Raw genomic sequence first — 44,009 nt, forward strand, 5'->3', positions numbered from 1 at the left:
GTTCCTGCCGTGGAACTACCTCCAGCAGATCAACCCTGCCTAAACAACACGCCGCTTCCCAGCGGTGTGACGCTATCATCGGTCCGATTGAATACCCGTTCAAGACGGTAGTGGCCGGACGCTTACGGTTCCGCAGACCACAAACCAATCTTCAGCCTAACCTTTTTTCTATTGATACGAATCAAGCTTACTACATAGTTGCATCACTCTCTTCACTAGCTCATCCAAAGATATCTTACGGTTCGGCACAAAGGGGCAATCGGCCTCTCTTCGATTTAGGCTTGACTGAAAAAAACTAATCGAACCACGCAAGACTGCCAATAGAAGAACAAAGATTTCCTGCAAAAAACTAACGGTGGGAAATAACGAACGGCAGTACAATTACATAGAACAACCGAAAATGTTGCAGTTTACAAAAGAGTAGCTACTACTCCCGAGCCAGTGGCGAGAAAAAGGAGAACCTCAAAGTGGACGTACTCACTTCTGAGCAACGAAGTCGCAATATGGCCGCGATCAAGGGAGTCAACACCAGACCAGAACTTGTGGTTCGACGGATGCTACATTCGCGGGGCTTCCGCTTCCGTCTTCACAGAAAGGACCTTCCCGGCCGCCCAGACATCGTTCTTCCAAAATATAAAAGCGTTGTGTTTGTCAATGGTTGCTTCTGGCACCAACATGCAGGCTGCAAATTCGCGGGAAAGCCTATTTCTCGCGAAGAATATTGGAACTCCAAACTAGCCCGTAACATGGCGCGTGACGCCGATAATATCTCCAAGTTAACAGAACTTGGATGGCGAGTAATCGTAGTATGGGAATGCGAACTTCGCGACGCTGACACGGTCGCAACACGACTTGCAAACTGCCTAAAACAATGTGCATAGACGATCACACCTAGACTGCCAAGGTCAGCTGAATGTGAGTGATCGCCGTAATCCACCTAGACCACATGCTTTCGGATCGATTTAACGATCAACTGTGAAAGCAATAAAATTTAGAAATCCAAATAGCTCGTTTGATGAAACTCCTGCACTCCATCTACGTCATTAAGGAATTCAATCAGTTCCTTAAGTACAATTACGTAGAATCGAGAAGTACTCGAATGCAAAATATGTGTTAGTCCATGAAAATCACGCTGGTGAATATTACCAAGATCTAGTAGAGACGTAACATCATAATTCTTCTTCCACGCCGCCCCCAATTCCCACGCAACAGCTAGGTGAATATCTTTTTCCTTCTTTTCACCATTTTCGAATTCAGCGATCAAACCATTAATACTGTACTTATACTCAAGTACCTTAGGTGGACTTACAAGCTCTTTGGTATGATGCATTTCTTGCACACCCAATGGGTTTAAAATTTTATCAAAAACGTGATTACTTAATGGCTCCTTAATAACAAATTTAAATAATCCGTCATACTGTTGTGTCTGACTTGTAGACAGAAGTTTAATCCCTCTAATTACGCCACCTGCAACCAGCTGATTAAAAAGAACAATAACATCCTGCTCCGAACGAGGAGTTGATGTTATCGATATTTCGTTAATTGGCGCAAAAAAATTCTTATTCAACAAAACAAGTGGAGAATCCACCTCATGTTGCTCCTGGTCTTTTACCCAGTTATGTAACGATACTTCTTTTTCGACATCAATTTTTTCACCACTATCTGACTTGAGTTGATCGCGCCAACGTTTAAGACGATTCACGATCCCTACTGATATTTTTTCCGCTAAGTCTTTTAGCTCCGGTTGAAAACCTTTCCTACCAAGATCTGGATCAGCTCCTTTAAAATGAACGACCACATGCGTTTGGTTCTGGTATCCCGTATTAGATGTTAGCGGAATGACTATCTGCTCACCCTGCGGCATTTGATTATTTGCCAATTGTAATCCACCGCGCAATACACGGAATCCTTTTCGCAACTTTGCGATGACGTCATTCAATTGATCCCAAACTGAAGTCGAATAAACAAAATATCCGTACGCCTCAATCTTAAAATCATTAATCAGTTTTTTCTCATCATCAGTAAAATTACGGAATTCCAACAAATCGTCTTTAGAATATATCTCATATATTCCATGCAACTTTGAAAACTTACTGGGCAATTTTGAAGCATCTTTACCCTGATCAAACATTTTTTTCTGAAATTTAACAATTTCCTTCAGGTCCACGCTTGCCGAAATTTTTGTATGTGGAAAGATATACCGTGCATCTACTTCATCTATTGTATTTTTCTCACCGGCCTTATCAATCACTGTCAACGAAAATTTGATCGCCTTCGATTCATCTTCATGATATGCAATAGAACCAAGCGGTGTTTTGACGAGCAGCAAATATAACCATTGGTCGGGTGTCGTTGCGCCGTACCAAGAGAGGTCCTTAGGCCGAACAGACTTGCCCCCGAATTTGATCTTAAAAGTCGATCCCCTGTCCAATGATACAAATCTTTCATCCGTAGATACGCCCGCGACAACCATTGGACGAGTTACAATCCCTTCATGATCTTCAACCCAATTACGTCCGTTTGTAATCTCACCTACAAACTCATGACCATTTCCCTTAGTCCCAAACTGCAAGTAGTCGAAGCCGTATGCAATGTAGGTCGCCCCTACACCTTTGTTTCCCCTTGTTTTCATACCATCTTTAAATGAAATGTTAGGAGCCAAGAACGACTTGAACTCTTGTTCTTTGAAACCGATACCATTATCAGTTATAGAAAATGAGTTATCTTTCAAATCGATGGTGAGCCAAAGCTTTGGAGAATAAAGGGGATCATTAATTTCTTGCCGTCTCTTATCCACCGCGTCCATTGCATTTTGAATCAGTTCTGAAAAAGCGTCATAGTTTCCAACATATGACTTCAAAATATTACCAATTTGCCTTTTTTGACCCGCAGAAATTATTTCCGCCCCCGCATCCAGACTAGTTTGCAACGGATCCCACGTAGTGTTGTGCTGTATCATATTTTCCTTAGGGGCATTTTTATTTAGTATTAATCTTCAATACACATTGACTTGACTATTCCGTCAACTACTACACGATCAAGCGTTGAACGAGATGAGATATCAATAGTATATTTTATCGAGGTAATTCCTCGTGGGGGAACGTAATCGTCTGAAAGTCGGGGGAATGTTCCCTCAACTTCGAAAAATTGTGCATCCCTCAAATTAAATCTCTTTAATTCACTTGATTGCCGGAGTCCATCGTGCCAACGCATTTTTGCCAGCTGAGATTCAAATACATCAATCGCTTTTCCATCTGTACCAAGAACCTCGATTACCTCATCAATTAGTATTGCAAGTGTCTTTTCTCCACCTTCGGATTTTTCCAGTTGGATGGATGCAAACAACAGCTTTTTGCCGTTAGGTGCACGCAGTTGATCCATGCGAGAGATTTCGTGCTTATCTTCCGACTTAGTAGTGGTTTTTACCTCGATGTGGGCGCCGCTGCCGATAAAATCATGTCGCTCAGAATCTGGGCCACTCCACAATGAGCAAGCACGTGCGCCGATGCTCGGGATTAGCACATAGCGCAAAATCCAGATTTCGCCGAATAACCCAATTTGTTCCGTCAAAGTAAGATCAGGCTTCAAGGGCTTTAACGCCCCACGGAATTCTTCAATGGTCTCCACGACTACATCAATGGGCTTCCGCCCTTGAATAGATACGCCAGCGAAGATCTGATTCGCCAGAGGAGTGAAAATCATCTCGTAATGACCTTTGGCATAGACATCCAAATAGATCTGATCCGTCTCAATTATCCGGACGACGATGGCTTCCAGTTCTACCGGAATCTTAACTGGCTCTTCACTGATCGCGATCATTAAATGGAGTGAGCCATCGTCGTCCACGCCTATTAAGCAGCTCGGAATCGAAGGATCCACCTGTTCAACGAGAGTACCAGCCCCTTGCGACAAGTTCCTGAGGCTTTGCCATCTAGCGGCAGTTATGTTACTCATCGGCAACCCCACGGTTCACAACGAAGGACATGCCCTCGTCGGATGTCTTGGGGAGTGACAGGCCGACGCCAATGACTGTTCGCACCTGCGCCTGTAAAAGCTGGGGATCCAGTGGATAAATCATAATCAGACCGTGCGTTGGCGGCCTAGTACGACGCATAGCTTTGGCATTATAAATAGTACCAATCTGACAAGCTTCTGGCCCCCCATGCAAGTCTACGCCTTCGTGACGTGGCTCTATCAGGATGCCAATTGATTCAGTGCCTGTCAGAGAACGGCGAACCAGTCCGTAAGAGCGATTTCCGAGCAATGTTTGGCGGTCCCGAGCAGGACTCGCTACAAAAATAGTCCACGTAGTCAGCTCGCCGACGGTAGACCGTTCCATAATCCAGTCAGCGATCATGTCCCCTCGAAAAGCCAACGTTGCCTCGTGAACAATGAAGGCCCGTAAATATTCACTGATCACTGTCGCAGGCACATCGTGTGCAAGGCACCCTCCGTAAGCTTCCTGCGATGGAGGATAAGCGGTCAACAAGGCAGCAGTCAGGTCCGCATTGTGATCAAGGATGGCGACGTTGCGCAAAGGAAAGAGAATTGTCTGAGGGTTTTCACATGACCATGAGCGGTTGCTTTTTGCCAGCATTTTACTTTTGCTTTTACTGGTTAGTAAAAGATCCGAATGAGACCTCATCCTAATTGCCATTTCGTCGGGGCGGCGTCCTGCTCTATTCATCGCAGTAATAGAATCCCGCAAAGACTCCTCGACCAGTGCTAGTTCAATGAACCACTGCGCAATCCCCTCAGTAGTCCATATACGGATAAGATCCTCATAGCCCGTGCGAAAACCGTACCAACGAGCCATCTGGAGCAAAGAGTCCGCCATGCTTGTCGTGCGCAAGAAGTATGCGACTGTTAAGCCCTCTAGTGTCAAGCCACGAGAGAGGCGATTGCCCCCCACAGCGATCAGCTGACGATCGGGTTTTTCCTCGTATTCCAACTCTTCGCCCGTTGTACTATTCAGGACGACAACCTGAATCCTCGACAGGTTGACTACTGCCTCGTCCAGCACGGACTCTCGATCAGTTGGCATAGCAATCTCGCCGAGGTCATTTAAGGCCGAGCTCAGCATAGCTCTCAAACTTCCAGGCACGATACGTTCATGATCCCGCCAACCTTTAATCTGGAGTTCAATGGCATTGCCAATGCGAATCTGGTCAGCCTGCATTTGCGACACATGGATCAGCATTGTATGTGGCTTACCAACTTGATTACGAAGTAGCCTGATTGCCCCCGCCACTACAAATACCAGCACGGCATCGCAAAGTGACTGGGGTAAACTTTGCTCGCATTCCACCACCAAAGGATCTCGTTTCTTGCGGCGCTTCGACTTAAGGCTCCGCACGTCATTGGCGGCAACCGAGCGCATGACATCGCGCCCCGCCGAAGAGACGCCGAATAACTCCTCTGTCCCCGTGTAACCGTCAGGGCGAGGTAACTGGACAACAAAATCTTTGGGAAACAAATCAGTCCCAACCTCACGATCAACTGCACTGGGATCAATTAGGATGTTCGCAAACGGAGTCGCTGTATAGGCAATATAGGTTGCACGAGGCATCCTCTGCAGAGTGTCCCTAATAAGTGCGTTCGTCACAGACGGGTCACCGGTGTCAGTCGCTGCATCTTCATCGACGCTGGGATCATTTCGATTGCCCTTCGTGTTTATTGATGCTTGGTCCGCTTCGTCGTCAATGATCAGTACAGGAATATCACCGAGTTGCCCATCAAGTTCCTTGATCCACTGATTTAGACGACGAAGGATAGGAGGAATCTTCTTGGCAACCACTAGAACAGTACCCGCGTCAGCAAAACCGTTCGCCACCGCAGGGGTCTGAAAATCTTCCGTCTCGTTCGTCAACGTGGTCCACTTGTTGCCGATGTTGACCAACTCCGTATTGAGCCGTTTCTGGGTCTGATTCCTCAGGGAATCATGAATCCCAGAAAGAACGATAATCAGTCGGTAGCCAACGTCAGCGGCACGAGCAGCAACCGCGGTGAAGTTCGCAGTTTTACCACTCTGCACATATCCAACAACAAGGCCACGACATTGATATTCCCGGCGCTCAATGTTCTTAGTTTTACCGATAATCCGCAGGGATTCTTCGGCGACCGAGTCCACCTGGTGAGGTTTCCACTTCGGTTGACCACGAAGGAACGCCTCATGGCGTTCCCAGTTTGTCCATAGTGTGCCATCGGTCCAGTTACGGATCTTGGGCTTAATGGTAAACCGCGAGATGATTTCAGTCATTGGAGAGGATCGTCAAGACGTCAGCCTGCTCAAGCACCAGAAGAAACTTGCACAACGCGTCCTTAGCAATAGGGTCAGTGTCAATAGCGCGGACAAGGTCCACCAGTGCGGGAATTTTCGGCGTCACCTCGACGTGTTCGCCGGCGAAACTCATCTTTCTCGCCCACGCGACATTGCCTGAATCAACGATCCTAATTGGATTACCACCGCCCCTGGTAGGCTTTGGCTTTGAACCTCCGAAAGTCGTTGGCACCGGAGCACCACCAGTGCCTCCTGTGTTCTGAATGCCAGTTATAGATGAGCTAGTACCACTGCCCGTTGATGTCGGATTGGGTACTGGAGCTTTATCCTTCCCCTTTTTTCGGTAGCGAGTACGGGCTTCTGCCCTGGGTTCCTTTACGATATCCCGAATATAACCGCTCACCGTCACGGGCAGTCTTATCTCTTGCTTGGAAATGTTAACTTGGAGGGAGTCGTCGGATTTGCGGTCAAAATCAACGGCAACGCGAAGCAACTTGGTCTTCTCATCCATCGCAAAGATACCTTCCCATCCACCCCATTTGATCAACCGATCCAACCGATAGAAATACAGACCCTGCGTTTCGTTCCAACGACCATTAAGCGAGATTCGATCTCGGGCAGTGCGTACAGACTCCGGCCCCTCCTTACTGTGATGTCGTTCAACTTCATCTTCGTTCGGTGTGATATATGCTCGAACCGAGATAACCGCCTTCTTCATCGGGTCAGTCTCATTAAGGGTGATTGTCCGTGGGTCGAATGCTTTAGTCAGCGCATGTCCCATAGGATTATTACCAATCAAGGGGTCGCCGTTCAGCTTGATAGTAACCCTCTCGCGTCCTTTGACTACGCCTTCTAAATAGCGGTGGAATACCAGTTCCAGATGCTCCCGAATAGAGGTAACCTCAACAGTGTAAGGATCAATATTTTTCGCGGTCGGCATCTCGGCAGGCGGACGCATTTTGGTAAGAAGGACTGCGGTTCCCTTATGTAGAATAGCGACTTCAGAGGCATATTTGACATCCACAGGGTCGGTCAATACGTCCCATTTACGTGTCTTTGAAAGATGGTCCCTGTCCCAGGTCATCAAGGACACTCCGCTATCCGCTGTTTTTGTCACCACCGTCATACAATCTGACTGCGACCAAGAAGCCCCCTTGAGACCATAGCCGAACTTCCCAAGATCACTCCCGTCGTAGACTCGTTGGTTCCCAACGCGCATGGCATTTCTCAAAGCATCCGGATTCATGCCGCTACCGTCGTCGCGAATGCACATCCAGCGTCCGCCCTCATTAGGGTTTGGAAATGTGATATCAATTGTGGTTGCACCAGCGGAAATGCTGTTATCCACAAGATCAGCCACGGCACTGGGAAGGCGATGCCCCGCTCGTGCGAGTATATCAAACAGTCCAACGGGATCAGGTTCAAGGCTATTTTCGTTCATTGCTTTAGGCATTACGAGTTCAGTTTTTGGAAATAGATTGGGGAAGTGTTGTCCCAGCACGTGCATTGAATGGGCCCCCTCGCTACCAAACAGTGCGATCATGCCTGATTGATCCAAACGTGCACTTTCTCCATGATTTATTATACTTTCACGAGCCGGGTGATTCTTTGGAATGACGACCCAGGCTGCCGTTGCTGGCGACATGGACGAATCTACCGACATCGCAAACAGGACGCCAGGCTCTACAAACTTGAAATAGGAACTTTTTGGGCAATTTCCTTCTAGCCGCCAATTCTTGTCCTGTCTCTTTAACCACTGCGGTTTCTCAATGATCGTAGTTTCGTCCTCCAGGCAATGACAATTAATAAGGATTCTGTCGGTATCTTTTGCCGATGGAAATACTCGATCCACTACATCCCAGTCAAAGTTAATTGCCCTCTGCTTGGAACCTTCACGACCGTCACGATATGCATGAAACATGCCTAATTCGCTATGGGTCAATTGACGCAAGATGGTAAATTTCATACATTTCCTTCTGTCAACGCAATCAAAGATTCGTCTAATCCAAGTAACTCCAACCGCATATCAGGAATAGCTGGCGCACCAAGATTCTCTCTCACTGACATCGCAATCGCATAAGCAAAGAGCGCAGGCACCGCGTTTCCAATTTGTTTCAACGCAGGATTCATTGAACCCTTGAAGACAAAACCATCTGGAAACGACTGCAATCGCGCTGCCTCACGAACGGAAATAGTTCGGGCCTGCTCCGAATCGAAATGTATATGGGAATATGAATCCTTCCCAAGATGTGCCAATAGAGTTCGCACAGGCTTCGTAGAGTCCAGCTTCCACCATTTATTGGGGAACTTTGAAGGATCATAGGGTATCCGCCATAATTTTATGTAGTCTAAAACTTGGGGATCGCGTGAATCAGTTGAAAGCCCACGACGTTTTCGCGACTTTAACCATTCAGCGATCTTCTTTTCCACATAATCGTGTATCTGAGGATATTCCCAGCCTTCGGATATTTCTGCGAATATCTTGAAATCCCGAGGCAAGTAGCGAATTACATGTCCCGTGGTCGCTTGCTTCGTCGCGAAACCATACCAATGCCGCATCAGCCGGGAGTACGGTGTAGATGGCGTACTGGCAGAATAAGCAACTACTTCCAGCGGATCTTTTGCTCCACGCCGCAACTCGCCACGATTGAATAGATCTAGGGCATAAATAGGCGGCAAATCAGCTAAAGCCTCCATTGCAGTCGTTGCAGGCGGCAACGATGCGTCCGGATCAGTGACAAACCGGTGATGATCTGATCCCTGATCTTTGATCACTTGCCTTGCGGTATTTTTAGTCCCTTGATAGCCTTGTGGCAGAATCACATGGTGCGTGGGTGCTGGGAACGATGGTTTAATTCCGGAATCACGGTGAAACCCGATTAGAATCATGCGTTCACGAGTCTGGGGAACTCCATACCATGAGGCATTCAATAGCGTATATGCGACCTCATACCCCTCATCTGACAGACTTTTGGCAACCATTTCCGCGACGTTTTTTCCGCCATGATTGAGGATGTCCGGAACGTTTTCCATCAGAAGAGCTACGGGCTTAGTCATACGGATGTAATGGACATATCGTTGCCACAAATCAACACGCCCATCTACCAGGAAGGCATGGTCCGCCGTTTCTTCCAGTCGCAGATGCGCCTGTTCACGCAGTTTTGCCCTTCCTACCCTCGCGAAGGCTTGGCATGGTGGCCCCCCAACAAGAACGTCTACTTGATCATCTACTGGACCATGAATACCGAGTTCTGCGAAGATAGTGGCGGGGTCCTCCTTAGTAACATCACGGGCGATATGATGTGCCGGATGGTCACCGCCGATTGAGCGAGAAGCAAAGTTAGCCCCGTGTGACTGAGCGGCATGAGAGTCGATTTCTACGGAGGCCACAGGATGAAAGCCAGCAGTTAGGAATCCCAGAGATATACCGCCACAGCCCGCGAAGAGGTCCATGTAACGCGGGCTACCTCCTGCTTGGATTCGTCGTAGTTTGTTAGTGATGAGGGTCGCGCTCATTGAGCTTCCCTCGATACTTTTGCATCAAAAGATGACGAAACGAAGTTCGCAATTTTATTGCGTTTTGAAAATTTCATATACTTGTTTTTATATCTATTACTTAATTTAATCAACTGAGGGCTCAGTGTGAATTGGTAACCGTTCATCTATTTTTCCTCTGTAGCCTTTCCTGGCGATAGGTAACCCGGTGCCAGAACGGCGCTCTTGACACCATAAAGCGCCAGATGATCTCTAAGCCATAATCGGTAGTTGTGGCCATGAAGACTGTGATCTTGGGAGGCGTCCACCCCCCAGCGCAACAACATGTATCCGGCAACGGCCGCTCGAACGCGGATCTGGAGCGCCCCATCCTGCATTGCATAGTCCATCTGAGCGATCTCCGGGCGACTGAGGCTAGGGTGTGGTACAAGATCCAGTTCCACTATTCGAGTCCACTGGATGTCGGCATCCATTAGCTCGTGCACCATTGGTTCCTCAACGAGAGCGGTCGGGTTCTGAATCCGAGTTATGACAAAGTCGCGGAACTCACCAGACTTACGATCAAACGCCCGCACATGCCAGCGCTGGCCCGTATCAACCAAAGCAAAGGGCACAATGACTCGATCCGATGCCCCACTACTCATAGATTGATAACGGATTGCCACCGGACGTTTCGTATGGATAGCGCGGCAGATCGGCGCCAGCACCTCCATTCGGGGGCAATTCAAAATTGCTGGGAACTCACATGGAAGTAGCGATCTCGGCTCGCCATCAACACCATCGCCAAAACCTAAGGACAGCGCCGACAAGACACGCTCTGTTGGGTGCTCAAAAATAGGAACGAACTCGCTACTGATTCTGTAGGTCTTGCTGCTGTTGTGAAAATCGATATTTTTCGGCGCCAGTTCCCGATACATTGCGATGTCGCGAGTTGCGCCAGCTGGAGCAACCCCGAAACGAGCAGAAAGATCTGGACGACCAACTTCCCCCATAAAATACAGGCGGAACTCAAGATAAGTAAGTCTTTCACGCTGGGCTCGACTCAGGTTTTCGACGCGATGAGGCCGCATCAACAATCGCTCCTCATCCATAGAAAATCACTGAAAGACCAAATTTACACCCATTTTCACTCATTATTCACTCTTCATATAATCAAATTGATTAGATCATACACCAGCATTTTACTGCCGGCAACTTAGTTCGCCCTGAGAAAATTTTTGGGTGGCCTGCTTTATCAATAGCACAAAATTAGGTCGCGTCCAGCACTGCCCCCCCCCCCCAATACGATCATGTAAACCTGCAAACACCGAAACACATTCTCGCAATAGTTTCCTACAACAACCTCGCTGTGAGCTACTAAAAAAAGTACGGGCAACTTCAAGATCTTGAAGTTGCCCGCTGGGGATGAGAAAACGAAACCGCTCAGTAGTCGGTAAAAGAAAAACCACCGTGGCACCGAGGCGGTTAGACTCTACATTGAGGTCCATTTACAAGCGTTTTATTCCATCTAACTTCAACGTGCTCCTAACCTCACTCGACTCCGGCTATTTTTTGATGCGGTGTACGGATTTTTTACAACGTTCTGTTCCCAGGCGATAGGAAAGCCCATCATTGCGACAGCAGGGCTAGGTGCCAATTGCTCGTGGCATTCAAGTGACTTTCCACGATCACGGTACGGTAGGTGTCGACGCCACTCCAGAAAATGCCGCAGATACGCTTATAACCGAACACCTTGAGCATGTGTAGGCGCAGTGGCCTAGAAATGGGCAGGCATGAAGCTCAAGCGATTCTACGGCTGGCATCTATGCAGCGCTGCTGCCATTGAGCGATTTCCTCTGCATCCCACGCGACGGACTTGGGACCAATGGGAATAGGCGCTGGCAACACACCCGCCTTCACCTTGCGCCAGATTGTGGCGCGGGACCAGCCGGTGGCTTCGATTACCGCAGGCAAGCGGAGGAATTTTTTAGTCGTGGTCATAGGATTCTCCTTCGATTGATGAACAGCAAACAATGGAGAGTCATGCCGACTCTCCTCGATAATTCCGGCAGCGCCAGGGCTGCACCCCGTACATATCTTCAGCTCCATGCGCTGCGGCCCTGATACAAGTGGGCGGTCATCTGCCCAGGTAGATGGAAGTGACCTGTTCACGGCCATGCCCCATCTCCGCCGAAATCTTCAGCCGCGCGGCGTGATCTACCAATTTTTGTGAAGCATCCAGCTGTCTGGACGTCGGGCCGCCACTGGCTGGACAAGGTCGGCTAGTCAACTCGGTGTAGCGCCGCTGCGCATACTCATGGCGCAGCCCATGCACGCCATGGATACCCGCCTTGTCGCACTGCGCCCGAAAGCGGTTCAACTGGTCCCGATACCGCAACTGCGCCGGAATCAAGCTGCCTTTGCCCGCCAACACCTTGGCCGCATCCAGTACGGCGCGCTGCTGCATGGTGGCAATCGGCACCTCCCGGTACTTGCCGCCTTTGGTCCAGCTATCGTTCAGCCGCAGGATGTTCCCGCCATCGGCCCATCCCGGCTTGATCTTGATACTTTCCTCGCGCCGCAATCCAAACGCCGCCTGCAGTTGCAAGGACATGCGCGTATACGGGTCATTCACGCGGGCCAGCGTGTCGGGGTCCAGCACCTTCGCCTTCGAGACGTTGGTGACAAACACCCGCTCCGCGATGCCATATTCGCTGTTGGTGCGCGCAACGATATTTTCCTTACCGATCTTCTCGGCCCACCAGCGCAGGGCGCTCATACGATTCTTGATCGTTCCGGTACTGACGCCATCCTGCTTCCACTTGTCGAGCAGCGCCGCCACGTGCTTCGGTTTCAGACTGTCCACGCTCATATGCTGGAAGCCCCGTTCCGCCAGGTCGTTGGCACACAGGTTTAACAAGCGCTCACGGTCGGCCTGCGTCGCAAAGCTGCCATCCCGGTTGCGGTGACACAGTTGCTTGAGCTGGTAGTTCAAGTCGCGCATGGCAAAGTCATCCCTTCGATCCTTGGTTTTTACATCGATGCTGCGTGGTGTAATCCTGTCTGGTAAGTGTTTCTGGCCACCCTCACTGCCTCGGCAGAAAAGGTTGAATCAAGGGCCTCGGGACACCACTCCCGTGTATGCGGTTGCTGTTACTGCCTGCCCGCGCCGCATGCGCGTGTGGCACCGCTGCGCGCTCCCGGAGGAAGCTGCCGCAGCGGGGACCAATCACCCAGGGTCCATGGAGTGCACATCGTGCACGGATCAACTTCAACTAATCAGCCCGTAGCGGGCAAAGGACATCGCAGGGCTTGCCTGCGATGGGGGGCGCCTGGCCCCGTCACTGAACACCATCACGCGGTGGAATTCCGCTTGCCGCCTGGGCCTATGCCGTCGGCGGCGCGTCGTCACTGGCAGCACGCCGCCAGTAACGACGCGCGCACGTAGCCAAGGCATGTGACGGCATACATGCCAGCATCGCACTCGCGGTGACGATACTGGCGACTCTGAAGCACACGCGCTGGCGGCGGCCGCGATGGCATCGCATCGCTGGCATTTCTGCTGACGGTGCGGCTTGCGGCAAAGCCATGCTGTGGTTCATACGGTGCGCTACCTCGCGGGGCATGCGAACCAATCAGGGCAGGAGTCTTGCTCCTGTTTGAGGAAGCGCCCACCGGGCGCAATCATCCAGGCAATCCGTCTTGCGGACTGTGGGATATGTAGGCGCTGAGGGCAGCGCTTTATCTTGCCGAGATGTGCATGCTTCTGCATGTCCCGGCGATATATCTAGCAGAAACTGCTATGTATCATGGTGACGGGTAACGACCGCAACGCCTATGTCGCTAAGCATAGGGCCATGCTCGAAGCATGCTCTCGTGGGAGCGATTCCCACATAAGAGAGCTTCATTCTATGCCTGATATCGACGTTTGCAAGTGGTTCGTTTCGTCAAGTGCGCTTTTCGTAGTACGCAGAATTGGAACCGGCGCGGGCTGGACTGGTGCCACTGGCATTGACCGGCAGCGTTGCAGCCCGGACAAAGGCTCCGATAGCCAGCTTATGTAATTTTTCCTTGGAAGCGGTCTGCTTGATAAGCGCGTCCGTGAGGCGCAGTACATACTCAGACATGGTGCCCTCCTGTTCCGCCATCCCGGCTGAATTCGCCACTGACCAGCGTTAATTTTGGCGTCTGCGGCGGCGCTCCCTTGCCGCTGACGGCATCGATGTAGTCGGCCCAATCCTGCATCATCTTGCGCCGTTCCGCCAGGAACTGCGCCCGGTCATAGGCACTGGCCACCTTGTCCTTCGGCGCATGTGCCAGTTGCCGGTCCACGACTTCATGCCGGTAGCCCAGGCGCTCCTTGATGGTGCTCATGGCCAGCGCCCGGAAGCCATGGCCGGTCATCTTGCCCTTGTATCCCATGCGTCCAAGCGCCACCAGTATCGTGTTATTGCTGATCGGCTTTTCGTGGTCGCGCTGATTCGGGAACAGGTACTGGCTGCGGCCCGTGATCGCGTGCAGTTCGCGCAGCAGCTCCAGCGCCTGGCGCGACAGGCAGACGTGATGGTTGGTCATATCCGGATTGACGGTCAGCTTGCCGCGCTTCATGCGCTGCCATGGAATGATCCACTCGCCGCGCTCCAGGTCAATTTCACTCCAGGGCGTTTCGATCAACTCGCTGGTACGCACAAAGCACAGCAGCATCAGCCGCAGCGCAATGCGGGTCGGCGCGAACATGCGTGCTTCGTTGCGGTCCAGAATGGCCAGGAACTGCGGTAGTTCGTCGGCGTTGATAGCTGCGAAGTGTCCGGCGCGGACGGTCTTCAACACATCCTTCATATCGGTGACCAGATTGCGCTCTGTGAATCCGCATTGAATCGCGTAGCTGAAAATTGACGCACATAGCGCTCTCAGGCGATGGGCGACTTCACTTGCGCCACGCTCCTCGATCTTGCGCAGTGCGGCGATCAGATCGCGGTGCTTTATCTCATCGATCGGCATGCGGCCGATGGCTGGGAAGATGTCTGCTTGCAGGCGCTGGATGGTGTTCTTGGCGGTGCGTTCGCTCCACGTCGGCACTTTGTTGCCGTGCCACTCGCGCGCGATTTTTTCGAAGGTGTTGGACGCCTTATCCTTTGCCAGGCGTTTGGCGTCGTCGCGATGCTTGGCGGGGTCGATCCCTTGCAGCATCAATCGCCGCGCAGCCAAGCGCTTTTCACGCGCATCCTGCAACGTAATTTCCGGGTAAGGGCCGAACGTCAGTGCGTTCTCCTTGCCGTTGGCCTGGCGAAACTTCCAGCGCCAGATGCGGGACCCGCTCGGCATGACTTCCACGAACAGGCCGCCGCCGTCGGACAGCTTGTATGGTTTTTCCTTTGGTTTGGCGTTTTTGACCTGAAGTTCGGTCAGCGGGACGATGAGCTTTGCCATGGTGGCCTCCTTCGCAAATGCGTCTGGAACCACTATAGGACAGTTATGCGGGAATGGTAGTCAAGGATGGGGGAATACGGCCCGGCGCATTCCCTCAAAAAAGTTGGATATCCTGATATGCCTTGGCACATCCCGAGACGCTGAAAAACGAAAAAACCGCTTAGAATCAAGGCTCTAAGCGGTTTTTGAGGGACTTCCTGAGACGTCCTGATCTTACTTAATTACTATCCGTGGCGGAGAGAGGGGGATTCGAACCCCCGATAGGCTATGAACCTATACACGCTTTCCAGGCGTGCGACTTCAACCACTCATCCACCTCTCCTGCAGGCAATGCGTCTACTTGCTCGCATTGCGTACTATTTCTCGCTTGTCGCGAAGCCGCAGATTATAGCAAAGATTCTACGGACTGCCAAAGTTATTTACCGTGGGGTAAAAGTAGCGCGATACAGCAAGCCGGCAATGGCTGGGGCAGACCCGACGGAGGCATGCGCCCCAGTGGGCCGCATGCCGATCCCGAAGGGACTGACTTTCTTAAGACGCTTCCTTCAACTGCTCCAGGATGGCCGGGTTTTCCAGGGTCGACACGTCTTGCGTGATCGTCTCGCCCTTGGCCAGCACGCGCAGCAGGCGGCGCATGATTTTGCCGGAGCGGGTTTTCGGCAGGTTGTCGCCGAAACGGATTTCCTTCGGTTTGGCGATCGGGCCGATTTCCTTGCCGACCCAGTTGCGCAGCTCCAGGGCCAGCTTCTTCGCTTCCTCGCCCGTCGGACGCGCTTGCTTGAGCACGACGAAGGCGCAGATCGATTCGCCCGTCGTGTCGTCCGGACGGCCGACTACCGCCGCTTCGGCCACCAGCGGGTTGGCCACCAGGGCCGATTCGATTTCCATCGTGCCCATGCGGTGGCCCGACACGTTCAGCACGTCATCGATGCGGCCCGTGATGGTGAAGTAGCCCGTATCCTTGTTGCGGATGGCGCCGTCGCCTGCCAGGTACATCTGGCCGCCCAGCTCTTCCGGGAAGTAGCTGGACTTGAAACGGTCCGGGTTGTTCCAGATGGTGCGGATCATCGATGGCCACGGGCGTTTTACCACTAGGATGCCGCCCTGGCCGTTCGGCACGTCCTGGCCCGCTTCGTCGACGATGGCGGCCATGATGCCTGGCAATGGCAGGGTGCAGGAACCGGGCACCATCGGCGTGGCGCCCGGCAACGGGGTGATCATGTGGCCACCCGTTTCCGTTTGCCAGAAGGTGTCGACGATCGGGCATTTCTCGCCGCCGATGTTCTTGTAATACCACATCCACGCTTCCGGATTGATCGGCTCGCCGACGGAGCCCAGCAGGCGCAAGCTCGTCAGGTCGTAGTTGCTTGGATGGACTTTCGGGTCCACATCAGCCGCCTTGATCAGCGAACGGATGGCCGTTGGCGCCGTGTAGAAGATGCTGACCTTGTGTTTCTTGATGGTTTCCCAGAAACGGCCCGCGTTCGGGTAGGTCGGGATGCCTTCGAACACCACTTGCGTGGCGCCCACGGCCATCGGGCCATACGCGATATAGCTGTGGCCCGTCACCCAGCCGATGTCGGCCGTGCACCAGAACACGTCGTCAGCCTTGATATCGAAGCTCCACTTCATCGTCAGCGCGGCCCACAGCAGGTAGCCGCCGCTCGAATGCTGCACGCCCTTCGGCGTGCCGGTGGAACCCGAGGTGTACAAGATGAACAGCGGATGCTCGGCATCGACCCATTCCGGTTCGCATTGCGCGCTCTGGCCTGCGACCAGGTCGTGCAGCCACGTGTCGCGGCCGGCCACCATCGGCAAGTCGCTGCCCGTGCGTTTGTAGACGATGACGTTTTTGACGGAATCGCAGCCGCCCAGCGCCAGCGCTTCGTCGACGATGGCTTTCAGTGGCAGCTTCTTGCCGCCGCGCAATTGCTCGTCGCCCGTGATGACGGCCACGGCGCCCGCGTCGATGATGCGTTCCTGCAGGGATTTGGCCGAGAAGCCGCCGAAGACGACGGAGTGCGTGGCGCCGATGCGCGCGCAGGCTTGCATTGCAGCAACGCCTTCGACGGACATCGACATATAGATGATCACGCGGTCGCCCTTGGCGATGCCCTTGGCTTTCAGGCCATTGGCGAACTTGCAGACTTTTTCATGCAGTTCTTTATAGGTAGCCTTGGTGACGGTGCCGTCGTCCGCTTCGAAGATGATGGCCGTCTTGTCGCCCAAGCCATTTTCGATGTTGCGGTCCAGGCAATTGTAGGACACGTTCAGCTGGCCGTCTTCGAACCACTTGTAGAACGGCGCGTCGTCTTCGTTCAGGGTGCGCGTGAACGGCTTTTTCCAGCTCAGGTTTTCGCGCGCCAGCCGGGCCCAGAAGCCTTCGTAGTCGGTTTCCGCCTCTTTCACCATGGCGTGGTACGCAGCCATGCCGGAAATAGTGGCTTGTGCGGCAAAGGCCGACGATGGTTCAAATACGCGCGACTCTTCTGGTCCTTGCTGCTGCGTGCCCTGTCCTTGGTTTTCTGTAGCGGCCATGCTTGTCTCCAGTGTAGTAATTGTTTGCCAACACGATAAGCGCCGTGTCTTACGGACGCCTTACATTGCGCGTTTTCTGCTGCGTTTTCCTCGCTCCATGCTAACCATAAGCGCCTTCGGCGATGGGCGTCAAGGGGACGCCGTACAGTATTTTCATTGGAGAAATGCCTGACACGCCGAAGCTTCAATACCACTTTGTATTTCATCAAACCCAATAATCCAGAGCAAGGCCATGCGCAGTAATCGACAGCAAGTGTAAAATGTCGGGCATGCCAAAAATTGGTATTTACTCCCCCAGGAAACCCCACATGATCGACCACCTACCACCGTCTGCCAAACATACCAAGCTGCATCCTTTGTCCGCCTTCATCTTCATGTCGCGCTGGCTGCAGTTGCCGCTGTACCTGGGCCTGATCCTCGCACAATGCGTGTATGTCTTCCATTTCTGGGTGGAATTGTCCGACCTGATCGGCGCCGTGTTCGGCAATGATGCCGCCTTGCAGCACGTCATCAGCGCGGTGACCGTGCCTGGCGTACCGCCGCCCGTGAAGCTGAACGAAGCGACCATCATGCTGGTGGTATTAGGCCTGATCGACGTGGTGATGATTTCGAACCTGCTGATCATGGTCATTATTGGCGGCTACGAAACCTTCGTGTCGCGCATGCACCTCGATGACCACCCAGACCAGCCGGAGTGGTTGTCGCATGTAAATGCTTCCGTGCTGAAGACGAAACTGGCGATGGCCATCATCGGCATCTCGTCCATCCACCTGCTGAAGACCTTCATCAACGCCACCGCGTATGCGAAGGAACCGAATGTGGTCATCGCGCAAACAGTGATCCACATGGTCTTCATCCTGTCCGCCATGGCGATCGCGTACACGGACCGCATCATGACCGTAACTCAGAACCAGGCACGACCGCATTAAACCCGAAGCCCATGGCTGCCAGCGGCGGCCGTGGGCTTTTGTCATTCCAATGCAGTAACTAGTATTAGTAAAGAGTCTTACCCTTCTTATCTACCGCGAGAACACCATGACTGTCATAAAGCAAGAAGACCTGATCGAATCCGTCGCCGCAGCGTTGCAGTACATTAGCTACTACCACCCTGCTGATTACATCGAACACCTGGCGCGCGCCTATGCGGCCGAGCAAAGCCCGGCGGCAAAAGATGCGATCGCGCAAATCCTGACCAACTCGCGCATGTGCGCGGAAGGCAAGCGTCCGATTTGCCAGGACACGGGTATCGTCAACGTCTTCCTGAAAATCGGCATGGGCGTGCGCTTCGAAGGCTTCAGCGGCACCGTCACCGATGCCGTCAACGAAGGCGTGCGCCGCGCGTACAACTTCGACGACAACAAGCTGCGCGCCTCCATCGTGGCCGACCCGCATTTCGACCGCAAGAACACCAAGGACAACACGCCGGCCGTCGTGCACATGGAACTGGTCGAAGGCAATACCGTCGACGTGAAAGTGGCGGCCAAGGGCGGCGGCTCGGAAAACAAATCGAAGATGATCATGATGAACCCGTCCGATTCGCTGGTGGACTGGGTCATGAAAACCGTGCCAACCATGGGCGCCGGCTGGTGCCCGCCTGGCATGCTGGGCATCGGCATCGGCGGCACGGCCGAAAAAGCCATGCTGATGGCAAAAGAGGTGTTGATGGAAGACATCGACATGTTTGAGCTGAAACAACGCGGCCCGCAAAACAAGCTGGAAGAATTGCGTATCGAGCTGTGCGACAAGATCAACTCGCTGGGCATCGGCGCGCAAGGCCTGGGCGGCCTGACGACCGTGCTCGACGTGAAGATCATGATGCACCCGACGCACGCCGCGTCGAAGCCGGTCGCCATGATCCCGAACTGCGCCGCCACGCGCCACGGCCACTTCGTGCTCGACGGCTCGGGCCCTGCCTACATGACGCCGCCATCGCTGTCGTCGTGGCCGGAAGTGCACTGGACGCCGGACACGGAAAAATCCAAGCGCGTCGACCTGAACACCCTGACGAAGGAAGAAGTCGCTTCGTGGACGCCGGGCCAGACCTTGCTGTTGAACGGCAAGATGCTGACGGGCCGCGACGCCGCCCACAAGCGCATCCAGGACATGCTGGCCAAGGGCGAAGAATTGCCGGTCGACTTCAAGAACCGCGTGATCTACTACGTCGGCCCGGTCGACCCGGTGCGCGACGAAGTGGTCGGCCCGGCCGGCCCGACGACCGCCACCCGCATGGACAAGTTCACCGACATGATGCTGGAAAAGACGGGCTTGATCGCCATGATCGGCAAGGCCGAACGGGGCCCCGTCGCCATCGAATCGATCCAGAAACACCAGTCGGCCTACCTGATGGCCGTGGGCGGTTCCGCCTACCTGGTGTCGAAAGCCATCAAGGGTGCGAAAGTGCTGGGCTTTGCCGACATGGGCATGGAAGCCATCTACGAATTCGACGTCGTCGACATGCCGGTGACGGTGGCCGTGGACTCGAAAGGCACCTCGGTGCACAACACGGGTCCGAAAGAGTGGCAGGCGAAGATCGAGCAACTCAATAGCGTCAGCAAGATTCCCGTGACGGTTGCTTAAACAGGCTCTACCATGAACGCCGCGCGGCACACTAGCGCGGCGTTTTTTTTATCTACCCTGGCTCTATATGACTTTTACTGCAAGCACTGCCCGCCCTGACGCCCCCATCGGCATTTTTGACTCCGGCGTGGGCGGCCTGTCGGTGCTGCGCCATATCCGCGCGCAGCTGCCGCAGGAAGACCTGATGTACTTTGCCGATTCCGCCTATGCGCCGTATGGCGACAAGACGGAACAGCAAGTGATCGACCGTTCGCTGGCGATCACCGCCTTCTTATTGCAGCAAGGCGCGAAGGCGCTGGTAGTGGCGTGCAACACGGCCACCATCGCCGCCATCAAGGCGCTGCGCGCGCGCTACCCCGACCTGCCCATCGTCGGCGTCGAACCGGGCTTGAAACCGGCGGCAAGCATCAGCCGCAACGGCAAGATCGCCGTGCTGGCCACGGAACGCGCCTTGCGCGGCGACAAACTGCTGGCCCTGCGCGAACAGGTCAGCGCCGCCACGGGCGCCACCTTCATCCTGCAGCCCTGCATCGGCCTGGCCGACCGCATCGAGCAGTGCGAACTGGGCAACGACCCGCTGGACGCCACCAGCGCCATGCTGGACCGCTACATCGCGCCCATGCTGGAACAAGGCGTCGACACCCTGGTGCTGGGCTGCACGCACTACCCCTTCGTGCAGGAGGCCATCGCACGCACGGTGCGCGCGCATACCCCGCAAGCCATCACGCTGGTGGACACGGGCGACGCCGTGGCGCGCCAGCTGTCCCGCTTGCTGGACGCTGCAAGCTTGCGCCGTATCAATAACGACGCGCCACGGCTGCAGGGCTACACGACGGCCAAGGTCGATGCGCTGGCGAAAGCCTTCGCCGGTTTGCTGGACTTGCAGCCGCCCGTCGAGCACCTGTCCGTATGAGCGAAATGGGGCGTTTTCAGGCAATCTTTCGATTCTTTAAAAAAGACTGCATTTAGATTTGCCACTTTGCCGAGTTCTTTGTATAATTCGGCACCTGTTCAGCAAAACAGCTAAACAGGCAAGTAAGACAGTGGTGGCTGTAGCTCAGTTGGTAGAGTCCAGGATTGTGATTCCTGTTGTCGTGGGTTCGAGCCCCATCAGCCACCCCACAGAATAAAGAAGAGCCCGGTTTTCGAACCGGGCTTTTTCTATTCCGGCGCCGCTTTTCTTCATTCTCCGATACCGGCCCCGGTATCGCTTCCTGCAAAAAATTCATTAGTGCAAATTCGACCATCGCCCTACTCTGGGGTGCGGCCTGGACCGCCCCATAAAAACAGTACGGAGACAACGATGAAGCAATTCCTGGCAGCACTCTGCCTGATGCTCTGCGCCCATGCGCAGGCGATCACCCTGACGGGCGTACCCAATGCGCACGACCCCGGTACCCTGACAAAAGACGGCGACACGTATTTCAATTTCACCACGGGCGACGGCATCTGGTATTCCACCTCGACGGACATGCTGAAATGGTCGGCCGGCCCCGCGCCCGTGTTCAGCACGCCGCCGGCCTGGATCGCCAACAAGATCCCCAACTTCAGCGGCTCGTACTGGGCGCCCGACGTGATCCACATGAACGGCTACTATTATCTGTATTACTCGGTATCCACCTTCGGCACGTCCGTATCGGCCATCGGCGTGGCCCGCTCGGCGTCGCTGAAGAACCCGAACTGGACGGACCTGGGCATCGTCGTGCAATCGTATGGAGGCGGAGGGGAAATCAATGCCATCGACCCCGCCCTGTTCCGCGACCATGACGGCAGGGTCTACATGTCGTACGGCTCGTTTTTTGGCGGCATCGGCGTGACGGAAATCAACCAGGCAACAGGCAAGACGAGCGGCAACGTCACCACTATCCTCGGTGGCGGCGGCAAGGATATCGAAGCGCCCTACATCACGCACGACGGCGAGTATTACTATCTGTTCGTCAACCGCGGCAAATGCTGCCAGGGTGCCGCCAGCACATACTATGTGGAAGTGCAGCGCGCCAGCAGCGTGACGGGGCCGTACAGCGGCACGCGCACGCTGCTGCCCAACCTGGACGGCAAATACAAGGGACCGGGCCATATCGGCGTGCTCAAGCAGGATGGCTGCAACTACACCTCCATCCACTATTACGACGTGAACGACAATGGCGCGGCCAAGCTCGATATTCTGAAGATGACGTATGGCGATGGCTGGCCCGCCCTGACGCGCAATTTTACCGTCGCCAGCTGCGGCGGCATCTCGGACGGCCCCACGGTGCTGCGCTCGCGCCTGAGCGGCAAGGCACTGGCCGTGGCCGGTGCCGGCACGGCCAATGGCGCGCTGGTGCAGCAGCAAACGTACACGGGAGCAAAGCACCAGCAATGGTATGTGGTGGGGCATGGCGACGGGTATTACAGCCTGATCAATGCGAACAGCCTGCTGGGCCTGGACGACTACAACAACTCGACCACGGCCGGCACCAACATCGCCCAATGGAGCTACTGGGGCGGACTGGGCCAGCAATGGCGCTTCGCCAGCCCCGCGTCCGGCTACCAGACGATCAGCAACCGCTACAGCAACCTGACTCTGGACGTCCTGAACCTGAGCACGGCCGAGAATGCGCAGATCATCCAGTGGAATTTGACCAATGCGAACAACCAGCAGTGGTCGCTGAGCCGGCCGTAGGACAGGATACTAGCCCGCCAGCACCGACTTCACCGTCGTTGCCAGGTCGTCCAGGCGCACGGGCTTGACGAGGAAGTGGCGGAAGCCCACGGCCAGCGCGTCGTCCATGTACATGGGCAGGCTGTGGCCGGTGACGGCGATCAGCACGGCGTTGGCCGTCTCGGGATTGTGGTGCAGGCGGCGGCCGATCTCGATACCGCTGATGCCGGGCATTTCGATGTCGAGGTAGACGGCGTCGGGCACGCACAGCTTGACTTGCTCGACGGCCATCTGCCAGTTGCGCACCACCACCGCATGGTGGCCCAGCGCTTCGAGCAGCATGGCCAGCGATTCGCCCACTTCCTGGTTGTCGTCGACCACCAGCAGATTGAGTTTGCGCGCAGCACTTGCCGGCTGGTCGCCCTGGCGGCGTTCCACGGGGAAACTGCCTGGTGTCGTTTCAGTTGTCTGGCTCATTGTACGTTCACGTCTGACGGCTGCAAAAGCGGAAGTATACAAGAAGCGCGCGCAATGCCGCCGCACCCGAGCAATGGTGCCAAGCGGCAATCCATATACCCTGCTGTACCGCCCCAGCAACACTTCCCGTCTTTCTCCGGGTAAAGCCCGCCTTACGCAGTTTGCGCAATTGACGGATAAAATGAGAATCATTATCATTCTTATCCCCTTGCGCCGGATGTCCTCGCCACGATGTTGTCGCGCCGCCCGATTGCCCGCGCAACCATCGTCATTACGGAGATTCATGCATGGCCGCCACACTTTCCCCACTCCCCTTTTCGCTGCGCCCGTGCGCGCTGGCCATCGCCCTCGCCTGCCTGGGTGCATCCCTTGCCGCGCAGGCACAGAACGCCAATACAGCCGATGATGCCGGCCCCATCCTGGAATCCATCCAGGTCAGCAGCAACCTGCTGGGCACCAGCATGGCCGCCAGCACGAAGAATTTCGCCGGCGCCCGCACGGTGGTGCAAAAGGACGACATCGAAAACTCGGGCGCGTCCAGCCTCAGCGACGTGATGCGCCGCATCCCCGGCGTGCAGGTCAGCGACAACTCGGGCAGCGCCGGCAGCGCCATCTCGCTCAATATCGGCGTGCGGGGCCTGGCCGGGCGCTATTCGCCGCGCAGCACGGTATTGCTGGACGGCATCCCGATGTCGGTGGCGCCCTATGGCCAGCCGCAACTGTCGTTCGCGCCCGTCAGCCTGGCCAATGTCGAGACGGTCGACGTGGTGCGCGGCGGCGGCGCCGTGCGCTTCGGCCCGCAAAACGTGGGCGGCATCATCAACTTCAAGACGCGCCGCGTGCCCACCACGCCAGGCATCACGGGCGACGCCACCGTACGCTACAACTCGTACAGCGAAGTGGGCCACAATACGCAGGCCAGCGTCTTTGCCGGTACCCAGCTCGACAGCGGCCTGGGCCTGGCCGTGCTGTACTCGGGCATCCGCGGCAGCGACTGGCGCGCGGGCAGCGACGAGAAGGTCAACGACTTCGCCCTCAAGTTCCGCTACGACCTGAGCCCCACGGCCGAGGTGTACGGCAAGCTGTCCTATTACGACGTGACGTCGCGCACGCCGGGCGGCCTGACGGCCGCGCAATACAAGCAGGACCCGTTCCAGAACACGCGCCCCACCGACTTCTGGAGCGGCGAGCGCAAGGCCTTCGACATCGGCTACCTGAATGCCCTGTCGGGCACGCAGGAAGTGGAAGTGCGCGCCTATTACAACAAGAGCTCGCGCGAAAGCACCCTGATCAGCGGAAAAAACTTGGGCCACCAGCCGCGCAACTATGAAACGACGGCCATCGAGCCCCGCTACACGCAGCGCTTCCTCACGGGCAAGGTCTCGCAGGACGTCACCGTCGGCTACCGCTACCTGGCCGAACGGGCCGATGAAAGCATCTACAACGTCGTCATCGCCAGCGGCGTGCAGCAGGCGCCGACGCGCTTTGCCGACAATTCCACCGATGCCCAGGCCGTGTATATCGATGACAAGATCGCCATCGATGCTTGGCGCATCACGCCGGGCGTGCGCTACGAACACATCAAGACGGTGCGCTACAACCACTTGCCGACCGACCAGAAGATCGAGTTGCTCAACAACAAGGCCCTGCCTTCGCTGAACGTGGCCTACTTGCTCAACAACAACATCACCCTGTTCAGCAACTACAACAGCTCCTTCGGCGCCGTGCAAAATACGCAGCTCAATGCGCAGTCGAGCAAGAACCCGCTGCAGCCGGAACTGGCGAAAACGGCCGAGCTGGGCGCGCGCTGGAAGAGCGGCCAGCTGTCGGCCGAAGCGACCTTGTTCAACATCAAGTTCGACAACCAGATCCAGTCCGTCGGCAGCGGCGAGAACGTCGTCTTCTACAACGTGGGCGCCACGCATCACCGGGGCCTGGAAACGGCCGTCGACTACCACTTCAGCCAGTCCGGCCCGCTGGCCGGCTTGAACGCCTACGCCACCTATACCTACACCAAGGCCACCTTGCAGGATGGCGTGAACGCGGGCAATGACGTGCCCTTCTACTCGCGCACCACGGATACCGTCGGCGCCCATTACCAACTGGGCGCCTGGGGCTTCGACCTGTCGAGCAGCCACCAGAGCCGCCAGTTCGCCGATGAAGCCAACACCGTGGCGGAAAACGCGGCCGGCAACCTGGGCGTGATTCCCGGCTTCCGTACGTGGAACACGCAAGTGAAATGGGCAGTGCCTGGCCAGAAGGGGCTGGAACTGGTCGCCGGCGTCAACAACCTGAGCGACAAGCGTTACTTCACGCGCACGTCGGACGGCAACCTGGGCAAACTGGTGGGCGCGCCGCGCATGGTCTACCTGCAAGGCCGCCTGGCGTTCTAGTCACGTGCGCGCCGGCGATTGCAGCAATAGCCGGCGCGCACGTCAGAGGCACACACAAAAACCTGCATCGTTGTTGTTTCGATGCAGGTTTTTTTACGCCCTCATGTCACAAAAATACTCCGGGGCAAGCAGCCTCAGGGGCGCGTTCACCTTGCGGCAGCGCTGCAATTGATTCACCATGGAAAGTAATGCAATTTTGAACACAAATGATTTCACAATTACAAAATTTTTTATCGTGCAGTAGTTTTTTCCGTGAGTTTTAGTGATATTCTTTAAATGTCATTTAGGAAATAAAATTAACTTTTAAATATCAGAACGGACCCACATGAAAATGCCTGCTACCCTCTTCAAGATCGCCGCGCTGGCCTCCCTGATCACCGCCGGCGGCGCCAACGCCGCGACCGAACTGGTCGTCAACGGCAGCTTCGAAAGCAATGCCATCACCACCCCATACGCGCAACTGAGCGCCGTGACGGGCTGGACGTCGTCCGTCAGCGGCAATACGGCCTTTGAAATCCAGAAGGGCGCCACGCAAGGCGGCCTGAGCGGCTTCAACCCGGTCGCTGCCGCCGGCACGCAATACCTGGAACTCAACGCCGAGCGCCTGACGTCCGTTTCGCAATCGCTCGCCACCACGGCCGGCGGCACGTATGCGCTGTCGTTTGCCTACTCGGGCCGCCCGAATACCCCAGGCGGCGCGAGCAGCCTGATGAATGTCTACTGGGGGTCGACCCTGCTGACGCCAACGGCCCTGGTCGGCAACACCACCGGCGTGTGGCAAACCTATAGCCAGAACGTGACCGCGCTCGGTTCATCCACCTTGCTGCGCTTCGAATCGATCGGCCCGGCCTCCGCGCCGACCTACGGTTCCTACCTGGATAACGTCTCGGTGACGACGGCCGTGCCGGAGCCGGAAAGCTACGCCATGATGCTGCTGGGCCTGGGCTTGCTGGGTTTCATGGCACGCCGCAAGACTGCTGCCTGAGTCCGGACAGTCGCCGCGCAACAGCCGCCCCGCCACCTGGTCGGGCGGCTTTTTTCATGGGCAAACGACGGTATTATTTCCGGGGAAATGTTGCCAATAGGAATTAAATTGGCGCTACAATAGCGGGGTATCAAGCAATGCCAAGCATCGCTCCGCCAGGGCCACTACCCCGCCCTGATCATCAGCACGCATTTTTTGAACAGGATGACTGGCGCTGCCGGGCCCGTTTGCGCTCCCGGCACGGCCACCAAACACGCACCATGTCCGCAGAAAAAAACATTACCGAAACCAGCTCCTACGGCAAGGATACGCCCGTGGGACGTCCTGACATCGATGGCCGCGCCGGCATTTTCGTGCCCACGGCGGAATTTGACATCGATAACACCACCACCATCCGCAAGGGCGCGGGCATTGTCGGCTTCGGCAACCTCGATGGCACCCTGACCGTGTATTTCGAAGCGAACCGTTTCGACGAAAGCAATCTGCACAAGTGGGAACACAAGGCACGCAAGGCGTATGACCGCATGGTCATGGGCGCGCCCACGGTGTCGAAGGCGAAGATCGATGCGCGCATGCTGGAACAGGTCGGCATCATCGACGGCATGGGCATCAATCTCAAGCATCCGGAACGGCTGACGCACTGGCTGACGATTTCCAACGTGCCGGACACGGCGCCCGACGAGCCCGTGGTGCGCTGGAAAAACCGCTAAGCGGCCGGACAGCGAGGCGGGGCACCAGGCGCGAGGTGTTGTCCTACATCGTGGCGGACATTCATCCGATGCCCGATGGCATTAATTCATCCTATGATGAAAGCCTGACCACAGCCCACACCACTCAGGAGTACGACATGGCCCGCCTCATCCCGATCAGCTTTGGCGCCTTGCAAATAGGTCTGGCAGCGGCGGCGATGTACATCCTGTGCTCGGCGGACGTGCTGCACCAGAGCTCCGTGTATTTCCACTGAGCTCATCTTACGTCGCAACATCTGACCAAATGGTAACGAGCGGCAGCAAGCCGCAGGGAGAAGCGCAGCTGTACCTGCTACGGGCCGCTGAGGATGGGTACGCCAAGGCTGCGGCAGCGCTGCCCGCGCATCGCCACGCGCCGTAAATGTGCTGCGATGCAGCCTAGCGGCGGCCGTAGTAGCGTCCGTGCCCGCCCCAGCCGCCACGGTGACCGCCATAGCGTCCAAAACCAAACACGAAGTCCAGCCCGATCGAGACGGGCGGATTGTAATAATACGGCTGCGGCGCGTAGACGGGCGCCGGCACATACACGGGCTGCTGCACGTACACCGGCTGCTGCTGCACGTAGACGGGCTCATTCGTGTATTCCACGCGCGGCTCGCTCACCACGCGCGACGACTGCACCGGCTCGGACGAGACCGTATGCCAGTCATAGGGATTGTAGGCTCCCTGTGGCGCGCGCGAACCGTAATAGGCGGGCCCGGGCGGCGCCACGGCGCAGCCACCCAGGGCGGCCAGCGAAATTACTGCCAACAGGGTTTTCATCGCAATTCTCCTCTTGTACCAAACTCTTGTACTACCTCTAATTAAGTACTATAAGAAATTACGCCGTGCTTTGCTGCGCTTTTACCGATTGTTACACCCCGAAGCACGCCGCAACATGAAATGTGGCAAAGCAGCCACAAGCGGCCCACGCGGCATGTTTCCTCAGATAAATGGAATCGCGCACGTATCGATGGCCTTGCCGGCCGCATCGTAGCGCTGCACGCACACCTGGTAGCGCACGCCGTAATCGAGCTCGACCTGCTCGACCTTGCCATACTTCAATTTCCAGCTGGGCTGCAGCTGTTGCCGGCCAGCCAGCGCGGCCACATCCTGCGGAATCGCCATCGCCGTCTGCGTCTCGCCCTGGCGCGCATCCTGGCGCCGCGCCACGTCGATGGCAACGTTCACGGCCAGGTCGACGCCGCCCTCTGCAAAACTCAGCACGGGCGCGCTGCGCTGCGCCCGCATCACGCCCCAGGCGCAAGGCTTGCCGCCCGCCTCGCATTGTTTCAGCTGCGCCAGTGGAAAATATTCCGGAGCAATCTTGCCATCCTTGATAGGCCAGCTCGTGCGTACGCCGTCGCGCTTGCCCGTCAGGGGATTGTCCCAGCTCAGGCTATTGACGACGGCCACGGTCTGTCCAGCCTGCAAGCCCGCAGGCGTGCCCAGCGATGCGCAGGCAGAAAGCAGCAAGCCGGCGGCGGCCAGGGAAGAAAGTGTCAGGATGCGCTGCATGGTAGGCCTCTTGTGGTGGGAGATCCCGAAGGTATGGTTTGAGGGTAACAGAATCGGGGGCAGCAGCGCCGTTGGCTGGCGCACATAACAATACGGGCGGCACCCTCGCAGGCGCCGCCCGTAGCGGATACGACCATGCCGGGAGCCCGGCATGCGTGGATCAGTCCAGTTTCCAGGCGTAATCGACCTTGGTCCAGGTTTGCGCCGCGGCGCCATCCTTGGTGCCCGGCTTGAACTTGCATGCGGACAGGGCCTTGATGGCGGCCTTGTCCAGGTTCTTGAAGCCGCTGCTCTTCTCGACTTTCGAATCGGCAACGCTGCCATCGGCATTGACGAGGAAGGACATCGACACGGTGCCCTGCTCTTCGTTCATCAGCGAGGCTTTCGGATACTCGGCCTTGCAGTTCTTGGAATCAAACGACGCCGGCACCTCGGCCGCGAAGGCCGTGGACGAGACGGACACCAGCAAGGCTGCTGCAACACTCATAAAACGCTTATTCTCAAACATGTGCTTCCCCATGATTATCAGATACGGTAATTACAATTTCTTGCCTGCTACGCAGGACGGTGCTGCCGGGATGTCAGCCTCCCGGTGGGCACCTTGCCTTCGTGATGTCGCTTGATGCTTAAAACTCTTCCCACTCGTCATTGCTGGTGCTGCTCGCCGCCGCGGCCTTGCGTGGCGCCGGAGCCGCTGCGGGAGCGGCCGCTTCAGCCTTGCGGGCCAGCGACTTCACCGGGCGCAATGCCGGCGCCGGCTTGCGCGCAGCTACCGGTGCAGCCACAGCCGCCACGGGGGCCGGCACGTACGCTGCCGGCTTCTCTTCGCCCTCGACCAGTTTGAAGATGCTGACCACGTGGGCCAGTTCGGCCGCCTGGTCCTGCAGGCTTTGCGCCGCAGCGGCCGCCTGTTCCACCAGCGCCGCATTCTGCTGCGTCATGCCGTCCATCTCGATGATCGACAGGTTGACCTGTTCGATGCCGGCGCTTTGTTCCTGGCTGGCACTGGCGATTTCGCTCATGATGTCGGTGACGCGGCGCACGCTGTCGACCACTTCGCCCATCGTCACGCCGGCCTGGCCCACCAGGCGCGTGCCGCGCTCCGTCTTCTCGGCCGAATCGTCGATGAGGATCTTGATTTCTTTCGCGGCGCCAGCGGAACGCTGGGCCAGGTTGCGCACTTCCGACGCCACCACGGCAAAGCCGCGGCCTTGTTCGCCGGCACGTGCCGCTTCCACGGCCGCATTCAGCGCCAGGATGTTGGTCTGGAAGGCGATGCCGTCGATGACGCCGATGATATCGACGATTTTCTTCGCCGATTCATTGATCGAGCTCATGGTGTCTACCACTTGCGACACGACGGAGCCGCCCTTCAGGGCCACGTCCGAAGCGGTGGCCGCCAGTTTGTTGGCTTCCCGCGCATTGTCCGCATTCTGTTTCACCGTCGAGGTCAGCTCTTCCATGGCCGACGCCGTTTTTTCCAGCGCGCTGGCCTGCATTTCCGTGCGCGACGACAGGTCGATATTGCCGTCGGCAATTTCGCGCGACGCCGTGCCGATGGTTTCCGTGCCCACGCGTACCTGGCCGACGATGCCCACCAGGCTGTTGCGCATTTCCTTCATTTCCGCCAGCAGGCTGGAATTGTCCGAAGGCTGGGTGTGGATGCCGATGGACAGGTCGCCATTGGCGATGCTGCCGGCGATCGATGCCGTGTAGTCAGGCTCGCCGCCCAGCTGTTTCAGCAGGCCGCGGGTAATCACCAGTGCCGCCGCCACGCCCATCGCCACGGCCAGTACGCCGAGGATGATCATGAACAGGCGCGCGCTGTCGAACGCCTTGCGGGCATCCGCCTGCATCTGCTCGTTCAGCTTGTCTTCCAGGGTGGCCAGCTGCTCCAGCGCCTCCATCCATTTTTTCTGTACCGGGCGGATTTCCTTGATCATCACGCGCGTGGCGCCTTCCGCATCGTTGGCCATCCACAGGGCCGATGCCTTGGCGATGGCCGGCATGGCGGCCGCCTCGTATTCCTTGATCGAGCTCAGCAAGGCTTTTTCTTCGGAAGTCGACTCGACGGCGAATTTCTCTTCCAGCTTCTTCTGCGTTTCCTGATAGGTGCTGGTCTGCGTCTTGATACGCGCCATTTCCGGCTCCATATCGCTGGCGTCCGTCATCAGGGTCAAAATGCGCAGCGAGGTGATGCGGTCGCTGACGTTGCCACGCATGTCGATCACCAGACGGGTGACGACATTGTTGACATTGATCACGTGATCGAGACGTTCCTGGATTTGCGCCATGCGCGCGATGCCGAGGACGGTCACGGCCACCAGCAGAACCAGTACCAGGGCGAATCCCAGGCCCAGGCGGGTACCAACCTTCATTTTTGCTAAATTCATTTCGGCTCTTCGTAAATGAAACTATTGATAAGAATTTTTGCCCGGCACGACAAGACGAAGGCTGCGTAACGCCGGTATCCGCCCTTACCCACTGGTATGCTGGCGGTCTCCGGCCGCACGCAGCCTGGGTACTTCCTGGTCTTTCGCCAGCCCTGTTCAACCCAGTGACTGCGAATGCAAACTTGTTCCGCACGCTGAAGTTTTGACACCGTTGATATGAGATCAACATCAAACATTCATATGAGAAATATTTGTCTATAATCAATTATAGGTGTAAATTTTGCCTCAAAGCAAGCAATAAGTACCTGAATAAATAGCAGATTAACTTTCTTCGGGGAAATGGCAACAATGCCGTTTCTTGCCCCTTAGAAATGCCCCAAGGCAGTGCAGCCGTGCGCCGAAACAGCGCATTTACAACACATGGCATAGCCATATGACATCATTCATTGAATGGAATTCAGGGGAAGGGAAAGTGCGGACAATACCACTGCAGCGGGGAAGCAGTATAGACAAGTTGGATCAGCTGTCCCAGCTGCAATGCATCACATAGGCGTGGCCGTCCGTGCCGAAGATAAAGACGCTCCAGATGGCGCCCAATTGTCCCGCCAGGCTGTGCTGGCCGGACGATACCAGTTGATACCAGTGCGGCTCGCTGCCGAGCAGTTCGGCCAGTTCGCGCGCGAAACCGTCATACAGGCGTGCGTCGAGCGGCTGGCGGTCGGCCTCGCTCATCGGACGCAGGCGCTCGAGCAGCCACTGGCGCGGTGTGCACGCGGCACCGCTGCACGCCACCTGCCCCAGCGGCAGCAGGCACAGGCCGTCCGGCCGTATGTCCAGCACGCGGCACAGGGCATCGAGCGCTGCCTGCGGCGCCACCGGCCCCAGGTACGAACACAGCAGATCGCTGCCGTCATCCTTGAGCGCGCTGACGGCTTGCAGATAGCCATCCAGCTGGCGCGCAAGGCCGTGGAAGTCGTCCATTACGCAGGCAGCGACAATCGCGCCGCCGCTTCCAGCAGCAGGCGCGGGTCGCCCGAAGCCAGCTTCTTCGAATCGGACAGGGTCTGGCGGAAGCCGCGCGCGCCGGGCAGGTTTTGCATCAGGCCCAGCATGTGGCGCGTGACGCTGTTCAGCTTCAAGCGCCCCGCTTCCTTCTCCAGCTGCGCACTAATATAAGGAATCATCGCTTCGAGCACCTGTTCGCGCGTTTTGGCAGGAGCGTCGTCACCGTAATAGCGCTGGTCGAACTGCGCCATCACGTAGGGGTTGTGGTAAGCCTCGCGGCCCAGCATCACGCCGTCCAGGTGCTGCAGATGCAGGTCGATCTCGTCCAGGGTCTTGATGCCGCCATTGATGATGAACTCGAACTGGGGAAAGTCGCGCTTCAGGCGGTAGGCATAGTCATACTTGAGGGGCGGCACTTCGCGGTTTTCCTTCGGGCTCAGGCCTTTCAGGATGGCGTTGCGCGCATGCACGATAAACGTCTTGCAGCCGGCATCTGCCACGGTGCCGACGAAATCGCGCACGAAATCGTACGACTCGCTGTCGTCGATGCCGATGCGGTGCTTCACCGTGACGTCGATATCGACCACGTCGCGCATGGCTTTCACGCAATCGGCCACCAGTTGCGGCTCGGCCATCAGGCAGGCGCCAAACGCGCCCTTTTGCACGCGCTCGGACGGGCAGCCGCAGTTCAGGTTGACCTCGTCATAGCCCCACTGCTGGCCCAGCTTCGCGCTGGTGGCCAGGTCCTTCGGATCGCTGCCGCCCAGCTGCAGCGCCACCGGGTGCTCTTCCTCGTTGAAGCGCAAATGGCGCTCCACGTCGCCATAGACGAGCGCGCCCGTCGTCACCATTTCCGTGTACAGCCAGGTATGGCGCGTGATTTCGCGGTGGAACTTGCGGCAATGGCGATCGGTCCAGTCCATCATGGGAGCGACGGACAGGCGGCGGGAAGGCAAGGAGGATGAAGTCATGGTGTCTACAAAAAAACAGGGGCTGCAAATGACAAACCCGCTGCGCGCCTCACCAGTGACGGTGACGCGGCGCAGCGGGCCAGAAGCAGCATGGCCCGCAGGCCATGCCCTATAACAGATTACGAATCGCGCGACGCTTTTTTACGCTCGTGCTCTTTCAGGAAGCGCTTGCGCAGACGGATCGATTTCGGCGTGATTTCCACCAGTTCGTCGTCCTCGATGAATTCGACTGCGTATTCCAGCGACATCTGAATTGGCGGCACCAGGCGCACTGCTTCGTCGGTACCCGACGAACGCACGTTGGTCAGCTGCTTGCCCTTGATCGGGTTGACGACCAGGTCGTTGTCGCGCGAGTGGATGCCGATGATCATGCCTTCGTAGACTGGGTCATTGTGCGACACGAACATGCGGCCGCGGTCTTGCAATTTCCAGATAGCGTAGGCAACAGCAGCACCGTCGTCCTGCGAGATCAGCACGCCGTTGCGACGGCCTGCCATTTCGCCACGGGTGTTGTCGACTGGCGCGTATTCGTGGAATACGTGGCTCATCAGGCCGGTGCCGCGGGTCAGGGTCATGAATTCGCCCTGGAAGCCGATCAGGCCACGCGCCGGGATCAGGTACTCGAGACGCACGCGGCCCTTGCCATCCGACTCCATGTTTTGCAGGTCGCCGCGACGACGGCCCAGTTCTTCCATGACGCCGCCCTGGTTCGCTTCTTCCACGTCGACCGACAGGTTTTCAAACGGCTCGTGGCGCACGCCATCGACCATCTTGAACACCACGCGTGGACGCGATACGGCCAGCTCGAAGCCTTCGCGGCGCATGTTTTCGATCAGAATCGTCAGGTGCAGCTCGCCGCGGCCCGATACTTCGAAGATCGTGTCGTCGTCGGTTGGCGCCACGCGCAGAGCAACGTTGGCTTTCAATTCTTTTTCCAGACGGTCGCGCAGCTGGCGCGAGGTCACGAACTTGCCTTCGCGGCCAGCCAGTGGCGAGTTGTTGACCATGAAGTTCATGGTCAGGGTCGGCTCGTCGACGGTCAGCATCGGCAGCGCTTCCGGGGTGTCCACTGCGCACAGGGTCGAACCGATGCCGATTTCGTCGATACCGTTGATCAGGCAGATGTCGCCGGCGACGGCTTCGTCCACCAGCACGCGCTCCAGGCCCTTGAAGTTCAGCACCTGGTTGATGCGGCCCTTGATCGGGGCAGCGCCTGGACCATTGATGACCAGCACGTCCTGGCCGACTTTAACGGTACCGCGGTTGACGCGGCCAATGCCGATCTTGCCCACGTACGACGAGTAGTCGAGCGAGGTGATCTGCATTTGCAACGGACCTTCAGGATTGTCGTCGCGCACTGGAACGTGTTCCAGGATGGCGTCGAACATCGGCTTCATGTCGCCGCCGCGCACGTCTTCGGTCAGGCCGGCATAGCCGTTCAGGCCCGAAGCGTAAACGATAGGGAAGTCCAGTTGTTCGTCGGTAGCGCCCAGCTTGTCGAACAGTTCGAACGTCTGGTTGATGGCCCAGTCCGGACGTGCGCCTGGACGGTCGATCTTGTTGACGATAACGATAGGCTTCAGACCCAGTGCCAGCGCCTTGCGCGTGACGAAACGGGTTTGCGGCATCGGGCCTTCCTGGGCATCGATCAGCAGCAGAACCGAGTCCACCATCGACAGAACACGTTCCACTTCGCCGCCGAAGTCGGCGTGGCCTGGGGTGTCGACGATGTTGATGTGGGTGCCTTCGTACTCAACGGCGCAGTTCTTCGACAGAATCGTAATGCCGCGCTCCTTTTCCAGGTCGTTCGAGTCCATGACTCGGGTGTCGACCGCTTGGTTTTCACGGAAGGTGCCGGACTGACGCAGCAGCTGATCCACGAGGGTGGTTTTGCCGTGGTCAACGTGGGCGATAATGGCGATATTACGAATTGCGCGTTTTGTATTTGACATGGTCGTAGTAGTTACTGAAAAACTGCGGAGTGCGTACAAGATGTACGAGATACCCGAATGCTAATCTATTTCCGGAACCGCGTAGTATAGCATGTTGCGTTGCAACGCTATCTAAAAATGCTGGCGGCTCCCACAGTCGGGGACGGTTTGTTTAAAAAAGCGACACTGTTTGACGAGTGAATACCGGGGTCAGACCCTCAATCCCGCTAACTCAGAGGCTTGCGCCAACGGTCGCGGGGGTCTGACCCCAGCTTTTATTGATGCGCCGTGGCAATCAAGCGCTCGGGCGCCAGGATGCTGTACTCCTGCAACTGGCCCGTGCCCAGCAGCTTGCTGTCGTGATACACGCGCACCCTGCCCGGCTCGGCCGGCACGGCGACGTCTTCCTTGCCCAGCGCAATGCGCTGGCCATGCAGGAAACGCTTGGCCAATTCGTCCGTCAGCTGGACGGCGGGAAAGCTCGACAACAGGGCATCGACGGGCGCCAGCAAGCTCAACGGAGTGGCATGCGCCGTCAGCTCGTCGAGCGTGACGACGCCATCCAGCGTCAGGTTGCCCACCTGCGTGCGGCGCAAGGCGTTCAGATGGCCGCCGCAACCGAGGGCATGGCCGATGTCTTCGCCCAGCACGCGGATATACGTACCCTTGCTGCACATCACGGACAATTTCAGGAACGGGGCTTCGTAGCCGAGGAACTCGAGCTTGTGGATGGTCACCGGGCGCGCTTCGCGCTCCAGGGTGATGCCCGCCCTTGCATACTCATATAAGGGCTTGCCGTCCCTTTTCAAGGCCGAGTACATGGGCGGCGTCTGCAGGATGGGCCCGCGGAACTGCGCCAGCACGGCTTCGATCTGCTCTTCGGTGACGTTGACGTCGCGCGTTTCCAGCACCTCGCCTTCCGTGTCGCCCGTATCCGTCGTCTGCCCCAGGTGCACCAGGGTTTCGTAGGTTTTATCGGCTTCCAGCAAGTCCTGCGAGAACTTCGTTGCCTCGCCAAAGCACAGCGGCAGCAAGCCCGTGGCGAACGGATCCAGGGTGCCCGTATGGCCCGCTTTCTTCGCGTTCAGCACGCGCTTGGCCTTGATCAGGGCATCGTTGCTGGACCAGCCCACGGGCTTATCCAGCAGCAAGACGCCATCGACCAGATCGCGCACCCGCTTGATGCCGGGCGGCCGTTTATTACCGGCCATGCTCGTCCGTCTCGGGCTTCGCGTCCGGCTCGGCGTCGGCCGCGCGCGTGGCGTTGGCCTTGTCGATCAGCAAGGACATTTCCATGCCGCGCGAGGTCGAGCTGTCGTGCACGAAATGCAGCATCGGCAAGGTGTGGATGTGCAGGCGCTTGCCCAGCAAGCCACGGATAAAGCCGGCCGCGGCCATCAGGCCTTCGGTCGTGTTCTTGATGGCTTCCTTGCTGTCTTTCAACATCGTGAAAAACACCTTGGCGTGTGCGTAATCGGGCGTGATCTGCACTTCGGTGATGGTGATCATCGTGCCCACGCGGGGATCTTTCAGTTCGTAGGCGATGATTTCGGCCAGATCGCGCTGGATCTGGTCTGCCACGCGCAAGCCGCGCGCCGGCATGGTTTTGCTATGTTTAGCCATGATAGTAAGTGCTGTCCTAAGTGCCGCAGGGCGCATGGGTCAGACGGTTGCCCGTTGCCCCATGCGCCCCACGTGTTTGCGCGGACAACGATATGTCCGCGCGGCATTTCATTTCTTTTACTGCTGTGATTACAGCGTACGAGCGATTTCCTGGACTTCGAATACTTCCAGCGTGTCGCCAACCTGAATGTCGTTGTAGTTCTTCAGCGACAGGCCGCACTCCAGACCGGCGCGAACTTCTTTCGCATCGTCCTTGAAGCGTTTCAGGGAGTCGATCTCGCCGCTCCACACCACGATGTTGTTGCGCAACAGGCGGACGGAAGAAGCACGCTTGACCACGCCATCGGTGACCAGACAACCGGCAACCGCGCCCACTTTCGAGACCAGGATGACCTGGCGGATCTCGACCTGGCCGATGACCGTTTCGCGTTTCTCTGGTGCCAACATGCCCGACAACGCCGATTTGATCTCGTCGATCGCATCGTAAATGATGTTGTAGTAGCGAATGTCCACGCCATTCGACTCGGCCAGCTTGCGCGCCTGGGCGTCGGCACGGGCGTTGAAGCCGATGATGACCGCTTTCGAGGCAACTGCCAGGTTGACGTCCGATTCCGTGATGCCGCCGACTGCCGCGTGAACCACCTGTACGCGCACTTCGGAGGTCGACAGTTTCTGCAGCGAACCAACCAGCGCTTCCTGCGAACCTTGCACGTCGGTTTTGATGATCAATGGCAAGTTTTTCACTTCGCCTTCGGCCATCTGGTCGAACATGTTCTCCAGTTTCGCAGCTTGCTGCTTCGCCAGTTTCACGTCGCGGAACTTACCTTGACGGAACAGACCGATTTCACGCGCCTTGCGCTCGTCGGCCATGACGACGACTTCTTCACCGGCAACCGGCACTTCCGTCAAGCCCTGGATTTCCACCGGAATCGAAGGACCCGCTTCGGCGATCGGCTTGCCGTTCTCGTCCAGCATGGCGCGCACGCGGCCATACGAAGAGCCAGCCAGGATCACGTCGCCGCGGCGCAAGGTACCGGACTGCACCAGGATCGTCGCGACAGGACCACGGCCCTTGTCCAGACGCGCCTCGACTACCAGGCCGCGCGCTGGCGCTTCGACCGGTGCCGTCAGTTCCAGCACTTCGGCTTGCAACAGCACTTGTTCCAGCAGGTCGTCGATACCTTGACCCGTTTTGGCCGAGACAGGCACGAATGGCGATTCGCCACCGTATTCTTCCGGCACGACTTGTTCCGCGACCAGCTCCTGCGTCACGCGGTCCACGTTGCCGCCCGGTTTGTCGACCTTGTTGATCGCCACCACCAGCGGCACGCCGGCTGCTTTCGCATGGGCAATCGCTTCTTTCGTTTGCGGCATCACGCCATCGTCGGCGGCAACCACCAGGATAACGATGTCGGTTGCCTTGGCGCCACGGGCACGCATCGCGGTAAACGCTTCGTGGCCCGGGGTGTCGAGGAAGGTGATCATGCCGCGTGGCGTATCGACGTGGTATGCGCCGATATGCTGCGTAATGCCGCCCGCTTCGCCCGATGCAACCTTGGCGCGGCGGATGTAATCAAGCAGCGAGGTCTTGCCGTGGTCGACGTGACCCATGACGGTAACCACCGGTGCGCGCGGCTTGGTTTCGAAGTGCGCGTGTTCGCCCACGTCGGCCAGCAACGCTTCCGGATCGTCCAGTTCGGCGGCGAACGCCTTGTGGCCCATTTCTTCCACCAGAATCATGGCGGTTTCCTGGTCCAGCACCTGGTTGATCGTGCACATCTGGCCCAATTTCATCAAATGCTTGATGACTTCGGATGCCTTGACGGACATTTTGTGCGCCAGTTCGGCCACGGTGATCGTTTCCGGTACGTGCACGTCCTTGACGACGGCTTCCGTAGGAGCCTGGAAGTTCGATTCACGGTCATCATGGTGCGTCGGGCGACGGCCCTTCGCGCCACCGCGCCAGCTGTCACGGCCGCCTGGGCCGCTGTTGCCGCGTGGCTTGGGACCACCGGTGGTGCCGCGTTTTTTCGCGTCATCGGACCAGGTCGACGACACATTGGCCGACTTGATGGATTTCTTGTCTGCAACAGCAGGCTTCTTGTCGCCCGGCTTGTCGCCCGGTTTCTTGTCAGCAGGCTTGTGCAGGGTGCCTTCCGGCGCCTTCGGCTTGACCGGCACCGGTGCCGGCTCAGGGGCTTTGATGGCGCGGCGTGGCGCGTTCATCATGGCCTTGATCTGGGCGACTTCGTCGGCAACGGCCTTGCGTGCACGCTCGGTGGCTTCCGCTTTGTCAGCGGCTTCCTTGGCGGCAACAGCAGCGGCTGCGGCTTTCTTCTTCGCTTCTTCAGCGGCAGCAACTTTTTTCGCTTCGGCAGCGGCGTCGTCAACGACAGGCGCAGCGGTGCTGGCGGCAGGCGCAGCAGCAGCCTTGGCAGCCGCTTTCTTCGCTTCCGCTTCCGCTTCTTTCTTCGCAGCCAGTTCAGCCTGTTGCGTGGCTTTCGCCTGGGCTTCTTTTTCCGCGTCGAGCTTGGCCAGACGTTCTTGCTTTTCGCGCAGATCGGCTTCCTGGCGGGCGATCAGTTCAGCCTGTTTACGGGCCTCTTCTTCACGGCGCGCCACGTCGGCGGGATCGATGACCGGTGCGGCAGGCGCGGCCGGCTCAGCTGCGACCGGCGCAGCTTCGTCACGCTGGACGAAAGTGCGTTTCTTGCGCACTTCCACCTGGATGGTGCGCGACTTGCCGGTGGCGTCAGCTTGCTTGATTTCAGTCGTTTCCTTGCGGGTCACGGTGATTTTCTTCTTTTCTGTGTCAGCCGCTGCGCCGTGTGTGCGGCGCAGATGATCCAAAAGCTTGTCCTTATCATCTTTCGACAATGGATCTGACGTCGAACTTTTCTCGACGCCGGCAGAACGCAGCTGCGTCAGCAGCAAATCTGCAGGCATCTTCAGTTCGGTGGCAAATTGGGCTACGTTGTTACTCGCCATTCAGTCCTCTTTTCTATGTGTCGCGGAGATGATAAAGATACTCAAATTAAGCCTTTGCGGATTCGGCCAGACTCCATGCCTTGGCTTGCAACGCCTTGGCACGATCGTCGTATTTCGAGTCAACCAACTTCATCTCATCGTCGGTCACATCTTTAAATTCACTTGTAATCAGTTCACGCGCACGGTCCGCAGACAGGGCCAGGATTGCGCCAAATTCGTCGTATGCCAGTGCTGCAAATGCTTCAACGGTCTTGATACCAGCCAGACCCAGCTTGCCGGCGGTAATGCGGTCCATGCCTTCCAGACCGACCAACGCCTCGTCCATGCCTTCCAGACCCTCTTCCGAAGCAATCGCTTCGGTCACGAGCGCATCACGCGCACGGGTACGGAGTTCATTGACGGTATCTTCGTCAAACGATTCGATTTCCAGCATTTCGGAAATTGGCACGTAAGCGATTTCTTCCAGACTGGCGAAACCTTCTTCCACCAGAATATCGGCCACTTCCTGGTCGACATCGAGCTTTTCCATGAACAGGATGCGCACGGCAGCCGTTTCCTGGGCAGCTTTGTCAGCCGATTCTTCGGCCGTCATGATGTTGATCTTCCAGCCGGTCAGGTCCGAGGCCAGGCGCACGTTCTGGCCGGAACGGCCGATCGCGATTGCCAGGTTTTCTTCGTCGACGACAACATCCATCGCGTGTTTTTCTTCATCGACCATGATCGACGACACGTTCGCCGGCGCCAGGGCGCCGATGACGAACTGCGCCGGATCTTCCGACCACAGCACGATATCGACACGTTCGCCACCGAGTTCGCCGGTCACGGCCTGCACGCGCGAACCGCGCATGCCGACGCACGTACCGATCGGGTCGATGCGCTTGTCGGCCGTGTAGACGGCGATCTTGGCGCGCACGCCGGCATCGCGGGCTGCGGATTTGATTTCCAGCATGCCTTGCTCGATTTCCGGCACTTCCAGTTCGAACAGCTTCATGATGAATTCCGGCGCGGTGCGCGACAGAATCACTTGCGGGCCGCGCATATTGCGGTCGATGCGCAAGATGTAGGCACGGACGCGGTCGCCGATACGCAGATTCTCTTTCGGAATCATCTGGTCGCGTGGCAAACGTGCTTCGATCTTGCCCGACTCGACGATGGCGTCGCCGCGCTCCATGCGCTTGATGGTGCCGGTGACGAGCGAATCGCCGCGCTCCAGGAAGTCGACCAGGATCTGTTCACGTTCGGCGTCACGCACGCGCTGCAGGACGACCTGTTTGGTATCCTGGGCGAAACGGCGGCCGAATTCAACGGATTCGATCGGCTCTTCGATGTGGTCATCGACTTCGATATCGGGAATCTGTTCTTTTGCCTCGAAATGCAGGATCTCCTGATCCGGCAGCTGCAGACCTGCTTCATCGGGCACCACGTGCCAGCGGCGGAACGATTCGAATTCGCCCGTTTCGCGGTCGATCGAAACGCGGATGTCTACCTCACCCTCATACCGTTTCTTCGTGGCTTGCGCCAACGCGAATTCGAGGGCGCCGAAGACGACATCTTTATCGACGTTTTTTTCGCGCGCCAGCGCGTCAACCAATAATAAAACTTCGCGGCTCATGCTTTGCGTCCCTTAAAAACCACCTGCGGCACCAAGCGTGCCTTATCCACATCGGCGAGCGTAAACTCCAACATCGCCGGACCATCCTTACCTTCAAATTCCAACGACAATTTATCGCCCACGGGTTCTTGCAAGATCCCCTGGAACGATTTCCGGTTGTTCGTACCCGGCATCGCCACCATCAGCTTGACGATGATTTCCTGCCCTGCGAAACGGACGAAGTCTTCCAGCTTGCGCACCGGACGATCGAGACCCGGGGAAGAAATCTCGAGACGTTCGTAAGGAACGTTCTCTACCGTCAACACATGCGATAACTGGTGACTCACCGTGGCACAGTCTTCGACCGTGATCGGACCTTTTTCAGCGGCATCGGCGGCGCTGAAATCAATAAAGACGCGCAGCAGTCCGCGCTCGGCACGTTCGACATCAACGAGCTCATAGCCCAGACCTGTAACTGTCTTTTCAATCAATCCCAACTGCTGCAAGAAATTCTCCAGAAATAAGGCCCGTTTTCGGCATGACAGCGCCACATCGGGCGCCGGCAACATGCAAAAACACGCATTCAAGTCATATATGGCCCCTTGCGGAGCCATTACAAACGGTTCAACAAAAAAAAAATGGGCATCTGCCCATCTTCTTGTATTTCCCCAACCAGATGAAAGCACTCCCCACCAAACAACCCTGCGGAGAACTTTTATTAGGCTGCAGATTATAACCTCTTATTAACTTCGCCGCAATGCCGCACACAAGGAGCGGCCCGGCTTACAACAGTTACAAGAGTGCGCGCCCGCGGCAGATTATCGGGCGCGCAAGAAGAACCCCCCTGAATTAACCTTTGCTGCGGCGGCGCGGCATGCCATCCATGCCGCCACGGGGCTGGCCACCGGAACGCGCTTGCCCGCCACCACCCGCATTGCGGCGCGGCCCCGTGTTGGCGAAGCCGAATGCCGTTTGCAGCGGATCGGGCTGGCGCGGACCGCGCTGCGGCGCGCGGCCTTCGCCACCCGGACGCCCCTGGCCTGCCGCGCGTGGCGAACGGCCCTGGCCCTGCGGCGCGCCCTCGAACGATGCCGACGAACGTGGCTGCCCGCCCTGGAACGGACCTTGCGGCTGACCACGGCCTGGGCCACGCCCTTCGCCTGGACGGCCGGCGCCGCCAGGGCGGCCCTGGCCTTGCGGACGGGCAAACTGGCCTTGCGGCTGGCCACGGCGCGGCGCGACGGGGAACGGATCGGCGTTGCGGTTGCTCACATCGATGCGGTTGCCATTCGGCTCGTCATCGCGGCTGGCCTTGCGCGCTTCGCGGCCCTTGGCGGCGCCAGCGGCACGCGGATCGCCCGAAGGCGGCATTTTCTTTTCGATGCCGTAGGCGGCCAGCAGGTCGCGCACGGTGTTCTCATCCATCTCTTCCCAGCGGCCGCGCTTCAGGCCGCTCGGCAAGGTCATGGCGCCGTAGCGGGTACGGATCAGGCGCGAGACGGTCAGGCCGATGGCTTCGAACATGCGGCGCACTTCGCGGTTACGGCCTTCGCCGATCACCACGCGGTACCACTTGTTGATGCCCTCGCCGCCGCCATCGGCAATCTTCGAAAACTGCGCCATGCCGTCTTCCAGCTCGACGCCGGCCAGCAGCTTCTGGCGCATGCCCTCTTCCAGTTCGCCCAGGGTACGCACGGCGTACTCGCGGTCGATGCCGTAGCGCGGGTGCATCAGGCGGTTGGCCAGGTCACCGGAAGTGGTAAACAGCAGCAAGCCTTCCGTGTTGAAGTCGAGGCGGCCAACGGCCAGCCACTTGCCGGCCTTCATGGTCGGCAGGCGGTCGAACACGGATGGACGGCCGTCCGGGTCGTTGTGGCTGACGATTTCACCGGCCGGCTTGTGGTACACCAGTACGCGCGGCGGCTTCTTGCTGACGCGGCGCTGGATCAACTTGCCATTGATGCGCACGTGGTCGCTCGGCAGGATGCGCTGGCCGATGTGGGCCGGCTCGCCATTGACGGACACGCGGCCCGAAATGATCAGGTCTTCCATGTCGCGGCGCGAACCGAGACCGGCTTCGGCCAGCACCTTGTGCAGCTTCGGCGCATCGTCGTCGGACGTCAGGTCGCGGCGCACGACGGCTTTTTGCACGCGGCCCGTGCCGCCTTCTTCGCTGTCGAAAGCGTCGGAAGTAACGAACGAGAACACGGCGTCGGCATCGCTGACCTTGCCTGGCGCAGCCTGGCGGCCCTTGCCCTTCTTGCGGCTCTTGCCCGCATTCTTGCCGGCGCCCGGCACGTCATTGCGCGGACCGCGCGGCAGGCGCGGGCCGGAAACGAGGTTGCCTTCAGCGTCGAACACATCGGCGACAGGCGCGGCGGCTTGCTCAGCGGCAGGCGCGGCTTCCGCTGCCTGCGGCGCTTCGGCGCGCGGCGGCTGCGGCGGCGTGATGGTCGGTTCCGTGGG

The 44,009-nt window shown here is 57.4% G+C and carries 33 protein-coding genes and 2 tRNA genes; 9 read left to right on the forward strand and 26 right to left on the reverse strand.

Features of this window, described 5'->3' with window-relative positions; translation table 11 throughout:
- Positions 1 to 467: 467 nt before the first annotated feature.
- Positions 468 to 881 carry a very short patch repair endonuclease gene (locus GCN74_RS23830; RefSeq protein ID WP_226939190.1) on the forward strand — a complete coding sequence of 138 codons (414 nt, stop codon included), beginning with the start codon at positions 468 to 470 and terminating at the stop codon, positions 879 to 881.
- 110 nt (positions 882 to 991) lie between these two features.
- Here GCN74_RS23830 and GCN74_RS23835 read toward each other — a convergent pair whose 3' ends face one another.
- From GCN74_RS23835 to acs, 12 genes are all read right to left on the reverse strand, one after another.
- Entirely contained in the window at positions 992 to 2,959 is a 1,968-nt protein-coding gene (locus GCN74_RS23835) for an ATP-binding protein (protein WP_152258967.1), read from the reverse strand.
- A gap of 29 nt (positions 2,960 to 2,988) precedes the next feature.
- Entirely contained in the window at positions 2,989 to 3,954 is a 966-nt protein-coding gene (locus GCN74_RS23840; protein ID WP_152258968.1) for a PD-(D/E)XK motif protein, read from the reverse strand.
- Positions 3,947 to 6,259, reverse strand: a complete 2,313-nt coding sequence (locus GCN74_RS23845) for a Z1 domain-containing protein (RefSeq protein WP_152258969.1) — start codon at positions 6,257 to 6,259, stop codon at positions 3,947 to 3,949. Before GCN74_RS23845 ends, GCN74_RS23840 begins: the two co-directional genes overlap by 8 nt.
- Complete coding sequence (locus GCN74_RS23850; RefSeq protein ID WP_152258970.1) at positions 6,252 to 8,246, reverse strand: ATP-binding protein; 1,995 nt, start codon at positions 8,244 to 8,246, stop codon at positions 6,252 to 6,254. The genes GCN74_RS23845 and GCN74_RS23850 overlap by 8 nt, the downstream gene beginning before the upstream one ends.
- The gene (locus GCN74_RS23855) at positions 8,243 to 9,796 is read right to left on the reverse strand and encodes a DNA cytosine methyltransferase (protein ID WP_226939191.1); all 1,554 of its coding nucleotides are present in this window, start codon (positions 9,794 to 9,796) and stop codon (positions 8,243 to 8,245) included. The genes GCN74_RS23850 and GCN74_RS23855 overlap by 4 nt, the downstream gene beginning before the upstream one ends.
- Before the next feature lie 146 nt (positions 9,797 to 9,942).
- The gene (locus tag GCN74_RS23860; protein WP_152258971.1) at positions 9,943 to 10,845 is read right to left on the reverse strand and encodes a WYL domain-containing protein; all 903 of its coding nucleotides are present in this window, start codon (positions 10,843 to 10,845) and stop codon (positions 9,943 to 9,945) included.
- Between the two features lie 709 nt (positions 10,846 to 11,554).
- A complete protein-coding gene (locus GCN74_RS23865) occupies positions 11,555 to 11,755 on the reverse strand; it encodes a helix-turn-helix transcriptional regulator (protein WP_152258972.1) in 201 nt (66 codons plus the stop codon).
- Between the two features lie 136 nt (positions 11,756 to 11,891).
- Positions 11,892 to 12,758 (reverse strand): phage integrase N-terminal domain-containing protein, encoded by an 867-nt coding sequence (locus GCN74_RS23870; protein WP_152258973.1) that lies wholly within the window; start codon positions 12,756 to 12,758, stop codon positions 11,892 to 11,894.
- Positions 12,759 to 13,701: 943 nt separating this feature from the next.
- Positions 13,702 to 13,881, reverse strand: coding sequence for a hypothetical protein (locus GCN74_RS23875; protein WP_152258974.1), 180 nt, complete (start codon positions 13,879 to 13,881; stop codon positions 13,702 to 13,704).
- Complete coding sequence (locus GCN74_RS23880) at positions 13,874 to 15,184, reverse strand: tyrosine-type recombinase/integrase (RefSeq protein ID WP_152258975.1); 1,311 nt, start codon at positions 15,182 to 15,184, stop codon at positions 13,874 to 13,876. The genes GCN74_RS23875 and GCN74_RS23880 overlap by 8 nt, the downstream gene beginning before the upstream one ends.
- A gap of 231 nt (positions 15,185 to 15,415) precedes the next feature.
- Positions 15,416 to 15,506: transfer RNA gene (locus tag GCN74_RS23885), tRNA-Ser, on the reverse strand.
- Between the two features lie 209 nt (positions 15,507 to 15,715).
- Complete coding sequence (acs, locus tag GCN74_RS23890) at positions 15,716 to 17,722, reverse strand: acetate--CoA ligase (RefSeq protein WP_152258976.1); 2,007 nt, start codon at positions 17,720 to 17,722, stop codon at positions 15,716 to 15,718.
- A gap of 308 nt (positions 17,723 to 18,030) precedes the next feature.
- Between acs and GCN74_RS23895 the strand changes: the two genes are divergently transcribed.
- The 5 genes from GCN74_RS23895 (at position 18,031) to GCN74_RS23915 (ending at position 22,961) form a co-directional block, all read left to right on the forward strand.
- On the forward strand, positions 18,031 to 18,651 hold the full coding sequence (locus GCN74_RS23895) for a YqhA family protein (RefSeq protein WP_152258977.1): 621 nt from the start codon (positions 18,031 to 18,033) through the stop codon (positions 18,649 to 18,651).
- Positions 18,652 to 18,757: 106 nt separating this feature from the next.
- Entirely contained in the window at positions 18,758 to 20,299 is a 1,542-nt protein-coding gene (locus tag GCN74_RS23900) for a fumarate hydratase (protein WP_152258978.1), read from the forward strand.
- Between the two features lie 67 nt (positions 20,300 to 20,366).
- Positions 20,367 to 21,212 carry a glutamate racemase gene (gene murI / locus GCN74_RS23905; RefSeq protein WP_152258979.1) on the forward strand — a complete coding sequence of 282 codons (846 nt, stop codon included), beginning with the start codon at positions 20,367 to 20,369 and terminating at the stop codon, positions 21,210 to 21,212.
- 133 nt (positions 21,213 to 21,345) lie between these two features.
- A tRNA-His gene (locus GCN74_RS23910) sits at positions 21,346 to 21,421 on the forward strand.
- Positions 21,422 to 21,602: 181 nt separating this feature from the next.
- Positions 21,603 to 22,961, forward strand: a complete 1,359-nt coding sequence (locus tag GCN74_RS23915; protein ID WP_152258980.1) for a family 43 glycosylhydrolase — start codon at positions 21,603 to 21,605, stop codon at positions 22,959 to 22,961.
- Between the two features lie 9 nt (positions 22,962 to 22,970).
- Here GCN74_RS23915 and GCN74_RS28915 read toward each other — a convergent pair whose 3' ends face one another.
- The gene (locus GCN74_RS28915) at positions 22,971 to 23,417 is read right to left on the reverse strand and encodes a response regulator (RefSeq protein ID WP_193317230.1); all 447 of its coding nucleotides are present in this window, start codon (positions 23,415 to 23,417) and stop codon (positions 22,971 to 22,973) included.
- Between the two features lie 287 nt (positions 23,418 to 23,704).
- On the opposite strand from GCN74_RS28915, the gene GCN74_RS23925 reads away from it, so the two are divergent.
- The 3 genes from GCN74_RS23925 (at position 23,705) to GCN74_RS23935 (ending at position 27,505) form a co-directional block, all read left to right on the forward strand.
- Positions 23,705 to 25,810 (forward strand): TonB-dependent receptor family protein, encoded by a 2,106-nt coding sequence (locus tag GCN74_RS23925; RefSeq protein ID WP_152258982.1) that lies wholly within the window; start codon positions 23,705 to 23,707, stop codon positions 25,808 to 25,810.
- Between the two features lie 325 nt (positions 25,811 to 26,135).
- Positions 26,136 to 26,795, forward strand: coding sequence for an FxDxF family PEP-CTERM protein (locus tag GCN74_RS23930; RefSeq protein ID WP_152258983.1), 660 nt, complete (start codon positions 26,136 to 26,138; stop codon positions 26,793 to 26,795).
- 260 nt (positions 26,796 to 27,055) lie between these two features.
- Positions 27,056 to 27,505, forward strand: a complete 450-nt coding sequence (locus GCN74_RS23935) for a hypothetical protein (protein ID WP_152258984.1) — start codon at positions 27,056 to 27,058, stop codon at positions 27,503 to 27,505.
- Between the two features lie 417 nt (positions 27,506 to 27,922).
- On the opposite strand, the gene GCN74_RS23940 is transcribed toward GCN74_RS23935, so the two are convergent.
- From GCN74_RS23940 to rluB, 13 genes are all read right to left on the reverse strand, one after another.
- Entirely contained in the window at positions 27,923 to 28,306 is a 384-nt protein-coding gene (locus GCN74_RS23940) for a hypothetical protein (protein WP_152258985.1), read from the reverse strand.
- A 162-nt stretch (positions 28,307 to 28,468) separates the two neighbouring features.
- The gene (locus GCN74_RS23945; protein ID WP_152258986.1) at positions 28,469 to 29,041 is read right to left on the reverse strand and encodes a hypothetical protein; all 573 of its coding nucleotides are present in this window, start codon (positions 29,039 to 29,041) and stop codon (positions 28,469 to 28,471) included.
- 160 nt (positions 29,042 to 29,201) lie between these two features.
- Positions 29,202 to 29,528, reverse strand: a complete 327-nt coding sequence (locus GCN74_RS23950; protein WP_152258987.1) for an energy transducer TonB — start codon at positions 29,526 to 29,528, stop codon at positions 29,202 to 29,204.
- Positions 29,529 to 29,667: 139 nt separating this feature from the next.
- The gene (locus GCN74_RS23955) at positions 29,668 to 31,434 is read right to left on the reverse strand and encodes a methyl-accepting chemotaxis protein (protein ID WP_226939192.1); all 1,767 of its coding nucleotides are present in this window, start codon (positions 31,432 to 31,434) and stop codon (positions 29,668 to 29,670) included.
- Between the two features lie 519 nt (positions 31,435 to 31,953).
- Positions 31,954 to 32,415 carry a hypothetical protein gene (locus GCN74_RS23960; RefSeq protein ID WP_152258988.1) on the reverse strand — a complete coding sequence of 154 codons (462 nt, stop codon included), beginning with the start codon at positions 32,413 to 32,415 and terminating at the stop codon, positions 31,954 to 31,956.
- Positions 32,415 to 33,410 carry a tRNA dihydrouridine(20/20a) synthase DusA gene (gene dusA / locus GCN74_RS23965; protein WP_152258989.1) on the reverse strand — a complete coding sequence of 332 codons (996 nt, stop codon included), beginning with the start codon at positions 33,408 to 33,410 and terminating at the stop codon, positions 32,415 to 32,417. Before dusA ends, GCN74_RS23960 begins: the two co-directional genes overlap by 1 nt.
- Positions 33,411 to 33,529: 119 nt before the next feature.
- Positions 33,530 to 35,362, reverse strand: a complete 1,833-nt coding sequence (typA, locus tag GCN74_RS23970) for a translational GTPase TypA (protein WP_152258990.1) — start codon at positions 35,360 to 35,362, stop codon at positions 33,530 to 33,532.
- Between the two features lie 254 nt (positions 35,363 to 35,616).
- On the reverse strand, positions 35,617 to 36,552 hold the full coding sequence (gene truB, locus GCN74_RS23975) for a tRNA pseudouridine(55) synthase TruB (protein WP_152258991.1): 936 nt from the start codon (positions 36,550 to 36,552) through the stop codon (positions 35,617 to 35,619).
- Entirely contained in the window at positions 36,542 to 36,964 is a 423-nt protein-coding gene (rbfA, locus tag GCN74_RS23980) for a 30S ribosome-binding factor RbfA (protein WP_152258992.1), read from the reverse strand. Before rbfA ends, truB begins: the two co-directional genes overlap by 11 nt.
- A 129-nt stretch (positions 36,965 to 37,093) precedes the next feature.
- Positions 37,094 to 39,952, reverse strand: coding sequence for a translation initiation factor IF-2 (infB, locus tag GCN74_RS23985; protein ID WP_152258993.1), 2,859 nt, complete (start codon positions 39,950 to 39,952; stop codon positions 37,094 to 37,096).
- 46 nt (positions 39,953 to 39,998) lie between these two features.
- A complete protein-coding gene (gene nusA / locus GCN74_RS23990; protein WP_086144982.1) occupies positions 39,999 to 41,564 on the reverse strand; it encodes a transcription termination factor NusA in 1,566 nt (521 codons plus the stop codon).
- Positions 41,561 to 42,049: a ribosome maturation factor RimP gene (gene rimP, locus GCN74_RS23995; RefSeq protein ID WP_035828693.1), complete on the reverse strand. Its 489-nt coding sequence runs from the start codon at positions 42,047 to 42,049 to the stop codon at positions 41,561 to 41,563. Before rimP ends, nusA begins: the two co-directional genes overlap by 4 nt.
- Before the next feature lie 343 nt (positions 42,050 to 42,392).
- On the reverse strand, positions 42,393 to 44,009 hold a 1,617-nt coding region (gene rluB, locus GCN74_RS24000; protein WP_152258994.1), incomplete at its 5' end, for a 23S rRNA pseudouridine(2605) synthase RluB.

The sequence above is a fragment of the Janthinobacterium sp. FT14W genome, assembly GCF_009208755.1.
GTDB classification, from domain to species: domain Bacteria; phylum Pseudomonadota; class Gammaproteobacteria; order Burkholderiales; family Burkholderiaceae_D; genus Janthinobacterium; species Janthinobacterium violaceinigrum.

Excerpts from the sequence above, each read along its gene's own strand:
- GCN74_RS23850 (WP_152258970.1), bottom strand. The coding sequence starts at position 8,246 with ATGAAATTTACCATCTTGCGTCAATTGACCCATAGCGAATTAGGCATG.
- GCN74_RS23930 (WP_152258983.1), top strand. The coding sequence starts at position 26,136 with ATGAAAATGCCTGCTACCCTCTTCAAGATCGCCGCGCTGGCCTCCCTG.
- truB (WP_152258991.1), bottom strand. The coding sequence starts at position 36,552 with ATGGCCGGTAATAAACGGCCGCCCGGCATCAAGCGGGTGCGCGATCTG.
- GCN74_RS23945 (WP_152258986.1), bottom strand. The coding sequence starts at position 29,041 with ATGCAGCGCATCCTGACACTTTCTTCCCTGGCCGCCGCCGGCTTGCTG.
- GCN74_RS28915 (WP_193317230.1), bottom strand. The coding sequence starts at position 23,417 with ATGAGCCAGACAACTGAAACGACACCAGGCAGTTTCCCCGTGGAACGC.
- GCN74_RS23875 (WP_152258974.1), bottom strand. The coding sequence starts at position 13,881 with ATGTCTGAGTATGTACTGCGCCTCACGGACGCGCTTATCAAGCAGACC.
- GCN74_RS23960 (WP_152258988.1), bottom strand. The coding sequence starts at position 32,415 with ATGGACGACTTCCACGGCCTTGCGCGCCAGCTGGATGGCTATCTGCAA.
- GCN74_RS23840 (WP_152258968.1), bottom strand. The coding sequence starts at position 3,954 with ATGAGTAACATAACTGCCGCTAGATGGCAAAGCCTCAGGAACTTGTCG.
- GCN74_RS23935 (WP_152258984.1), top strand. The coding sequence starts at position 27,056 with ATGTCCGCAGAAAAAAACATTACCGAAACCAGCTCCTACGGCAAGGAT.
- GCN74_RS23880 (WP_152258975.1), bottom strand. The coding sequence starts at position 15,184 with ATGGCAAAGCTCATCGTCCCGCTGACCGAACTTCAGGTCAAAAACGCC.
- infB (WP_152258993.1), bottom strand. The coding sequence starts at position 39,952 with ATGGCGAGTAACAACGTAGCCCAATTTGCCACCGAACTGAAGATGCCT.
- GCN74_RS23870 (WP_152258973.1), bottom strand. The coding sequence starts at position 12,758 with ATGCGCGACTTGAACTACCAGCTCAAGCAACTGTGTCACCGCAACCGG.
- nusA (WP_086144982.1), bottom strand. The coding sequence starts at position 41,564 with ATGAGCCGCGAAGTTTTATTATTGGTTGACGCGCTGGCGCGCGAAAAA.
- murI (WP_152258979.1), top strand. The coding sequence starts at position 20,367 with ATGACTTTTACTGCAAGCACTGCCCGCCCTGACGCCCCCATCGGCATT.
- rbfA (WP_152258992.1), bottom strand. The coding sequence starts at position 36,964 with ATGGCTAAACATAGCAAAACCATGCCGGCGCGCGGCTTGCGCGTGGCA.
- GCN74_RS23940 (WP_152258985.1), bottom strand. The coding sequence starts at position 28,306 with ATGAAAACCCTGTTGGCAGTAATTTCGCTGGCCGCCCTGGGTGGCTGC.
- GCN74_RS23915 (WP_152258980.1), top strand. The coding sequence starts at position 21,603 with ATGAAGCAATTCCTGGCAGCACTCTGCCTGATGCTCTGCGCCCATGCG.
- GCN74_RS23925 (WP_152258982.1), top strand. The coding sequence starts at position 23,705 with ATGGCCGCCACACTTTCCCCACTCCCCTTTTCGCTGCGCCCGTGCGCG.
- GCN74_RS23860 (WP_152258971.1), bottom strand. The coding sequence starts at position 10,845 with ATGCGGCCTCATCGCGTCGAAAACCTGAGTCGAGCCCAGCGTGAAAGA.
- GCN74_RS23895 (WP_152258977.1), top strand. The coding sequence starts at position 18,031 with ATGATCGACCACCTACCACCGTCTGCCAAACATACCAAGCTGCATCCT.
- GCN74_RS23835 (WP_152258967.1), bottom strand. The coding sequence starts at position 2,959 with ATGATACAGCACAACACTACGTGGGATCCGTTGCAAACTAGTCTGGAT.
- GCN74_RS23865 (WP_152258972.1), bottom strand. The coding sequence starts at position 11,755 with ATGACCACGACTAAAAAATTCCTCCGCTTGCCTGCGGTAATCGAAGCC.
- GCN74_RS23950 (WP_152258987.1), bottom strand. The coding sequence starts at position 29,528 with ATGAGTGTTGCAGCAGCCTTGCTGGTGTCCGTCTCGTCCACGGCCTTC.
- GCN74_RS23855 (WP_226939191.1), bottom strand. The coding sequence starts at position 9,796 with ATGAGCGCGACCCTCATCACTAACAAACTACGACGAATCCAAGCAGGA.
- acs (WP_152258976.1), bottom strand. The coding sequence starts at position 17,722 with ATGGCCGCTACAGAAAACCAAGGACAGGGCACGCAGCAGCAAGGACCA.
- GCN74_RS23845 (WP_152258969.1), bottom strand. The coding sequence starts at position 6,259 with ATGACTGAAATCATCTCGCGGTTTACCATTAAGCCCAAGATCCGTAAC.
- dusA (WP_152258989.1), bottom strand. The coding sequence starts at position 33,410 with ATGACTTCATCCTCCTTGCCTTCCCGCCGCCTGTCCGTCGCTCCCATG.
- GCN74_RS23955 (WP_226939192.1), bottom strand. The coding sequence starts at position 31,434 with ATGAATTTAGCAAAAATGAAGGTTGGTACCCGCCTGGGCCTGGGATTC.
- GCN74_RS23900 (WP_152258978.1), top strand. The coding sequence starts at position 18,758 with ATGACTGTCATAAAGCAAGAAGACCTGATCGAATCCGTCGCCGCAGCG.
- typA (WP_152258990.1), bottom strand. The coding sequence starts at position 35,362 with ATGTCAAATACAAAACGCGCAATTCGTAATATCGCCATTATCGCCCAC.